The following is a 47211-nucleotide window of genomic DNA, read 5'->3' on the forward strand; positions in this document are numbered from 1 at the left end:
CCGGCTTTGGGGAAGTAGTTGTTTATTAACTTGCTTCTGTGTTTACCATCCAACCGTCCAAGTGGGGTGTCAATAACCGTTGGCAGCTCTTTGCCTGATGCTTCGGCCAGGCCCCATAGAATAGCGATAGCAAGCAGTTGCCGCTCACCGGCAGAAAGCTTTGCTGGTTCCAGCGGTTCACCATTCGCGTCATACAAGGTAATTTCGAAACTGTTAGGCGCAATACTTAAACCGCTTATCAGCTGTTCTTTACGGCCCAAGGCATCAAACTTTTGTTTAACCAACGTTTGTAAGCGCTCTATATTTTCTGAGATCAGCTGTTCTGCAAACCCCTGCAAGGTTCTTTTCAGCTTTTTAATGTGCTCGCTTACCTGAATAGTACGCTTTTGCTCGAAGGTATCTTTGTTTTGTTGTGCCAATAAATTGGTGTAGCGATGCAGCAACGCATTATTTCTGGCTTGCGCTTGTTCTAATTGTTGCCGCTTGTTCTGTGTGCGTACCAGCAGGTTTTTGTATATAGCTTCATGTTCGGCCAGTTCAGCGAGCAGATGCTGTACAGAGTCGTAGTCCGGTATGGTATCCAACTGCTTTTGCAACAGAGCTTGTTGCTCTAATAAGCGTACTTCATTTCTCTTTAAATGCTGGCGTTGCTTTTCCTCGTCGGCTATCCGCTTGTCTAAACCGTTAAAAATACTTAGGTCAGTATTAAGATAACAGTCTACGTTTGTCAGTGCTTTGCGTCCTCTGGCAAGTTCAGCCATGGTGCTGTTAACCCGGCTAATGGCTTCTTTCGCCGCACCTGAGTGCTTCAATGTGGCCAGAATTTTAGCTTCGTAAGCGTTTATTGCTTCATCAAGCACCTTTGCTTGTTTTGCCTCGGTCTCTAGCTTTATTTGTGCTTTGGTCTGCTCAATTAATGCGGTTACTAAGCCAAGTGGACCCACTCCGGCAGCCAGTTTAATTTGCTCAGCTTTGTTTAGTTTTAATTTTGCTTCAAGTGCACCCAGCTCAAATTTAATCTCATCACGTTTTTCAATTAAATGCGCGCCGGCATTACGCACAGCCTGTCGTGCTTTATTTATAGCTAACTTGGTATCACCGGTTTGTTGCTCCAGGTCAGCAATCTCTTTTTTCAGGTCTGAAATCACCACGTTATGCAGGCTCATTTCATCCTCACAGGTTGAAACTTTGGCCATAACGCTTTGATCAACATTACCACTACGACGGCGTTTATCTAGCTGTGATAAATCTATTTGTAGCTGAGATAACAGATCTAGCCCTAGTAAGCTCTCAATGCCGGTTTTTACCAGCTCAGACGAGCGTTGTGGATGCGCAAGGTTTTCAATTTTTTCACCGTCAAAAAAGAATAAATCAGACAAACTAAGTGGGATAAATTCATTAACGAACTCATCCCAATATTGGCTAAGATGTTCATCATATTGATAATCACACAGTACACGCACTTTCTCTTTGGCTTCCATTCCTTTTACTTGCCAGCTGCGCTCTATATCAAAGCGTCTTATTTTATTATCTGTGCGGTGCAAAAATGAGAGTGAAAGCATTACCGGGGCATCAGCCGGAGCAAAGCGGTTTTTACAACTGGCGAGAAAATTACCATAGGCCATTGCTGCACGGTTTGAGCACTTAGCATGCTTGCCATACAGCACTAACTGCAGAGCATCGAGAAAGGTGGTTTTACCACCACCATTTAAAGCACCAAACAAGATAACGGGTTTTCCGGCTTCAACACTCAAATCGACTGTGTGCGCGCCCTGGTAGATACCAAAGTTCTCTATTTCCAGTTTTTCAAAAATCATCGCTGACTACCTCTGTTTCTATCAGCAATGAACTGTATCCTTGTTGGTGAATGGATCTGGTTACTATGGCCATTTGCTCTTCAATAGTTTCGCGCTCTTTCGCTGTTAGGTTGGGCGAGTTATCTAACTGAATTCTGAGCTCATGCTGTTTACGTCTTAGTGCGAAGGTTTTTGCGTCCTCTAGTGAGGAAAACGCTCCTTTTTCGAGGCTATCGTTAAGCTCGTTAGCCAAGTTAGCCCGTCGCAATTGGTTTTTATGTTTATTGGCTATGGCCATTACGGCGCGAATTTGCTGGTACATTAAGCCATCGCCGTCATCCTGCTTCGCGCAGTAGTTTTTAAGCTTGATCATCACATCTTCGTTTAAAATGGGATGATGGGCGCGCTTGTTGCCTGGGTAGGTTTTTCCTGTCGCTCGTTCATAAATGCCAGGCAAGATATCTTCTATTTCCAGCTTTTCTTCTAACCAAATACGCCGGATTTCTTCGAGCTCTTCCACCGGGAGTAATTCTAAATCTTTCACTTCCGCCGGCCCCATTTGTTGCACTGCAACTTGTGCTTTAAGCACTTTTTCTAGCAGCTCAGCTCTGAAGCTCTGAATATAAGGGCCTGGCACAATATCGGCACCGTGTTTGGAAATATGTACTGTCAGGTTGCCATTCATGCGCCGGAAATCACGCCTGCTTTTATCGCGGCGCAGTTTATCAAGTTTTTTATCCCGGTTAGCGTCGTTAACATCGATTTCGTTACGCAGTGCCAGTAGCGGCAACATCCAGTCTTTTTCATCATCATTGGCGATCATGGCTGTCATGGATTTGTCTTCAGACACCATAGTGCATACGTAACAGCCAAAGCGGCTATCACCACAACTTTGTGTGCTTTTATCAACAACCAGTGGGCATTCTCCGCCCTCTGTGGCACCTTGGTACATTCCCATCAGGTCTTGATTGGGGAAGTTCCAGGGATTATTCACAGAGTTCAGGTATACCCAAACATCATCGTTGGTCCAATCTGCTATTGGGGTATAAACCCAAACGCGGTCTAAACTGCCGTTAGCTGTTAAGCCATCAGCTTTCCTGGTATTGGTCTCGATACTCTCATAATGATCCATCGATGCTGCACGTGCAGTACTTTCAGCTTTGCGGGTGCCGAGTACTAAAATAGCTTCGCCGCCTTTATCGACTAAGCCATTGATAAAGGCATTTGATGGCGCTATTTTCAGACGATCTGTACACCAACGAAACTTAAAGCGAGGGGCTGGGTAGCCTTTGCCTATTAAATTCACCCAAAAACGGTCTTTTACCGCCGGGGTTAAGCGGTGCGGAATAATCGGCAGGCCTTGGGTTTCTGTTGCCTGTTTCATTCGCTCCAGCGATTTTTCTACCCACATTGCGACGAAAGGATTTTCAACCAGAGTGTCAGTACTGATGACATGAACTTCTTTGTTACACTTATCTTCTTCTTTTAAGTCGAGCAAGGCATACCAAATCAGCTGCAGGATTGCTGTAGAGTCTTTACCACCGCTATAGCCAATAACCCAGGGGATTTCGTCAGATAAATAAAGCTGCTTAATATGCGCTTTAGCATCTGCAATTGTCTGCTTTAAACCTTTCTGACTAAATGCGGAGTAAATTTTAACTGCGGTTTCACTGCTCATTTTGGTTTCCCGATAGCTTGGCTTCCTCTTGCTGTTCTTTGTCCGACAAGGTTAAACCAAGTAAGGTTTTAATTCTGACAGCTGTCGCTTTAGCTCTGCTGGAGTTATTACTCATTTCGCCGCTGATCATGCAGCGGCCTTCCCAATCCGCTTTGTTACTTCGATCCCAGTTAATCTGCCTCAACCGTTCAAGCGTTGCTTCCCACTTGGGCAGCTTGAGTAATTGCTTACCTACTATGCCTAACGCTTGTAAAGTAACTGAGTGAACATTGACAGAGTGCTTTCTGGCATCACCGGCAGATAATTTGTCTTCAAATACAAATTGCCATTCGGTCATGTTTTGATATACAACTTGCCAATATCTGGCAGCAATTATGCTAAGTTCCTGATAGTTATCAGCGGTGACTTTATCAAACAACTCGCGTGTAGCTTTGTTAAAAGCACTGTGAGTTAGCAACTTTTTAGAACGGGGTCCCAGATTGTTTTTTTCCAGGTCAATGAGCTTTTGCAGTTTTGGATTTTCATAAATCAGTTCTTTCGACAACAACGCAGAGGGCGAGTTATCGTAAGTAATGCCCAACGAACGATCTGCCTTTTTCGGATAGAGGTTTAAATCTTTGAAGATTTTTTGCCTGTCTTCTAATGTTTTGTTGGCAAAAAATACCACTGAAATATTTTCATCAGCCAAGGTTGGGTCTTGCTTTAATGCCTCAGCGATTGCGGCGTTTCTGTGTTGCCCGTCGGTAATGTAAACTTCGGCATCAGCATCAATAGTGAGTGTGCCGATATTTGTTTCGTGTGTACCTTGACCTATAGGTGTAAAAGCGCTCACACCTTCAATGCAAGCCGTAATAGCTGAAAACGCGTAATCTTCCCGCTGTGAGAGTATATAGTTGGTTATCTCAGGGATTCGTTCTTGGTTTAACGTGCGCTGTGCTCTTGCCTCAACGGGCAACGCACTTTCATCGAACGTAAAAACCTTGCGCAGCCTTTTTAACGGGCACATTACAATGTAGTATTCACTACCTGCCTGAATACCACGAATGGCTGGAAATGACGTCCCTGAAGATATAATGTTCAGCACCTGTATCTAAGAGTTAAAATGAACAGTGTTTGTACAAAATTGAGATTTTGTTTGTACAAACAGGCGCAATATAGTATCAGTTAGACACGTGTTTGTCTCACCTTGAGACTAAAAAACCTTGGCATTTTTTCTATGACAATTTATCTGGATTTCAACGCTACAACCCCCGTACTACCTGAAGTTGCTGATTTAATTTATAAAGTCATGGTTGAGGAATATGGTAATGCCGGCAGTCGCACCCATGAGTATGGTGTTGCAGCAAAGCGCGCAGTGGAAATAGCCCGTGCACAGGTAGCCAACATTGCCAAAGCAGACAAAACCGAAGTCATTTTTACCAGTGGTGCTACAGAGAGTAACAATATCGCTATTCTGGGCTTGCGTGAATTTGCTGAGCAGTCTGGTAAGAAACATATTATTACCAGCAAACTGGAGCATAAAGCCGTACTTGAACCGATAGAGCACCTGGAGCAGCAGGGCTTTGAGGTCACGTACCTGAATGCCGAAGCTGGTGGACAAGTGGATATTGCGCAACTTAAAGCTGCACTTCGTGACGATACGGTATTAGTCTCGATAATGCATATCAACAACGAGACCGGCGCTATTCAACCGATTCGTGAAATATGCCAGCTGATGGCTGGGCATGAGGCATACTTGCATGTCGATGCTGCACAAAGTTTCGGTAAATACCCGTTTGATCTCGACAACCCGCGTATCGATTTTATCAGTGTCAGCGGCCATAAACTCTATGCACCAAAAGGTGTGGGGGCGTTAATCATGCGTCGGCGTGGCTTTATTAAGCCACCGTTAAAGCCAATTTACTTCGGTGGCGGGCAAGAAAAGGGGCTGCGCCCGGGTACGCTGGCGACACCACTAATCGCAGGTTTGGGTTTGGCCTGTGAACTGGCTTCAAAGAATGCTGAAAAATGGCTGGCACATGTCAGCGAGTTAAAAACCAATTTTACAGCTGCCGTAAGCGAGCTGGGCGGCGAAGTTAATGGTCACAATACTTCGCCTTACGTGATTAACTTTTCTGTGCCGGGTATCAACTCAGAAGCGGCGATGGTAAAGCTTAAAGGTATTATCGCGGTTTCAAATGGTTCGGCTTGCACGTCCAGCAGCTATACACCATCACATGTGTTAACGGCTATGGGGCTTGACGCAGATCGAATTGCCGGAGCTATTCGAGTTTCTTTTGGCATAACAACAGAAGAGTTACCGGTTACAGAGATTGCAGCTGCTTTACGCACCCTGCTTTGATTTGGTATGGATTTGGTAGAGATATGCGTTACCCTGTTTTTTGTAGGGTAGCTTGCCAGACACACGAAGGTGCATCAGTTCACAGCTTGACACCTTCAGCACCTTTTTTGTTTCTGTACTACTAAGCCAGATATCTTCCAAGCCTTTCTTTGGAGTAACAACATTTTCTTTGCTCATTTCTATTCTTCAGGAGTATATGAAGCAACCTTGTCTAAATCTACGCCAAAGTAGATGCATAACTTATCCAGAACATCGGTAGTAGTGTTATAGCCTTTCTGATTCGCAACTTTTGATAGCGTTGTTCTGTGGATACCAGTGCTTTTAGCGATTTCGTCAAAAGTAATCCGCCTGCCTTCTGTGAACTCTTTGTCTGCAATTAGCTCTTTGAGCCTGAATCTGATCATTATTTAACTCCCCTGTAGAGGCTCATTCTACACCAAAAAAACAGTTTACTCATTAATTGATGTGTAAAAGCTACAAAAGTTGCTTGACACAAACATTTTTGCGCGCATAATGTTGAGTATACGCTACAAATGTTCATCAAGGAGCGCTAACGATGCTTAAAACCTACTTAACAACAGAAGAGCTTTCCAAGCTCATCAAGTATGACCCGCGGACAATCCGCGAAACGCTAAAAGATCGCGTTCTGTTTGAGGGCGTGCACTACATACGTCCTTTTGGTGGCCGCAAGATTTTGTACATCTGGGAAACCATCCAAAAAGACATCGCAAAACCACAAACACAGGTATTTATTCCAATGGCAAACGGAGGTATGGCGCATGGGTAGTATTAGGGTAAGAGGGTCTGGAAATCTGCAAATAGATTTCCGGTATATGGGCACGCGCTGCCGTGAGCAGACTGCGTTGCCAGACACACCGGCAAACCGGAAAACTCTGGCAAAGTTGCTTTTGAAAATCGAAGCGGAGATTTTGCTCGGCACTTTTGTGTACAGCAATTATTTCCCCAACAGCAAGATGGTGGCGCGGTTTGAAAAGCAGCAACAGCGGTTGTTAGCCGGTAACAGGGCGCAGCGCTTACCTACCTTTGAAGAGTTTGCCAATATCTGGCTTGACGAGATGCAAGTTAGCTGGCGAGCGTCATATGACAAAACAATGAGGCTGATAGTGCAGAACCGCCTGATCCCACATTTCGGGGGGATAGAGGTCGACCACATCACAAAAGCTGATTTGATCCAGTTTCGCGCTAAGCTCGGCAAAGTTCGTCGCGAAAATGGAGAGCAGATTTCAGCAGGCTATATCAACCGACATCTGAAAGTTATTCAGATGATTCTTTGTGAGGCAGCCGACCGCTATCAGTTTACTGCGCCGGAGCGCTTAAAACCACTGAAAATGAAAAAGAGTGATGTAGATCCCTTCACTCTGGATGAAGTGGAAAGTTTCTTGATGCAGGTGCCACTGCAGTTTGTGGACTACTTTATTGTGCGTTTTTTTACCGGTATGCGAACCGGCGAAATTGATGGCCTGAAATGGCGCTTTGTTGATTTCGACCGCGGCATTATTTTAGTCCGCGAAACCTGGGTTGGGGGCAGAGCAGAGTACACCAAAAATGACGGCTCTCAGCGTGAAATCAAAATGTCGACACCGGTACGGGAATCGCTGCAGCGGCAATTTGAAGTGACAGGGAAGGGCGAGTTTGTGTTCGCGACCCGAAACGGCACACCGTTTAACCATCGCAATATTACGCAGCGGATTTGGTACCCCACGTTAAAGACCTGTGGTCTGCGTGAGCGGGTGCCATATCAAACCCGGCATACTGCGGCGACCTTGTGGCTTGCAGCTGGCGAAAATCCGGAGTGGATTGCCCGGCAGATGGGCCACACGACAACAGAAATGTTATTCCGGGTGTATAGCCGTTTTGTACCCAACCTAACTCGTCAGGATGGCTCAGCGTTTGACCTGTTATTAAAAGCCCACCGCAAAGGAGATGCCAAATGATCCAGATTGAAACCACACCCGCATTTCGTGATTTTATGCTGAACAAAAGATTCAGGGGGCAGGTTCGTAACCTGGCTACCAGCTTGATTACTGCGCTGCGGATCAACCCGCATGGCCGTGAGCTGGTATCAGTATGTGGCCAGGGTGGTGAGGCAGATAACTGTGAGGCCATTTTCTCATGGGTGAAACATGAGGCATGCTGCGCCAGTTGTATAAAGGTGCTTGATTTTAAAGCCTTGCAGCGTCGTTTTGTGCGCTTTTTGCTGGAAAATACAAACCAAAAGGAGTACCACGAATGAGGTCAGATATTCCATATGCGGGCGTGTTATTACAATATTTCCTGGCTGAGGATCCAAGCCTCGAGTTTCTGTTTGTGGTCGGTATTCGTGAGTGTGAGCAGTATCCATTGCAACTCATTCGTACTGTACCGGTTGTCAGTATTGACGAGAAGCGTGGTATGTTGGAAACATTGTTTTGCTCCTACCGGCTGGGTAACAGAATTACAGATATCAATGAGCAAAAAATGTACCTACGCGTATTCGACGACCGCATTGCTCGCATTGAAGATAATGAAACGATTGGCGCCGCCGTTGTTTTGACTCTGCAGTGATACAACTCTGAATAACTGAGCCCGCAAAATTGCGGGCTCTGCTATTTATGCTTTATACATTACGTGTTTTATAAACGTACAATACACTCTATAAAGCTCAGCTTTTTACGACCTTCCATATCCAACGTACTACAAATTCAGAAATGCGAGGTGTGGCATAACTACAGCCATATTAGACTTAATTATCGCCGCACTGCCGCCGAATATCACAGCAAATAAAGTACATGCAGCGGTAAAACTAACCCGCTTGTAAACGAGTTCGTGAAACTTATCCATAAGATTCCACAGCATAAACACCGCACCCACCCAGAACATGGTATCAAGCTGGTATAGCAGGGCAATGATAATAACCGCCAGCCCACTGATAAGTGCAGCCAGCTCTGCAATAAATCGCAACCAAAACCGGCTCTTTAGTAAGAAAAAGCTTAGGTAGCCAAGTGCAGTAAAATACGCCAACGGCAATACGGTTAGCATGCCCAGCTCAAAAGCGTGTAGGGTTTGTCTAACAGGTATTAAGGCAGGCAGCCAGGTGGTATAAAAGATCAGCCATGCCAACAGCGTTAACAACAGACAGGCAAAAGCTAAACGCAGTACCACAGCTATACGCGCTTCGTTAACACCAACTGCAATCATTCCCGGCGTAATCAACATGACAAAGCCTAAACTATAAACAAAAGCGACAACACTAGAAACACCGAAAACGCTATTGTTAAAGCACCATGCCAGAATACCCAGCACCAGCATTAACAGCCATCCAGTCCATCGGCGTGCTTTACCTGAATCCTCAATACGGCTATTTACAGAATAAGCCAGCACACCAGCCAACGAGAACCCTGCTACCAATACAACGTATTCTTGGTGGAAGACCAGCAACGTGACTGCGGATGCAACATATACCAGTGCTTCACTCAGGATTGCTGGGAAATACGACATTATTTTGGTAACGAGTGCCAGTAACAATAGTGCTGAAATACTGTATAAAGCTGACGTAAAGCTGTCTATCCGTTGTTCAGTGGCTGACGCTGACGGCATATCTTTGAGTGATATCTGGTATCTGTTGTAAGCCTGCTGTTTAATGCTTTCAGACTTCTCGCTAAACACAGCTTTAGTTATCGCATCTTCAGCTTTTAACTCTAACAGCAACTGATATTGGGCACGCAGCTCTGCTGCTGAATCAGGTGTGTATTCGGTGGCGAGGCTTATAAAGGGTAAGAAAACTAATAGTATAAAAATAAAACGCATCTGGCTTTATTGCTCTTTATTGGTAAGTAAGTTATCAGCTGTATTATCAACCGGGCTCACTTTTAAGCTATCCAGCACCATTTGTTGGGTCGCTTTGGCGTGTTTAAGCCAGCGCTTATTGCCGTACCCAGGGGCGTAGAGTGTAAAGCTAATTGCAAAGCAAAATTGTTCGCTCAACGGCAGGCAGTAATAATCTACCCCTCTTAATGAAGCAGGAAAGGGTTTGTCTACATAAGACACCCATTCCATACCATGTATTGTAATGATTTTTGCTGGTTCCAGAGGTGGGTAGTTAATGGATAAGGCAATATGTTTTTCAAGATTATCTAACCGGCTGGTAGACCCTCTGGAGGCAGCTAATTCTGCTTCAGCACGAATCTTTTGTCTGGTACGGGTATTCACCCCCCTGGCTTGTTCGCAGGGATCATCAGGTGTTATTTCGGCGTTATAATGTTCATCATATTCGCGAATAAGGTAGTCAGCCAATTGTTGCCGATCTAATGCATTTACGTCCGACGGAACCCGTTTTAGCCAGAGAGAACAAAATAAGTGGCCTAGTTCACCATCGCCAAAGCGTAGTACAGGGAACATATAAAACCAGCAGCGAGTTTGCAAATGCACGTAATAATGTTGTCTTTGTTGTTCCATATTACGTTCAAACCAGCCCGGCGTTTTATAAGGAAAGTTAACATGACGTGGTGAGGCAATGGTTTCGACATTAGAATGCGGCAAGCGCACCTGCACCTGAATATCTTCCAGTAAAAACCGGTGTGTTTGCTGGCGATTTAAATCTGGCCCACCGGCATAACCCTGCCACACATTTTTAACTAAGCCCATTAGCGAACCTTACCTGCATGCATCTGAATATAACGTTGTACCTTTGCTGCTTTTTTATGATTACCCAACATCCATAATTGCTGCCTGTAAGTTTCGATGCCGAGATAAGGCAACGTATGTGGGCTTACACCTGGGCCTGAGTTTGGGCCAAATACCAAACCGCAGAATTTTAAGCTGCGGCATAAACTGCTGGGTGATAAATCGTTACCACCTGCTATATTGGGTACCAGATCAAAGGGGTTATTTCTTACGGCGTTAACTTTTATACCTAAGCCACTGGCCATACTAGTTAGTCGTTGTACATTTGCGCCACTACCATGTATCGCCAATTGTTGCAGGTTTAAGCGGCCACCATAATGCGCCCGGTAATGTAATAATGCGGCATTAAAAATAATTGCGCCCTGGCTATGCACTACCCATTTTACAGACCTGCCTTGCTGTTGCACTTGTGCCAGCACCGCAGCTATATATTGCGCATTATGGGATTTAGTGCGGCTAAGTTTATCAAATAAGCACTCTGTCAGGTCTAACATACCGCCATCAGTGGGGTTATGAAACAACGTATAGGCAGATATCGTATCCGAGCTATAAGCCGTCTGGGCATGCACGCCCATTAACCAGGCTGCTTTATTTAAATCGTTCAACATGCCATTTACCGCAGCATGCTCGGTGCGAACCTGATTGGTTGGTTCGATATTTTGTACTGAGAGACCTAAAGCGTCGATACCCCTCTCATCTTTCGCTTGATCATAACGTTGGTTAGCGTCTCTACCTATATGATAAAGCATGGTGCGCTCGGCTGCAGTATTGGTTTTTTCGCCAGCCAGAGTTTTATCAAAAAATATTTCATCAATCACAACCTGACCATTAGCCGCCGTGCGATATTCAATTAAATAATGGTAACTACGAAATGGATACCGGGTGCGGTAGATACGCCGGAACGGGTTTAAGCTGTGCTTGGTAGAGTAGGTTGTGCTGGGGTAGCGGGTAACGTATTCAATTTCTTTCATTACCTGTTGCTGGTCATAATCGTTAAGGCTGGCCAGCATTAACAATGCCTGATGAGTCAGCTGCCATTTGTTGACAAGATACTGAGCGGGTAGCCGAATACCGTGCTCCTGCGCCAGGTTTTTATCCAAACCGGTGTAATTAAAAGCCTGTGTTTTACCAGTGTGTATCCAGCTCATCCTTGTGCTCCATTTCTGTTTCTAAACACTGTAAACTATCACAAAAACCATAAATTTACAATTTAGTTTCAAGTTTTGCGACTGTTCACATTTACGTCACCGTTCGGAGCGTTGGCACAGTTTAGTGCCGAATACCTCCTAATATCTTAGCTGTAATGGCAATGTTCGGTACTCTGAGGCTGTTAGGCTTTGTTTGTCCTATTACTTATTGTTTTATTTTGAGGTCCTGATTTTTTTTGCTTTGTTATATTGTTTGATAAAAGCTATTTAAATTTGTCTCTGTTTATTGTTTTAAAGAAGCCTTGATTTTTTATTTGTTTGTAACCATGTACATTTGGTATGGATGCGGTTCAGTTTATGCTGTTGTTGTAATTAAGAAGGAGTTTTCATGTCAGTGACAGAATGCGATTTCCAAAAGAAAAATTCTAATGCTGTGGATGCAGTTGACCTTAACAAATTATATCAGACGTTGAGCGATAACTTTACTCTCAGCCAAGAGCACCTGCGAATCGCTTGTTTTCCAACGCTTTGCTGTGCCGTTGAAGCTGTCGGCGGGAGTGTTTCTCTCAACATCTCAAATCTTAGCAGCCATGCTGCATATAGTGTCGAGGTGCTGTCTGTTATCAATTATTCTGCTGATGATATTCCGATATCAGATTTCATCGAAAAATATGTTGACGAAAAATACCGCAGTAAAATCAGTGTAGTTGAGGGTGAGGATTACGGCGTTTTGCAGTCAATGGAATACTGCATGTTTCCTCCGAAAAAAGCTCTTAATATAGCGTTAGAAATGTCAGCGATCTCAGACTGTGTTTATGTGTTCCTACAATTTCGCGATATTCTGGGAAATAATTATTATCAGGTTTTTTGGTTCTTCAATCAGCACCTTGAGCCTGATTACACATTTAAGTTGGGCGCGCTAACACCCGCAATTCCTACGGTTATGGAGCGTGTCTCTCTTCGGACTGATAAGTTTGACAATATAAATATCGCTGTCGATTCATTTGATAGTGACTTTTTAGATACGCTTAAAATCAGTTTCCCTTGTCATTTTTTACGCGGTTCTGTCAGGGATATTGAGGACCGGGGGCGCTGGCAGGATATTTAACTGGTACGTCTCATAAGACCATATCCCTGCGTAAATTTGAGATAGGGCTGCCATAATGACAGCCCTTTGCAACTTTTCTACTGACACACGGCCGGCTTATTTTCCAACTTACTACTATCGATTTTGACTAAGTCACTGCAGGTATTGCCAATATGGGCACATTTCTGCACGTAAAAATCACGGCCAACGGCCTCGTCCAAGCTAATGCTGAATTTAGTTTGAGTAAAAGTGCCGTATAGGACTCGGTTCTCAGCTGTGTTAGCCACCCCATGTTCAACTGACCAGAGCTTTAGGTATTCCTCCTCAGCCAGTTGGCCCAGGGTTTTCACCTCAACCAGAACCCAGTCGCACGGGTCACTTGATTTAAGTAATGTGGCGGTAAACCAACTCTGGTTACAGTCTGATAACTGGTTCAACAGGTGGCTCATGCTGTCCAGGCGCCCCTCTAAAAGTGCCTCTGCATTGTTGTAGAGTTTCGCCGCTTCCAAAATTCCTGCACCGCATCCCAGGGTTTCACATTGACTTCCTTCTATCCAGCGACTCACAGCAGACAGCTCAGCTAACATCTCCCACTGTGTCGGTGTGAAGGCAAAATCTTTCATCACGGCTGCAATCATCCCTGCAACCAACGGCGATGAAAAACTGGTGCCGGCCCATTCTGTCGTATTATTGTCACGGTGAAGTCCCAAGACACCACTGCCATGCGCCATTACATCGACGGCAGGACCATAATTACTAAAACCAGCGATATCAGCGGTTTGTGATGCGGTAGCCCCTACGGTAATTATGCCTTCGCAGTTGCCAGGAGAATGCAATCCCGCATCTTCTGTTTCGTTACCGGCTGATACGACAATCACGAATCCCTTATTCACAGCTTTGTCGATAGCGCTTTGCATATACATCGGGCACGTTGTGGTTTTGCCGCCCAAGCTCATATTAACCACCCCCGGATTGCCATCGAATACCGGCAACCCTTCAATAACCTCGCCGGATAACCAGTTCAATGCTGCTGCCGCATCGGTCAGAAAGCCATTGCCGCAGTCCAGCGCACGTAATGGGTGTAACGTGACATCGCCAACCACCCCAGTTACACCTATGCCATTATTAATTTGCGCGCCTATCACACTGGCTACACCGGTGCCGTGGGCACTTTTGCACTCTGGATTAAACTCTACCTCCAAAAAACCCGGACGTCGCTCGTTGTCAAACTTCACTACGGTGAAATTAAAACCATCGGTATAAGCCAAATCATCGGCCAGATGAAAACCTTCATCCACCACATAAACATCAATATTTTTATCCGGATTTTTCAGCTTTGCCCACATGTCGAATATTGAGCTGGCATTGGGTAGTGATGGCGAGTTTTGCTCAAAATATGTTTGAATACCTGCGTTGAAATCATCTGGCGCCGGGTCGGTATTCCAGCTATGTGTTCTCGTCGCATAGTCACGCTCAATGTAGCGGTATAGGCCGGTGTTTTCCAGCATCGCTTGAGCTTGCGCCAGGCTCAGTTCTTCCGGCACATGAACAACTGCAGTTTTCAGTGAAGTTGCATCTGCGCTTTGGTTTCGCACCGTTTGAGCCGAGGGTGTAGGTACACACCAGTTGTTGCCAGATACCAGTGGCAAACAAGTGGGGGCGACATTTTGTGATGTCACGTGATCTGCGGACAGTGGAGTTGCATTAAAGGTTACCACCAAACGCTCAGCGGCCACGGCGTGACAACTGACAGCGCATCCCAGCAGGAACGCCATCAAAGAGTTTTTTTTCATATACTACATCCTAAAAAAGTGTTGGCCTACAGGCTGCAATCGCTATTGATTACCGCGTCTAGGTATTCAAAATCCGAATTGAACGCCCACTTGCCGTTATTTACGTGACCCAGCTCAGCATTACCGACAAAAAGCGAAACAGAGTTCAGTTCAGTATTGATGTGCCATTGATGCGGAAAGGCTGCAGACACCCCTTGAGCCGCGATAGCTGGCATAGACTGATTAATGCTAGCGATATAGGGTGCAACATGGGCTGTCATCAGTGATTCAATGCTGGCCATTGCTGTGCTGAGCTCGGTGTCACCGATGTTGCCTGCGAGATATGTGGCCACTGGATTCTGATTGAGTTGGGATTCCAATTCGCCGTAAATTGAGTTGTTGCCGAATGTTATAGCCTCTTGCTTCAGAGCTACATTGTGTTTGATGGCCAATACTGTCGCCGCACCACTAAATGCTGCACTAACCTGCCTTTCTTCTGTTAATGCCAGGATTCGCGCTGCGTTCTCAGTAATGACCTGATAGCGAGCCAGCGGGGCTGCAAATGATGTATTTTCAATTACAAAGCTAAAACGTTGTGCGATAACCCTGCTCGCATTACTGCCGTCTTGCACAGCAACCTCCAGTTCAACACTCACGTTCCGGTCGACATTCTGTGTCACCAGATTAAATCTGGCTCCACTGGTTTGCTCTATAGAGATAGAGTTCAGGCCATAGCCACCCACGGCTTTCACTGCCACTATCGGAGCGTTTTTGGCGTTTTCCACCACAATATTGAGTGGGGTGCTGGTATTCTCAGCCACGCTCTGTGGCAACGTATCCAGACTAATCGTCAGCGGTTTTAGCGCAAAACTTGCCGTCACAGCACAGTCTGAATTTACCACGCCGGTACGATACGTATTGCCATCAAGGCTACCACTGCAGCCGGTTACGCTTTGGATAGTGTAAATTGCGTCAGGCTCCACGCTAAGGGTTGCTTGAGCACTTTTAACGACACGCTGGGACGCAGGTGATATTGTCCCTCCCTCACCAGCAGAAGCACTGACAGCAAAACGTCCATCCCCGCTCTCGCCACCACCACCACATCCGGACAGCAGAATACTACTGATGCTGATTAATGCCATTTTTTTGAACATAACGTTCTCCTACTGCTGATATAGTTAATTTCGTTCGGTTTACGAAGAGGGGACTGGTTGCTCGACCTGTTTACTTTCTCTGGGCACATAGCGATGGGCCTCTTCCATAATAATTTCGTCGAATTTTTTCCTGAGTCCTGCTTCAATACTGACAGCGTGGATATTGCGTACTACGACACTGGCGACCAAACCGACAGCAAACGCCACGATGCAGGCCATAAATCCCTCTATGTACCAGGCGACACCACCGGCGATAAACGCTGATGCAATGGTCAGAACACAAGGTGCAGCCCCTTGTGCAAATGCACGTGCTGTGGATGTACGCCTAAAAAACCAACTTTGTTTTGTGCTGAAATTTACGTAACCAATGTAGGCACCATGGTCGTCATTTTCCGCAATAACCATGGCGATGTCGTGACCGTGCCTGGCGTCGACGTCAACATTCTGCAAGGTGATTTTTTCTTCTTCACCATCTGCTGTGCGGATCCAAAATTCTTGAATAGTGACCTCGGCGGATTGCACACGCACCGGGTCATTTCGCGTGCCGCTGCCAGTTGAAAATACATGAGTTTTAGAGTGTTTACTGCCGTCCAAAAACGTCCCAGATAAAACGCTATAAGTCAGATCCATTTTTTTCTCCTGCTAATTACGACCAAGCAATTCCGTCGGCTAAAAATTAATAATTTTCAGCAGCTAAACTGGAAAAATGTTAAGTAATTACTTAGCAGAATATACGGACAATCACTTTCATGTGTCAAGTAATTACTTAGCAACGCAGGTTGCGCATGAAGGTGATGATGATCTCTTTATCTCAATATTTGGATGAGTTAAAACAAGCTAAAGATCTTAAAAATGACGCTGAACTGGCAAGGTATTTGGATGTGTCCAGAGCATATATCAGCCAAGTTAGAAGTGGGGCGTACATGGGCGAGTCCCAATGTTTTGAGTTAGCAAATATGTTGGGGCGGGAGCCGCTGGAGCTCCTGAGTCTGAACCGAGCTATACGAAATGTTAAAGACCAGCGCTTACAGGATTATTGGCTAAAAATTCATAAAAGGTAAAGGCAGGAAGCCTTTATCTGTGGGATAGCTGTGTTTCTTTGTAACAGTCTTCTGAATAGTGTAGGTGACGTGATGATAACCTCAAGCATTAATTTGCTAAGATGAAATTCGGGTCGCTTTGTATCTGATACTCTTATTACCAATTGACCGTGCCGGTTTTAGTAGCTGTAACATAGCAGGAGGGCGTTGATGGCTTTTATGTATCCATCATATGGACCTAAGTCAAATAGTAGTGCAATAGCTGAACCTCTTGTATATCAGCTGTTTAAAGAACAGTTGGACGATACGTTCCATGTTATTCATAGCATACCTTGGTTATCATCGTTTGTTACAGAGATGCGCGGCGACAAAAGCCCCAATGGAGAGGTAGATTTTCTCGTCATTCATGAAACGCTCGGGATATTAGCTGTAGAAGTTAAGGGCGGAGTTCTTAATCACGACGTAAATGGTTTTTTTTACACTAAAGAATCTGGATTCGGAGTTTCCCGAATAGATCCCGCTTTACAATTATCCAGAGGCGTTTACGCGCTCCAAAGCTGGTTCCGTCAAAATGGAATTGAGATTAAAATAGGAAGTGCATTTTGTTTTCCAGGTTCACAAATCCCGCCTTCCAGCCTCCCTCCGGGTTACGCAGATTTCAATCAGTATACGAAAGTCAGCCTTGTTATTGACAAGCCTTCTCTCCCCAGATTTGGTGAGAAAATTTCGGAAATCATGTCATTTCATAAACAGAATCTAGGGAGTGTTCAGTTCAAGGCATTCCAGATTCAAAAAATGATCGAGATGATACTACCCACCATTGACGCAATGCCATGCTGGATCTCGCGAGTCAACTCTGACAATTTCTTGTGGTTAAAACTTACAGACGAGCAAAAGTCTTGTGTAGATGATGCTTTAGAATCGCCAAGATTAATTGTAAATGGCTGGCCCGGCTCAGGCAAAACTATCGTGGGAATTCAAGTTGCCAGATTACTTTCAAAAGCTAATAAACGAGTATTATTTATAACATTTAATAAGTTATTGGCTGCGAAACTTAAAGATGAGTTAAAAGAACATGCAAGCATATGTGACGTTCTCACACTTTATGGCCTTGCGCATTGTGCTTCAAAGGAGATTCAGGAGCAATCGGATATCTCTGATGAAAAGTTGGATCCTGAATACTCAGGAGCATATGACAAAGATTCTGAAGTTGTTCAGATTCTGAAATTAGCAGGGAAGTATGGCTATTTCGACAAATATGATCATTTAATTGTTGATGAAGGGCAAGTCATCTGGAAAGAGGCTTGGGAAATATTTTTTGATAACTTCGTAAAAAAGCAAATTGTCGTTTTATGTGATGCAACCCAGGCCTTCGAATATGAAAAACCTGTTTCATTGGAATGGTTGGAATCGCGGCTCTCAACACGAGCATTTACATTAACGAATAGCCTAAGAGTTCCAAAGAAAATTTGTGACCGTCTTAAGCTCTTTGCCAAACCATCGTATACGGTTAACAACCCGAGAGATTTCGAAGATGACACTTTGGTCGAGCTTATTACACATCATCCAAAATCATCGCTAAAAAAATTAATGTCTGAATTATTATCTGAAGGTATTCCTCCCGCTTATATCACTGTATTAAAACCTACTTTTTTAAGTGTCCCCAAAGAGCTGATCCCTAGCGGCGTTAAACTGGAAAATATAGGCCGTTTCAGAGGGTTAGAAAGCCCCTTTGTGATTGTTTATGCAGATCCAAAGATGAGCAATATCGAATTTTTTATTGCTTATTCCCGAGCAACATCAAGGTGTATAGCCTTGTTTGACGCATTTCACATCCAACAAAAAGCCTATGGATCAATTGGCCCTGACTTGTATACAAAACATCCGCAACTTGTTGAGCAAGAAGTAAGTAGGTCATTAACTTCTTTAATGCTCAAATCTTTAGCTTTGGATGAGGAGGAGCTTCATACGGCACTGCCCATATACTGGTCAAATAAGTGGTCGATTTATTTGTTGAAAGAAAACACAGATGAAATTACACGTTCTTTATTGGAAATCTATTTGAGAACTAATTCAACCCCTTTGGTTCTGACATGGGGCAGAAATAGTGTAAGAACGTTAAGCTTGATTCCATCTGACAGAATTTCTTATGAAGATGATTTTAGTAGTGATACTTATGAAATAAGAGAATGTATCACGTGCTGTAGCGCCACGCCTCAGATAATTTATAACTCACAGTCAGACTCTTGCTTAAGTTGCTCGAATAACCGTACGCGAGAGCGATGTTCAGATTTCGAAGATAAACTAAAAGAAATAGGTGATGTTATTTCATATAAAAAAGATCTTTCCAAAGAAGAAAGAACGCAGCTTCATGCGGCTATCTATATATTATGTGGCTTTCGTCGGTTAGGTGACCTTCGGTTTTCAGAGCAAGCGTTATTTACTTTTAGTTATGGAAACAAGAGTATGAGCAGACTCGCGGTAGCTTTTAGCTTGTGGTATTTGCATAGAACAGTCAAAAAGAATGAGAGCAAGGTCAAAATAGGGCAAGTAAGCAAAGCGACCAGAGAGTGGAATCAGGAAATTAGAAACTGGAATCCGCAATCATGGAACGCATTTGTCAATGATGCTTTTCGAGTATTTGAAAAGTATGGATTAGTTAAATCTGAAAGTGACGGCTGGCGCACAATAGATATTGGAGCAATAGATGAATCTCATAAATAGTTAATATGCATTAACTCAGGCTTAGTCTGACTTTGTTGTTCATATTGAACTAACACTCTGTTGCAGATGCCTATTTGCTCGATTGATTAAAAGTGCCCAGCCTGGCCGGGCGCAATATATCAGGTGTTATTTCTTAGACAAAATTTCTTCGCCGTTGGCTGCGGCCCAATCATTCCAGGCATCCACCTTAGAATTGTAGTTTTCTAAAGCCTGCGCAGTGGCATCTGCAATTAACGTATCGATTTTCTTAGCATATTTTTTATCAACCTTAGATACTGGCATAACATCTACGCCACGATCTTGCAGGCCCTTCTTCATCGTGTGTGTGCGTAGTAAATGCAGCTCACCGTTTTCAACATAAAAATACTGGCTGTCTTTTTTGATGCTCTTAAACTTAGGTTTTGTAGGACGTTTATCAGACTTCACCGAGTCTGGCTGTAGAGCAGTCGCTGCGTCTTTATTTAATTTATAACCCAGTTGTTCCAGGGTGAACCCCTGAGATTTTGCCAGTTGTTCTAATTGGTTTATAACTTCTGCTTCATTCTGCCGTTCAGCTATCATGCTATTCAGAGTTTCAATCACTTCCGTAAGTTTAACCAGCGTCAGTTCCTTTGCCGCTTTTTTAAGTTCACGTTTATCTAATAAAATTGACATCGCCGTCTCCCTCGAAAAAATGTTTGGAAAGGGTAATCGCTTTCGTTGACGAAATAAAGACTAAAAGAATTACGTTAAGAATTATGGAAGATGCTGCTCCTTTTCCAAGAGTAATGGCTTACATTGGATGTTGTGTAGAGTCAGTATCGGTTATTACACCAATTCCTGAACCTTCAGGAAGAGAGGATGCTTGCCTTAATCAGGCGACGCTAAAATCTTAACAAGCTTTTCTGAACTATCAGATGCCGGCAATTCTCCATTTACTACCATAAAAAGCAGATACAGCCCAAACCGGATGCCGTACTCACTGGGCCGGCGCCGAGATTGGACCCGCTCCTTACCGCGTGCTACCCTTTTTCTTTGACGAGATAAATCGGAACCCTGCGCTGCCATAAAGTCCACAGCCAGATAACCCTCTGGGGCATAGTCTTTATCAACACGATTATCTCTTTGCAGTGATACCCATGAGTCGAGTTGCCAACTCTGCCATTGCATGGTTCGTTGTTCAGAGCTAAGTGGTGCTCGTGAAACCAGGGTAAATCGCATTCGCAGTGAAACAGCGAAGGCCTTTTCAAAAAAGTGCATGGCATTTATAAACCGGTGCAGGCACTCCACATCATAAAACCGAAAATGCGGCCATGTTACAGAGCAATGTGTTACCGCGTAAAGTGCAGCCCACATTACCTCGGACTGCTGTGGCTCTGACAGCAAGTTAAACGCCTTGACCATCCTTAATGCAATGTTTTGGCTTTTTAGATTTGCGGGAAAATTAGGCAAATGCGCAACCGGAGAAATCGCAATACGCTTGTTCTTCTGGTAAATAAATCGTTTATAGTTCCGTGGCCGTTTTTTCTCATCATAGTCCGACTGTATATTGAACTGTTGGTTGAAAAAAAACTGAGCATTTTCGTACGCTTGCTGCAGCCGGCCTGGTTCGATGTTCGCGTCTTCTGCGCACTCTTCCAGTGGGACGTCAAGATTCATATGCCTCAACAGCGCCAGGTAAATATCCAGCACTAACGTTCTTTCAGTCACGGCACTATTTAATGCGCCAGGGGTAAAGGTAGACACTTCTGTCCAATTCTTAAGCTGTACAGGTGAGCAATATGCCAGTAATTTTTTTGCTGCATAGGCTGCCATTCCGTTGTAGGTGGCTGTATCGCTTTGATTACCTATACGCGCCCGGGTTGCCGTGCGCACATCAACACTAGCAAGAACTGCTTCTGTTTCACGGCTGATATTTGGAGTGCAGGTGTTTAGTCCTTTCCAAATTACCCAACTGGCACTGTGTATATAATAGAACAACGTCATACTGGGGCCTGCATGACCAATTATTGCGCTTATAGCATGCAGAACTTTTCTGGTTGGTTGACCTTCAGTTAGATGTAAGAGAGCAGATTTTGCCTGTTTCAGATGCGAGAGTTCAGGAATATCAATCAGTGAATCAATCGGTTGAGCCTGACGATGATATTTACTGGTCCAGCTCCACGTCATCCATGTGGCAAATGAGTGCCGCAAATGATGGAAGCGAAATGTTTCATCGCCGGTAATTCGCTGCAACAGTATCGTTAGAGGATCAAACAGCAACTCTTCACCAGCGACGGGGCGGCCCTCGGCTCCAAGTGGCGGCTCTGCTCCAAAATAGAACAAATACGGTGAGTGCTCAGTGCCGATTTGCTGCCTGGCTCGCCAGTATTCGAGAAAAATTGTCTTTTCTTTATCGCTGAGTAAAAACCCCAGCGGAATACGCCGCTCTGCTGAGCTTGTTTTGAGGGCTCTTTGCCCATGTGGTGTAATGAAAATTGTCGTGCTGGCAGAAAGTGTATTGTCTCTGGTGTGCAGTAATTCAATATCCTGAAGGCGCAGGAAATGCGCTTCCCGTCGACGTAGGCCGCAGCGAAAACCCAGCATGAGCAGCACCCTTAATGCCAGCGCCTGTTGGTGAGTGAGTCCTGATTGTTGTTCCGTGTAGTCAGTTAAGAAACTCTTGGCTTTGCTATATTCCCATGGCATCAGAATGTTTGCGTCGACGGTGAGCGCCTCAAGCCGCTGACTTTGAGCAATATACTGCTGGAATAAATGACATGGCGTTGCCTGATGATGCTCCTCCAGATAGATATGGAAATCCCTCAGAATGCGTGCACGTTTGGTTTGTGACGCCAGGCTTTTTCCTTCATCTATTAATAGCGTATAGGTTTCAGCCAGTTCGTCTGCATTCATTTTTAAGAGGTGTTGGTTTGCGAAGCTCCTTAGCATTGGTTTGGCGATAGTGTCCAAATAGCTGATGAGTGTGCTGGCCGCCAGCTTACCGGACCACCGGCTTTGGGAGGTGAGTCGAACGCTAACCCAATTTAGCAGATAGAAAAAAACAGGCGGCAGATAGTCTGCCTGTTGCACTTTTGCACCAATTTGTTTGGCAATAGCTGAGTTGGTTTGTTGTCGCGTTGAGTTTTTTAGTTTATCAATGGATTTTGCTTCTTTTAACAGGTCTTTAATTTGTTCATAGCAATCCATGGTGCGTTGAAAATCGAAATGATGATTATATTTCAGCCCCCCTGAAGATAAAGGCAGCGTTGAAGGGGGACTAACGTTTTTTGTTACCAGTGGCAGCGGTGGTGATTTTTGACTAATTAGCCGATAAAAAACCGTGGGTTTCAGGGTAAGATTAGGTTGTTTGCCTGACAGGATTGGCAGTGCAAACGGGGTTATCTCCAGACTGAGCCGTGCTCTGATGGCGTTAATAATATATGTGAGTTTTAAACGGCCAGCAGTTTTTAGGTTCAACCCCTGAATAAATGCTCTTAACAAATTAATAAGCTTGTCTGTTGCTGGCAAGTCTCTTTGCTGCGAATACCAGTGATGTATAAGCTGGATGGTCAGACTATCAGGTTGCCATATATAGGTTTCACCGGCAAAACCACTGAGTTCAAACCAGAGCTTTGTTTCATAACAACATGGTTTTCCATTGAGCAACTGAGCAGCGAAGGTTGCAAGATAGTCGCTGCGAAGTAGACCGCCATAACGCATTGCACTGTAAAGCAGTCTACCAAGGTAAAAATCTGTGAGATCTTCTGACTTCCCTTTAACACTAAGGTTGTTCAGAAAAAGCTTATCTAATCTGTCGATGAACTGAATGGATCCGATAGAGTCCTGGCGTGCTGGTGGCGAGGGTCTTTCCAGCTTCAGTGGATTCATAATGGAGAATGTTGGCGGGTAGGATGCTCTGTTCGCGGCAATATAGTTGTTTAGCTGTTCCACCAGGTTAATACTCGCAGCTTTGAACCGCTCACTTCTTTGAGTACTGAATAATTGCCAGAAGATACTGCCGTACTCAGCTTTTGTGAGTATCACTGGGGCAGAATCGAGATCAGACTGCTTTCTAACCATTTGCAGTCTTGAGCGCACTTCCTCGTGTAAATCGTTCCAACTCATGCGCGGATGCCTGCAATTGCTTTTATTCCCAAGAGCGCTCTGAATTTATCCATATGCGGTGCCAGATGTAACCTGATCTCACACATTGACAGGGTAGAGCTGTCCCCCCAATACTGCTCGCCCAAATTGGCATGACCGAGTGCAACATCAATAACTTCATGTGAAACCCGGCTTTCTTCCAAAAAATTTCTTAACAACCTGCGATTAAGATTTGGCGGCAAATTGATGTATCGATTGAGATACTTTTGGTATAGCAACGTCTGAAATGGCTGGGGCCGGCCAGTGGCCTCCAGAAAGAAAAGTGCAGGAGGTGAGTGAGGGGCAATATTTTTTCGACTCAACCTGCCTCTGATTGCCAGTACATGTTGCTCATATTCGTTTGTCAGATCCAAAACTGTTTGGCAAACCGGAATATGCCGGGTATTGAATTCATCCTCGCGCGATTTCTCTTTGCGGATAAAAACACCGACAGAATCTATCAGTAGCTCACGTTTTACGATTGGCGTAGTTATCGGCCTCATCCCCGTTAATAATGACTGGCAAAGAATCTGATAGGTACTGTAGAGATTATGGAATTCAATCCAGATGCCTTGCTCAGTGAGTTGAACCAGCAACCTGGCCAGGTCCTGTTTTATTGCCGATACTGCATTAGCCACTTGCGTTATTTCAGGGCGGTATCTTGCGCCGATCCAACCAGTGGAATTTGGTGTGGAATAGATGGGGGGCTCTTTTTCAATCGATATGGCCATAATGTCTAACAGATGCTGGTATCGCTTCTGCAGCAAAGAGGTTTCAAGCGACGTGTAATAATTACGGGCTGAACTACCAGGTGGTTCGCGGTTAAACAGCAAGGCAGTTGTTGCCTGGCCATATGTGGCACAACTCAGCGTAAGCAGGCAGTTACTAATCCGTCCCTGAGTCAGTGTTCCGGTACCAATGTTTTTAATGAAGGCATCAATATCAGTTGATAAAACATTGGTTTTATTGTGCTGTAAATTTGCAATTTTTATGGAGTCGAGATAGGCCGTCAGCTTTGAGAATTTACTTAAGCACAACGGTGTTGCAATTAATCGTAGCACATTTGCTGCTTGTTGCGCCCCTTCGTACGCAATGCTCAGTTTATATTGTGGCTCAAATGCCGGGACAAGCCAGCAATTTTGTCGACCATCAAAGTTAATTTGAGCATCCGCGCCAGTATTTTGCGCCTCCATATTGTTGATAATTTCTCTGGCGCGCTGGAAGTCTGAGGCAGTGTAGAGCATGGTCAATACAATCAGTTGCTGAACCAAAAGTTGGATGTTGTCAGTGTGCTCACTAACGGCGATTAGAAGTTGCTGCAGCTCAAATGGTGAGATCCCCTGTAACGAAAGCGGCAGATAGTTATTCTGACGTTCAATGCGTTTGATGATGGCGCTGGACACACGTTTACCATGAAACGCCTGTACGTACGACTCGATAGGTTGTGCGGCTTGCAAAACGTAGATATCAGATGTTTCCTGCTCTTGCTCTTCTTCGCCAGAGTAAATTGACTCATAGTCGATGTTGTCAGAGGAAATCTCCCACAAAGCGTGAACGACATTTTCTTCATCATGTATATCTGGCAGGGTCAGGTTGATCAGCATTTCGCCAGTCAGAGCGGAAAAACCATCTATTTTTGATGCTGTGCGTGTTGGGCTGCCACCAGAGCGTCCTTTAGCATCACGACGGTTTTTAGGATCGCCTAATCCGAGTTTTAAAACGGTGATGAGCTGTTCACATTGTTTAATTAACGGCTCTCGGTAGAAATAGTTTGACTGACCGATAGTCACTTCTAGCTGTTTCAACAGTTCACAAAGCTGGAACAATGAATCACATTTACGATTCAAAATGCTGGCATACCAGTTTGTTACCAGCTGATCTTCGCTGAACTTTCGGAAAATCAGACTGACCAATTTTTTATCGCTTAACTTTAAAGTTACTGAGCAATTGCTTGTGCTTTGAAAATCGACCAAGTGCGGTAGTAATAAAATGACTTGGTGAAACAGATTGTACAGGGGGGGATTAACGTCACTATTTATAAATAGCACTGCATAAAACGGGTAGTTAGTGATATATCCGCTCAGAGCTTCTCTAACGTTCGTTTCCATTGGCCGGAAAAAATGGCCTTTTCCCCGATGCTGACGAAGCCTTTCCAGCAATGAGTAAGCTTGAGAACGATGCTCAATAATGTTTTTAATAAGTGTGATATTTGATGCCGTCTCAGCTATTAGCGGGCGCTCAAGCGCTGCGCAGACATTCTCAAGCACTGCCGCAAGGTACTTTAGATCGTGAGGGGCGTCTATAAAGTCGAGTAGGCTTACGTAGTTTCTAGCTTCATTTTCGTTGATGTCTAGCTGACGTAATGTCTCAATCTGTTGTTCTATTTTGTCCACGAAGACGCCTTAGAGAACCCATCCTGGGAAAAAATATTGATGCCCGATTGCCAAAAAATTTAGCCAAGGCTTGTAATTGCTGAATGTATTTTGGCCCCAGAGAGTGCATGAGCGGTGAGCCAAAAATGTCGACTGTCGCGAGTAAAGTCGGCTCTTCAGGCTTAAGTTTTATGTGCAATATGCAGCCCACCTCGGTCTCGGGATGAAGTAGTAGGCGGGCTAATTCATAACTCCTGAAACCCGCAACTACAACGAAACGTGTATCGATTTTTGTCAGATGTATGGGATGTAACTTTAATAAATATAGTAGGGAAAGCTCTTGGTAGTCTGCTGGTCCTGAGGCATAGATGACTGAAGCAGTCTTATCAACCATCCCTGTTACAGCCGGATGCAGACCTGTGATCTCCTCCAGTTTAATGCTCACTAACTTCATATCATCGACGCTTTCACATAGCATTACTCTAACGCAAGAGTTGCACAACAAAGAGCAAGTGTCAAAAGTAGCCATTAGCCAGTGTGACAATTATTGAGTTAGATTGGCTTGGAAATGGTGTTAATTGGTGTTTTACGTTGATGCTTGTAATTGGAGATAATAAGGCTATACTCCTTTATATATGCTGTATGTGTTGATTTTAAAGGCCTGTAGCCTTATGCGGTAAATGCAGTGAGGTGCATTCTCCGGAGGCAGAGGTCATAGGTTCGAACCTATCGGGTGCGCCATAAACGTCAAAACCGCCATTTCGGCGGTTTTTGCGTTTATAGTCTCCGTAGGAGGCGAACCTGGGTTCGACCAAATCGTCGGGAACGATTTGGAACAGCTTCAGCTGGTCCGCAGGGCGAGGGCAGGATAGCCCGAGTAATCCTATCGGGTGCGCCATGTAAATCAAGGCATTAGCTGAAAAACGAGACCTTTTTTATGCCTGAAAGAAAATTTTATGGCGTATTTATAAGCTCTATCTAAATTTTGTCATTAGTGCACTTAATTTTTCTGTGCTTGCTTTTTTAAAGTAACGAATTGAGCTTCTTTTTTGCGCGGTGGTAAGCCGATCATTAAAGTATTTTTGAAAAATTTCCCAGTCAGGTTTTGCCGCTTGATCAGCTTGATAATAAGCAATGCGCCCAACCAAGCCGCAAATCCAGTCTGCGCATTGGATTGTTTGGTAAAGCTTACTGTCGACTTCAAATGGAGGCTCTATGAGTGTGTATATTCTTTTCTCGCCAAACATGTTTCTAGACACGTTTCGGAATATTTCAAGGCGCTCTGTATGCTCATCTAAAAACAGTTGAAAAGTAGAGCCAGATTCTGAGAATTCATCATTGAGCCTTTTTAATGCTTCAGATATTGCTGCTGCATATGCTTTTTTGGGGCAGTGGGTGTTCAAATCTTTGTGCTTTTCTTGGCCTACATAAAAAACAAATCCGCCAATTGTGTTGATATGTTTTAGAAGCCGGAATGTGGCTTTACGAAGCTCAGGGTATTTCTGTACGTTAGATAGGGTGAATAAAGATGCACCTTTTTTCTCCCATTCATATTCAGGTAAGCCTTTTGCTTTGTGCTTCGCTATCTCGAATTGAAGCAGTCTGCCTTTTAATTGATAAAAATAGGTCGAAAACGCTCTTATTTCGGAAACAGGTATCGCAATTCCGGCTAAACCAAAGACAGGGTGATCGTTATGTTTAGGATGGGTATGTGAGATGTATAGGCCTATATGCCCAAACTCGTCAAGATATACACAATAATGCAATCCATGCCTCCAAAAACACGAAAGCTCGATATCAAGTATCGAGCCTCGGAAGTGAGTGCGATCAATTCGAATCACCGCGCTCAAAAGTGATTATAATCACATTTCACTGCTTAGTGGTCTGACCAGTGAGCGCGAATTAATATGGCAGTTATTAATATTTGTGAATTTTGACTAAGTTACAACATCATGTAAGTAATAGGTACACTTATTTACAGAGCTCCAAGTGAGAGCGAAAAGCGCTTTGGCTGATTTCAATTCGCCACTGAGGCAGGCGGGTGACTATTGCTTGGCCTAAGTAGCAAATACCTTTCAGATTGGTGGTAATAAAGCCATCGTAATAGTCGTGACCTTTCCCCCGATATTACAACCATAACATTGATTAGGTGCCTGTCGGGGCGAGAGGGTTATTACAGCTCTGGTAGCTAATCTTTGTTAGCTTGAGCCGCTTTCCACGATGTGAACTCTGAGGGGCGTAAGCCATAACGTGCCAGAACGCCTTCGTGTAAACGTCGTAATTCTTCGACGATAAGCGCTTTCACCGCTGTGCGCTGTAACTCCGGCACATCTACCTCGACTCGCTGGTTGATAATTGTCAGTGCGTCTGTAGCCGGTGTAGTGACGATTTGGTGAATGGTTTTTTTAAGGAGATCGCGCCATTTGAGCCGAAGCGGGTCCGGTTCGGCCAGTTCTTGTCGTATTGCCAGGTACTCCTGTGCTGAGCGCTCGTATGCCCATACGTAGAGATCGCGCAGCAATTCAACCCTTGTCATTTCGTAAACGCCCAAAGTGGCTCTGCTATAGGCTTGTTCAGGCACATCGAGGAACGTGAGTGGACACAAGTTTGCACGGAATAGCGGTAAATTAGCTGCCAGACGAGAGGTGCGTTTGTTGATGTCTGCATATGGCTGCAGATAGGGCAGGTGCACCATCATAAAAAAGGATTGCTCAAACGGATCTGTTATTTGGTTTGCTTTACTCAGGAGTAAATCGAATTGTTGCTCGAGCAGTTGTGGTGTCGAAATTGGACGATACGCACTTTTTCCTATATCCACTGCATGTTGTCTGATCCGCCCTTCATCAGCAGGGTTGGGTAACAGGTTTTCAGCCAGCGCACTGTGTAAATTCATCAGGGTGTATCGATTTAGTTCGGCAGTATCAATATTGTCTACCAGTAACTCAATGGCCGTTTTGTGGTTCAGGATCATCTGCGTTTCGAGCGCGGCTTTTCCGGGGGCGGCTTTGCCATGCTCAATCAGTTCCAGGGTGTCGAGTCTGGAATAGGTGTTACCCTCAAGGTGGCTGGATGCCCACGACAGATCAATCAGTAATCGGTTCAGAATAGCCCTGCTGTATGTGCCGACCGGTTGTTGTTGTGCCGTTGTTTTACCGATTTTGTGCAATTGCCGCCGCAGTGACTCGGACAAATAGCTGTCTTTGTTTGGTTGATAAGCATCCAGGAATTCACGCTGATAGCCTACAGGTGTGCGTGCTTCCTTCGGTTGGTCAATATACGCCAGAATATCCAGGCTATCGGCGGACAGCGGAATAAAGGCTGGAAAACGATCAGCTGGTTGGGGAGAGGTGTCATGCCGCAGTCGTTTGTCAAAATAGCGCCTTGCCCGACCTGCACCATTGGCGGTAATACGTCCCTCGTCGAGTAGTCCTGCAATATGACGTTGTGTTGTCCGCCGGGCTAGTGTCGTATGCTGGCTGAGTAATTCCGTTAGTGTCAGACCATTGGCCGCTAATTGAATACTCTTGTGTAACTCATCTTTCGTTGTCGGCATAGTAGCAGTGAAATAGCTGATCATTTGGCACCATTATGGCGCAGTTATTTGAACTGCGCCATTTAAGTCAGTATTTTTGGCGCAGTTATCTAAACTGCGCCATTTGACTGGAAGTTTTTACGACATATGAATCAGGTGTGGCATAACCCCTCATCGAGGTCTCTTACTCACAGCAAATTCCCCGCCGCCTGGCGCGTGCCTAATGTGTTGTGTTTAGCCTGTGCTAGTATCTTGCCGGTACCTTAAAAATAATAACGGAGAGTTTCGATGAAAAAACTGCACCTTATGCTGGTGCTGTGCCTGCTGCCGTTTGTAGCGTGGGCGCAGGACGATACCAGCCTTAGCGTTGAGCGACTGTGGCAGCTGGAGCGTATTGGCAACCCGGTTGCCTCCAGCAATGGCCGCTATATAGTGGCGCCGGTAACTAAATATGATGTAAAAGCCGATAAAGGCTACACCCGGCTCTGGCTGTTTAGCGCTGATGGCAAGCAACAAACGGCCTTAACGGCGGAAGGCCTGCGCGCCAGTGAGCCGGTGTTTTCTCCCGATGGTAACACCCTGGCCTTTATCAGCCAGCGCGACAAAGACGATGCCGGTCAGATTTACCTGTTGCCGCTGGCAACCCCGGGTGAAGCGCAGCGCTTAACTCAGGTGCCGACCGGCGTTTCTGGCCTGAAATGGCAGGGTAAACATCTGTACTTTATCAGCCGGGTTTGGCCGGATAAAAGCTGGGACGAGATGGCGGCGCACATTAAAGCCGACAAAGACAACAAAATGTCGGCAAAACAATGGAATGCACTGCCTTATTCGCACTTCGATCACTGGATAGACGAAAACCGTCAGGCGCATCTGTTTCGTATTGCTGCTGCGGGTGGCGAGGTGCAGCCGGTTAGCCAGCCGCTGGGGCAGCAGTTACCGCGTTCAAGCCAGAGTGCAAATGACTACGATATTGATGCCAAAGAGCAGTATGTCGCCTTTACCGCCAATGGCAGCGCCAATCAGGTCGATCCGAATATTGATATCTTCCTTGCCCGTTTAGGCGGCGACAGTGCAGACAATATCACCGCTACTAATCCGGCGGCCGATTTTAGCCCCGGCTTTAGCCCGGATGGTAAAAGCCTGGCCTTTAGCAGCCAGCGTATACCGGGTTTTTATGCCGATACCGCCCGTTTGCAGCTTTATGATCTCGCCACGAAAAAGCAACGTGAGCTCAGCACGGGCTGGGATCGCTCGGTAAGTGGTGTGGTTTGGGCCGCTGATAGCAAAGGCTTTTATGCCAGTATCGATGATGCCGCCGTGCGCCGCTTGTATTACATCGATGCAAAAAACGGCAAACCGCGGGCTATTACCAAAACAACCAGCTTTGGCCAGCCAGCGCTGGCGGGCAAAAACAAATTGGTGGCGACTAACGACAGCTTTTTATATCCGGCCCGCTTAGTGCTGGTCGACAGCAAAAACGGCCAGAGCCGTCGCTTAGATACGTTTAATGACGAGGTGCTGGCCAAGGCAGAGCTGGGCAGTTATGAATCTGTTACATACCAAGGTGCTGACGGTAAAGCTATTCAGATGTGGCTGCATTACCCGCCAGGCTTTGACAAGAGCAAAAAATACCCGCTGTTTTTGCTGATCCATGGCGGCCCGCACAACGCCATTGGCGACAGCTTCAGTTACCGCTGGAATGCGCAAACCTTCGCCTCCTGGGGTTATGTTACCGCCTGGCCGAACTTCCACGGCTCCAGCGGTTTTGGCCAGGACTTTGCCGACGCAATCAATCCCGACTGGCGCACTAAGCCGCTAGCGGATATTCAGGCCGCCACCAAATGGTTTGAACAGCAAAGCTGGATAGATACCGAACGGATGGTTGCCGGCGGTGCCAGTTATGGTGGTTATTTAACCTCAGTACTGCTGGGTACCGAGCATCCGTTTAAAGCGCTGCTGATCCATGCCGCGGTGTATAACATGTATTCGCAAATGGCGGCCGATTTTGCCGTGCATTCCACCCGCTTTGGTGGCTATTGGCAAAACCCTGACATTTATAAAAGCATTTCGCCGCACTACCATGCCGATAAGTTCAACACACCAACGCTGGTGATCCACGGCCAGCTGGATTACCGGGTGCCGGTGGGGCAAGGCTTTGAGCTATTTCGCACCCTGCAAACGCGTGGTGTCGAGTCGCGGATGATTTATTTCCCGGACGAAAATCACTGGATCTTAAAACCGAACAATTCGATATATTGGTATAACCAGGTTAAAGACTGGATGACTAAATTTGCCGCACCCGGTGGCCGTTAAGGCACTATAAAACGGCGCCTGCGGGCGCCGTTTTACCTCAGGCTGCGCCTGCAGCAGGCCACATTGCTCTGCTAAGGCAATCACAATAGCCGTAAAAGCACCTTCAGCTTTATTGCTAAGTGTATAAGGCATGCGTTATTGCGCAGTGCCTCGATACAAGCCAGCTAGCTATAGCGGGTATTAACCTCTGTTTGCACGGCTGTCATCAGTTTATGAATGGGGCATTTGTCTGCGATGGCGGCTAATTGGGCTTTTTGCTCGTCGCTCAGCTTGCCCAGCAGCGTTAACTGTACGTTTAACACATAAGTGCCCTGGGCTTCGCGGCTGTTGTCACGTGCTATCACAATATCTATGTAGTCCAGCGGCAGTTGCTTGCGTTTGGCGTACATCATTACCGTGATCGCTTTACAGGCCGCCAGGGCGGCGTCGTAGTAGTCGTGCGGATCAGGTGCGCTGTCGTCACCGCCCAGGTCTTTGGTAACATCGGCAAACACCGTGTGTTGGTGAATGCGGATGGTTTGACGGTAAAGCCCGCTGTCACTTTTACGTAGTTCTATACTCATGCTGCACCTGCCTGGATTACCGGGGTTTATGTTGTCAGTTAAGGGTACGGAATAAACTCGTCTTCATCGCCAACCACTTTGGCAAAACGGCCGGCTTGCCAGTCTTGTTTAGCTTGTTCGATGCGCTCTTTACGGCTGGAGATAAAATTCCATTCGATGTAGCGTTTACTCATCGTTTCGCCGCCAATTAAAGCGATACGGCTGTCGGCGTTGGCTGTTATTACCACGCCATCACGAGCGTGCAATATAACCATGGCGTGTTCGGGCACGGTGGTATCTTTTAACTGCAATTCACCTTTGGCAACGTAAATGGCGCGCTCGGCGCAGTTGGGCAGGGTGAGCCGTTGGCCGGCTTTAAGTTCGGCTTCGACATACAGGGTTTGGGCATAGGTTTTAACCGGTGAGGTCAGGCCATAGGCGCTGCCCATTAAAACCCGTACGGCGACACCGTTAACGTCTGCCGTCGGTATGCTGGCGCCGGGATAATGGTAAAACGCCGGCGCAATCTCTTCATCCTGCTCTGGCAGCGCCAGCCACAGTTGTAAACCGTGTAGCTGGTGCGGCACCGCCGTAACTTCAGGCCGTTCGCGCTCAGAATGCACTATGCCGCTACCGGCCACCATCAGGTTAATATCGCCAGGTACTATCGGTTGATAGCTGCCTAACGAGTCGCGGTGCAGTATTTCACCGGCAAACAAATACGTTACCGTCGCCAGGTTAATATGCGGATGCGGCCGCACATTAATGCCCTTGCCGGGTGGAAATTCTGCCGGGCCCATATGATCAAAGAAGATCCAGGGGCCAACCATTTTACGTGTTTTAGTCGGCAGAGTGCGGCGCACCGAAAAGCCGCCTAAGTCTTTTTCGCGTGGCTGAATAATTAAGTCGATGGCGTCGCAGCCCGGTTGAAAATCGCAATCTGGTTCTGTGTCGGGGGTGTCAGTGCTCATACAGTGGCCTCTGTGCTGCTGATACAGCGTTGTTTGCGCAATAGTGTTATTACGCACTGTCGTTAACGCCAGAGTATAGAATATAGCCGCTTTAATAAAGTTTCGGTAAAACAAGGCCCTGCGTTTGGCGCCCGGGCAGCGGCAATATAGTTAAGCACGCTGCTTAATTTTTGTTCCGTTTTAACCATCGCACTGGTATGATGTGCCGGTTATACCAACTTACTGTTTGAGGGATCAAGATGTCGGTAATGTCTCTTCGTAGCGCCGTTTGCGCTTGCACTTTGTTAGTTGCCAGTTTTGCCAGCCACGCCGGGCTGATTGTGAACGGTGACTTTGAATCACACAAGCTAAATAAAAACAGCTGGACCTGGTTAAGCAGCAGCCAGTTTGACGGTTGGCAAGGCAGCAATATTGAAATATGGCATGCTTTACAAGGCGTTGAAGCTGTGAGCGGCAACCATTTTATTGAGCTGAATGCCGATGGTGGCAATAGCGGTGACTGGTCTATTTTTCAAAGCTTTGCTACCGAAATTGGCCAGCACTATCAGCTGGATTTTTATTACCGTGCCCGCACAGGCAATAACGAGCAATTTCAGGTGTCGGTGGCCGGCATAGATTGGCTACTTAACGACCATAGCAGTGCAGGCTGGACACAGTTCAGCAATAGCTTTATTGCCACCGGCAACAGCACCACTTTACGATTTACATCGAAAAACCCGGGTACTTACGGTAATTTTATTGATGCAGTGCAGGTGTCGGCAGTACCGGTAATCAGCCAGGTACCCGAGCCGGCTACGCTGGCTGCATTTGGTCTTGGCCTGATTGGTTTGTTAGCGGGCCGCCGTTTACGCCAGCCCAAATAAGCATCTTGTCAGCTACGTTGTGCAACTAAACCGCCTGTTATGGCGGTTTTTTGTTTTTGCTTAGTAAGCCGTTGGTCGCAAAGGTTAAAACTAGGCTTTACTAAACGCCTGTTTGCAGATAAAACTAGACAGCTTGCTATACTGCAATGCGGGTAAAGTACCTTAGCTTGAGATGAAACCGATGAAAACTTTAGTGTTAGCCAGCATCTTATGTAGCCTGATGTGGCACCTGCCTGCCATGGCCCAGGTATATAAATGGGTAGATGAAAAAGGCAATGTGCATTATTCCGACCGGCCGCAAACGCTGGATTCTGAGCCAGTAAATATCGACACCGGGCAACCGGTTGAGGCCGCCGGTACCACAACAGCGGACACCGCCGATAGCACAGCGACAGACGTGCAGGCTGCGGTTGATGCCAACGCTAACGCCCAGGCCGACGCTGTTACCGACACGACTGAGCCGGCCGAGCCAGTCTTTGAACCCATTAGCGTACCGGCGCCAATGGCAAACTGCAGCGCGGCCGCTGAAAATGCCCGCCGTATTCTGCTAAGCCAAAACAGCAAACCGGAGTTTCGCCAGTTGGCGGCCAGCGCCAATTTTAAATCCGGTTTTGTACAAAGCTGCCGGCAAAACAGCACGACCGAAGCAGGCCGGGCAGAGGCGGTGTGTATTCAGCGGGCAAAAAACTTTGCTGACTTTGAAGCCTGTTCCGGCTAATGCTGTACTGCGAATAATATAAAGCCCCGTAAAAACGGGGCTTTTTTTTAGGTTTGCCCCAAGGCGTTAGTTAACATCAAAGCGATCCGCGTTCATCACTTTTACCCAGGCGCTAACAAAGTCTTGTACAAACTTTTGTTTATTGTCGTGCTGGGCAAACACTTCTGCGTACGAGCGCAGTACCGAATTTGAACCAAACACTAAATCAACCCGGGTGGCGGTCCACCTGGTGACACCACTGTGGCGCTCGACAATGTTATACAGGTTTTTACCGGCAGGCTGCCAGCTGTAGCGCATATCGGTAAGGTTGACGAAGAAGTCATTTGTTAACGCGCCCGGTTTGTCGGTGAAGACACCGTGCTTAGTGCCAGCGTAGTTAGTATCCAGCACGCGCATACCACCAAGCAGTACTGTCATCTGCGGTGCAGTTAAACCCAGTAACTGAGCTTTATCCAGCATCAGCTCTTCCGGTTGCACGGCATAATCCTGTTTAACAAAGTTACGGAAGGCGTCATGCAGTGGCTCCAATACCGCAAATGACGCCGCATCGGTTTGCTCTGCGCTGGCATCACCCCGGCCCGGGGTAAAGGGCACACTAATATCAACGCCAGCTGCTTTGGCGGCTTGATCTATAGCCGCACTGCCGCCGAGTACGATTAAATCGGCCATGCTTATGGGCTTAGAAAAACCGGCTTGAATGCCTTCTAACACCTTTAGCACTGCCGCCAGACGCTCGGGTTCATTGGCCTGCCACTGGTTTAGCGGTGCTAAGCGGATACGGCCACCGTTGGCACCGCCGCGAAAATCCGAGCCTCTGAAGGTGCGCGCGCTGTCCCAGGCGGTGCTGATCAGCTCACGCTGGCTTAAGCCGCTTTGCAACAGCTGGATTTTCAGGCTGTTGATATCGGCATCAGTCAGCTTGCTATTACCCTGTGGTACCGGATCTTGCCAGATCAAATCTTCTGAGGGTACATCTGGCCCTAAATAGCGGCTTTTCGGCCCCAGATCGCGGTGGGTTAATTTAAACCAGGCACGGGCGAACACTGCAGAAAAATACGCCGGGTCCTGATAAAACCGCTCGGAAATTTTGCGGTATGCCGGGTCCATCTTCATGGCCATATCGGCGTCGGTCATAATAGGCATGGTACGCAGCGACGGGTTTTCCACATCGACGGGCTTATCTTCTTCTTTAATGTTTACCGGCTGCCACTGCCAGGCACCGGCCGGGCTTTTTTTCAGTTCCCAGTCGTGTTCTAACAGCATTTTAAAATAGCCGTTGTCCCATTTAGTGGGGTGGCTAGTCCAGGCGCCTTCCAGGCCGCTGGTTACCGTATCGCGGCCTATGCCACGGCCCTTATGGTTGTTCCAGCCCAGGCCTTGCTCGTGGATGTCAGCAGCCTCTGGCTCCGGGCCTAAATTTTGTGCTTTACCGTTACCATGGGCTTTGCCGACTGTGTGGCCGCCGGCGGTTAACGCGACGGTTTCTTCATCGTTCATCGCCATGCGCTCAAAGGTAACGCGGACATCCTGTGCGGTTTTTAGCGGATCAGGCTGGCCGTCTACGCCTTCGGGGTTTACGTAAATTAACCCCATCATGACGGCGGCTAACGGGTTTTCCAGCTCACGTTGACCACTGTATCTGCTGCCTTCGCTGCCACTGGGCGCCAGCCAGTCTTTTTCCGCGCCCCAGTAAATGTCTTTTTCCGGGTGCCAGATATCAGCCCGGCCACCGGCAAAACCATAGGTTTTTAACCCCATAGACTCATAGGCCATATTGCCAGCCAAAATCATTAAGTCTGCCCAGGACAAGCTATTGCCGTATTTTTGCTTAACAGGCCAAAGCAGGCGGCGGGCTTTGTCCAGGTTGCCATTATCCGGCCAGCTGTTTAGCGGGGCAAAACGCTGATTACCCGTGCCAGCACCGCCACGGCCGTCCGCGATACGGTAAGTGCCGGCGCTGTGCCAGGCCATACGAATAAACAAGCCACCATAATGGCCCCAGTCGGCTGGCCACCAGTCCTGGCTATTGGTCATCAGTGCGATTAAATCTTGTTTTACTGCGGCTAAATCCAGCTTTTTAAACGCCTCGGCGTAGTTGAAATTCTGACCCAGCGGATTCGTTTTGCTGTCGTGCTGGTGCAGAATGTCGAGATTAAGAGCTTTAGGCCACCAGTTCTTTTCGTTTAACGCGGCCGAGGTGTTGCCACCGTGCATTACCGGGCATTTACCCGTTGTGTTGTTTGTCATTGCTCGCTCCTTGGTCGTTGCATTAGGGCAGGTATTTAGCTGTACCTGCTTTGTCTTGCCTAGAACTATAGTTGGCACCTTGCGATAGCGACAGTGAGTTTTTTGGCTTGGCTTAATCGTTTTTATTAATTAGAACAAACCAAATTCATTAAGTGTTGTACGGGTCGACGCGACGCAGTGATGGCCAGCCTTACCTATACTGTAGCGGTGTTTAACTGAGCTTTCTGGCTATTGGTCGCGTGGCTTTGTGGCTGGGCTTGATAACATACAGCCTTGTATGTATATTGCCGCATCTTATTCTGCCGCCGCTGTAAGCCGGTTGCCGGCAGTGATCCGAAGGAGTTTTTATGCGTTCAGAAGTAAAGTGGCTATTAACCACGGCAGTGGCCCTGCTGCTGGCCGGTTGTTCCGGGCCAGAGCCGGCAGCCCAGCAAAGCATGCCAGCACCTGAAGTGGCAGTGGTAACACTTAGCAGCACCTCGCTGGCGCTCACCACCGAATTGCCCGGCCGCACCACAGATTACCGCCAGGCGGAGATCCGGCCACAGGTGAACGGTATTTTACAGCAGCGTTTGTTTACCGAAGGCCAGTTAGTCACTGCCGGCCAGGTGTTATATAAAATAGATGCGGCGCCGTACCAGGCCGCGCTGGCCAATGCCAAAGCCAACCTGGCCAGCAGCAAAGCCGTGGCGCATAACGCCAGGCTTAAAGCAGACCGCTTTAAAGGTTTGTTAGGCAGTAAGGCGGTAAGCCAGCAGGATTATGATGATGCCCAGGCCAGCCTGATGCAGGCCGAAGCCGCGGTGGCCAGTAGTGCTGCCGCAGTGCAAAGTGCGCAAATCAACCTGGATTACACTGAGATTAGCGCACCAATCAGTGGCCAGATTGGCCGCTCTTTGGTGACAGAAGGCGCGCTGTTAACGGCTAACCAAAGCCAGATCATGGCGACGGTGCGTCAACTGGACCCGATTTATCTGGATCTAACCCAGTCCAGTGCTGAGCTGTTAAAGTTGAAAAAGCAAATGCGTGGCGATAGCACCGGCCAGGTCAGTGTCGATTTACTGCTGGACGATGGCACTGAGTACGCACAGCAAGGCAGCCTGCAGTTTTCTGAAGCACATGTTGACCCGGGCACTGGCATGGTAACGCTGAGGGCGGTGTTTCCAAATAAGCAGGGCGATTTATTGCCCGGTATGTTTGTGCGGGCACGCTTGCACCATGGCAGCGATGATAACGCCTTATTAGTGCCGCAAGCGGCAGTAAGCCGCACACCTAAAGGCCAGGCGTCGGTACTGGTCGTTAACGCCGATAATAAGGTCGAGGCCAGAGTTATTCAGATTGGCCGCACCGTAGCGCAAAGCTGGCAGGTGTTGTCGGGTCTGCAAGCCGGTGAGCAGGTCATCGTGGCCGGTTTGCAAAAAGTGCGCCCCGGCGCTGCGGTGCGCGTAGTTAAGGCGCAGGCCGTGGCCGACGGCCAGACTGCGGCACAATAAGGAGTCGCAGATGGCTAATTTCTTTATTAACCGGCCGATATTTGCCTGGGTAATCGCCATCGTGATTATGCTGGCCGGCTTATTGTCGATCAAACAGCTGCCGATAGAGCAATACCCGCGTATTGCGCCACCGGCTATCAGTATCAGTGCCAGCTACCGTGGTGCCTCGGCCCAAACGGCAGAAGACGCAGTAACCCAGGTGATAGAGCAGGCGATGAATGGCCTGGACAACCTGATGTACATGTCGGCTAATTCTGACTCGTCTGGTAATGTTAGCTTAACGCTGACCTTTGAAACCGGCACCGATGCTGATATTGCTCAGGTGCAGGTGCAAAACAAACTGCAACAGGCGCTGCCATTATTGCCGCAGGAAGTGCAGCAAAATGGTGTGCGGGTGGCGAAATCCAGCGGCGGCTTTTTGATGGTGGTCGGCTTTATTTCTGAAGACGGCAGCCTGGCACGCGATGACATTGCCGACTTTGTCGTCGCCAATGTTAAAGATCCGCTCAGCCGCACTACCGGTGTTGGTAATGTGCAGGTGTTTGGCAGCCAGTATGCGATGCGGGTATGGCTGGATGCCGATAAACTGAACCAGTATCAATTAACCCCGGCCGATGTTACCTCAGCCATTCAGGTGCAAAACAATCAGGTTACTGCCGGGCAACTGGGCGGTGCACCGGCGTTACCCGGTCAACAATTTAATGCGGCGATACTGGCGCAAACCCGGCTGACGTCAGCCGAAGAGTTTGGCCAGATCCTGCTAAAAGTAAATGCCGACGGCGCTATGGTAAAACTGCGCGATGTGGCCCGGATAGAACTGGGTGGCGAAGATTACTCGGTAATTGCCCGTTACAACGGCAAAATGGCCACCGGTTTGGCCATCGAACTGGCCACCGGCGCCAATGCACTGGATACCGCTGCGGCGGTGCGCGCCAAGCTGGCCGAGCTGGAGCCGTATTTTCCGGCGGGCTTAACCGCCGTTATACCGTACGACACCACACCTTTTGTTGAGGTGTCTATAAGCTCGGTAGTTCAGACCCTGATCGAAGCCATTATTCTGGTGTTTCTGGTGATGTATCTGTTTTTACAGAACTTCCGCGCCACGCTTATTCCTACGCTGGCGGTGCCGGTGGTATTACTGGGTACCTTTGGCATTATGTCAGTCTTTGGTTTTACCATTAATACCCTGACCATGTTTGGTATGGTGCTGGCCATCGGCTTGCTGGTAGATGACGCCATCGTCGTGGTAGAAAACGTTGAACGGGTTATGAGCGAAGAAGGCTTAAGCCCGGTAGAGGCCACCCGTAAATCTATGGGCCAGATCACCGGCGCTTTGGTTGGTATAGGTTTAGTATTATCTGCCGTCTTTGTGCCGATGGCATTCTTTGGCGGGGCTACCGGCGCTATTTACCAGCAGTTTTCCATCACTATTGTTACCGCCATGGCGTTGTCGGTGCTGGTAGCGCTTATTTTTACCCCGGCGCTGTGCGCCACTATGCTTAAACCCATTAACGGTGACCACCATGCTAAAGGCGGCTTTTTTGGCTGGTTTAACCGCGGCTTTGACAGCACAAACCGCAATTACCAGCGCGGTGTGGCCGGCATGCTGGCGCGGCCTAAGCGCTCGATGCTGGTGTATGGCGCTATAGTGCTGGTAATGGCCGTAATGTTTATGCGTTTGCCAACGTCATTCTTACCGGAAGAAGATCAGGGCGTATTTTTATCTATGGTGCAGCTGCCTACCGGTGCCAGCCAGCAGCGTACTGAAGCAGTGCTGGACAAAGTGGCCGCTCATTATGTGGCCGAGCCGGCGGTACAATCGGTGTTTACCGTGTCGGGCTTTAGCTTTGCTGGTCGCGGCCAGAATATGGGCCTGGCTTTTGTACGGTTAAAAGACTGGAGCGAGCGTGGCCCGGCTGACAGCGTACAGGCGGTTATTGGCCGCGCCTGGGGCTTTTTTGGCACGGTTAAAGAAGCACAGATTTTCGCCTTTAACCTGCCGCCTATTGCCGAACTGGGCAGAGCCACCGGCTTCTCGCTGTTTCTGCAAGACCGGGCAGGCCTTGGCCATGAAGCCCTGCTAAACGCGCGCAATCAGCTTTTGGGCATGGCAGCACAACAGAGCAATCTGGTTGGCGTGCGTCCAAACGGTATGGAAGATGCACCGCAATTGAAAATTTCCGTTGATCAACTCAAAGCGCAGGCGCTGGGGGTGTCGCTTAGCAACATTAACCAAACCTTGTCTATTGGCTGGGGCTCTACCTATGTTAACGATTTTGTTGACCGTGGCCGGGTGAAAAAAGTTTATGTGCAGGCTGAACCCGAGTTTCGTATGACCCCGGAAGACATCAACCGCTGGTATGTGCGTAACAGCAGTGGCGAGATGGTAAGTTTTGCTTCGTTTGCCAGCAGCGATTGGGTGTATGGCCCGCAGCGGCTGGAGCGCTACAACGGCGTATCAGCGATGGAGATTCAGGGCGAGCCTGCGCCAGGCACCAGCTCGGGTGATGCCATGGCCACAATGGAGCAGCTGATTAGCCAGTTACCGGCCGGTATAGGTTTTGAGTGGACGGCAACCTCGTACCAGGAAAAACTGTCCGGCTCGCAAGCGCCGGCGCTGTATGCCTTGTCCATTTTAGTGGTGTTTTTATGTCTGGCGGCGCTGTATGAAAGCTGGAGCGTACCCTTTGCGGTAATCCTAGTGGTACCGCTGGGTATTATCGGTGCGCTGATAGCCGCCTATATGCGCGGCCTGGGCAACGATGTGTATTTTCAGGTCGGCTTACTCACCACTATGGGCCTGGCATCGAAAAACGCCATTTTAATTGTCGAGTTTGCCCGTGAGTTGCAGCAGCAAGGTAAAGAGCTGACGGCGGCGATACTGGAAGCGGTAAGGCTGCGCCTGCGGCCGATTATTATGACCTCGATGGCGTTTTCGCTCGGCGTACTGCCTTTGGTTATCAGCAGTGGTGCCGGTTCGGCCAGCCGCAACGCCATAGGCACCGGTGTCTTGGGCGGCATGATTTCGGCCACGATTTTAGCGGTGTTTTTAGTGCCGGTGTTTTATCTGGTGATCATGCGCTTTTTTGCTGTAAAGCCTGCGGCAGAATCTGCGGCGCTCAGTAATACCGTAGCGGTTAAATAACAACGGGCAGCCCGTGCTGCCCGCTATATTACGCTTTGTACCTTTACCGGCAATGCAGTCCCACGCTAACTTGCCGGTTTTTTTATGGCCGTTTTAAACCCTGCAGCATGGTATCAATCAGCGCCGGTGCATGCTGGTTTAAATCACATTGCTGCGGCTTCAGTAAAAAGTGGCTGATAATGCCGCCGACGTACATATGCAGCGACATCGCCGCCAGACGCGGCGTTACGCCATCACGCAGCATACCGGCCTGTTCGGCCCGCTCAAAGGCACGTTGCATTACCGCAACCGCTTGTTCGTCCAGTTCGTCTTGTTTATTTACCGCCGGGTTTAACTCGTCAATATATTCACAGCGATGAAATACTATGGTCAGTACCCGGTGGTGCTGCTCGCTGCCGGCAATCAGTTGCAAACCGCTGATATAAAGCTGGCGCACCTGAGTAAAAGGATCAGCATCAGGGTTATTGTCTACCGCATCCAGTAAGTGTTGAAACGGCAGCCGCACACGCTCCAGCATAGCGTTAAACAAATCGGCTTTGTTCTGAAAGTGCCAGTAAATGGCACCGCGGGTAACGTTAGCCGCTACAGCGATTTTTTCCAGTGTAGTGCGGGATACACCATGCTGGTAAAACAACACTTCAGCAGCGTCTAATATTGCTGCGCGGGTACTTTCAGCTTCGGCTTTGGTCCGTCTGGCCATGCAGGGTCTCAACATCTGTATCTGATTAATCTGGCAGCAATTTTAGCATAGTAAATGCGGTCAGTCGTTAACAAAACCGATGCCGCTGACTAGCTGGCAATGCTCACCTGATTACGGCCGGCGCGCTTGGCTTGATACAGCGCTTCGTCGGCGCGCTTGAGTAGTGCGGTGGCATTCTCGCAGCAGCGATCAAGATTAATAGGATAAGACACAACGATTTTTGTAACAGAAAATCGGTAGTGTTTCGACAGAATTAACGACACTTACACTATTGATTTGGATCTGTAAATGCATGCAACCTTGCAATGCAGCGTATTGGTGTCCGTGATAACGCCAGATGAGTAAATTTCATAAACAAGTTTGCACAATGGTTATTTTAATTTTCATAAATGTGTATATATTGTATAAATATAAAATAATTGTTTTCTTAATAGTGATAAAAATGAATATCTTGCTAAGGTTGTGTTTGAGCCTGGTGTATGTATTTGCCGGAGTTTATGCTTCTAATGTAGCTGCGGCATCACCAGAAGTAAGGCGGTTTGAGTGGTCACCAGCGGTGATTGCTGTTGGGCAGTACACAACATTTTACTGGGACATCAGAAATGTTCAGCGCTGCTATTCTACAACAAGCGGGCCAGAGCTGGTAGAGAGAGCGATTAACGGCTCAGTCGGCCCAGTCTACGGTAACGTGCCGGCTGCAATAACAAGTAAATGGTATTGTATAGATTTAAGCGGCAACCGATATCCCTCAAATCCGACACAATATTTGCAAGCGACACGCACCATAGTTGCCGCTATGCATACCGTTTCGGTAACAACAGGGCAAGGCGGTACCGCTTCAGTTGGCACGCATACGGTAATCGGAGGCGATACTACAACAATTAATTTTAGTGCTGCACATGGCTATAACTTAAAAAGTGTTACTGGTTGCGACGGTTTGCTAAGTGGCAACCGTTATACAACGGCGCCTATAAATTCCGCTTGTAGTATCAGGGCTGAGTTTTATCCGCTACCTGTTGTCGCAAAATTTCAATGGATCCCCGATACCGTTGAAGTGGGTAAACCAACGTACTTCCATTGGGATGTTAAGAATGTCCAAAAATGTATTACAACCAGTGGCGAACCAAACGATTCAGACAGAGCCGGAGCCGGTGTTATCGGGCCTGTAATAATTAACACCGCCTCCACAAATGTCAGTAGATGGTATTGTATTGATTTAGCTGGACAGCGTTTTCCGTCTGCGTCTAATAGCTTTTTAGAAGCGACACGCACTTTTGTGCCGCTCACCGTAACTGCCAATTCTGGTAGTGGCGGCAATATTTCTCCCACTTCGCGCAGTGTCAATTATGCTGTGAGCACTACCTTTACGGTTACACCGAATTCGGGTTTTCAGATTGCGAGTGTTTCTGGTTGCAACGGCAGCTTATCGGGCAATACCTATACAACAGAAACGTTAACAACAGGCTGCTCAGTAAGCGCCAGTTTTACCGCACAGATAACGGTAACCTATAAACATACTGACATGCTGGGCTCCGTTATCGCCGAGTCTAATGCTCAGGGGGACATTACCAGTAGAAGCCAATACGAACCTTTTGGTAAAAGGCTTGGCGGGGAAGCTGCAGGCATAGGCTATACCGGACACTTGCAAGACGAAGACCTTGATTTAACGTATATGCAGGCACGATACTATGATCCAATCATCGGGCGTTTCTACTCGAATGATCCGGTAGGCTTTACCGCCAGCAACCCGATGATGTTTAACCGCTATGCTTATGCGAATAATAATCCGTATGCATTTAACGACCCGGATGGACGTAACCCGCGCCGGGCAGTAATGCAGATGCTTAAAGATCCAGTAAGAACAGTTAGATCTGCTAGTCGAAGTATTAAGGGAGTATTGCAGCAAGCTGGAGTTATACCACCACCTGCTCCGATGCGAAATGAAGGTGTTCCTGATGAATTGGCAGATATTCCTATTGGCTCTGATGGTGAGGCTGGTTCTTCTGAAAGTGGTAGCGGATCTCGTGGGGGATTACTACCGAAACCCCCAACTGGTCCGGGATCTGTGCCTAAATCAGAAAGAGATCCAAAACGCTTTTTCAGCCCCGATGCGCGTGAAGCAAAGCGTAATGAGCAAGGTGGAAAATGTGCAGATGGATGTGGTTCTGATATAGACTCTTCAAATTCTGCTGGGCATCACATAGATCGTCATGCAGATGGTGGGAAGACGGTTCCCGAAAATCATGCTGAAGTTTGCACTGATTGTCATAAAGAGCTGCACTCTAAGGATTAGATAATGTCTGAAAACGTGATCGTTAGTAAAGATGAGCAAAATCAACAGCCTATTCCAACAGTCTGGAGAGAGGTTTTGGTTCTAATTGTAGAAGCAATTAAATCGAACAATTATTCTTTGATTGACTCAGATTCGAGTATTAGGCTGACCTCACCTTCCGATAAGAAAAGAATTAAGGAAAATATAGAGGAATATGGATGTAGGTTGATAAGTCTTCCTGAAGATGCTTGGAATACATCGGCCTGCCAATGGATGAAAGGATACTGGGAGATTCTTGTTGATTTATATACAGTTGAAGAAGGACAAAGCGATTTGGTTTTGTCTGTCAGGGTATATGAAAAAAATGATGAATTTGAATATGAGATAATGTCAGTGCATGTTGAATAGGTTTCAAACCTAATCCCTGAATCTTAAGCCCTACCTCACCATTAACTCGGTGTCGGCGGGGCTTTTTGTTACCAAAGCAGACAAAGCTCTTCAGCAAACTCGCCATCTTCCCAGTGGCCGAGAGAATTTTTGCCATCGGCTGTGGTTCGAACAAGGTGATCTGGAAAATCTGGTTCTTTGCCATATAGCGTCTGCCCCTGAGCAAGCAACTTACGGCTTAATTGTCCAGATTGGCTGTCACGCTCAACCTCTTCCGATAGGGCTAGTACATCAAGGTTTTTGGTCACAAGCATACTCCCATTGGTATCCGAATTTTGCTGTTAACTGGCGAGTGTTGTATCAATGCCGTGTTTGGTAGCAAAGGCCTGAAATTTCTTGTCGTAGAAACTCATATCCCTTTTGTAGCGACAGAAGAAATTTACGGCTGAGTTGCTTTCATCATAGATAGCCCGAACATCGTTTTCGCCAGCATCAATTGAGAAAGTACCATTGTCTAGCCGATAAGCCGCTTGTCCGCCAACAAAGCATTCTTGCGTAAGTGTCGTAAGCACGGCTTCGACCTGATCTGGCTTCACTAGCTTAAATTCGGTACGGCAATAAGGCATGGCAGTAGTCTCCTCTCGTGCTGACGCTTGAGTATAGCAAAAGGCAATATTGCTCTGCGGATCTGTGGGCTTTTGAGCATTTGATGAATTCAAGTGAACGTAGTTATGGTATGCGTATTGGTCCAGACTACCGATTCGATTGGTCCACTGTCGAGAGCGCCATGGTTCAACAGGTAAGAAACGGTGGTTCATTTCAATGACAATATGCAGTTGCATATTCCCTTCAAATGGACCGACAGTTCTCTGAGGTTGAGCCAGTGCGCTCGTTAAGCTGGACCATTTGAATCCTAGAATTGGACCAATCGTTTTTTCACCATAGATAACAAATACTGTTTAGATAAGGGGCTGGCACTAATAACCTGATAAGGTTCATATGAAGAAAGAAGACGGATCTTCATATCTGTAGATAATTCGACATTGAGTTTTGATGCCAGCCAGTTAGCTCTCTCCCGATACATGCGAATACTGTGCATCAGGCTGCTGTAGTCCTGCACATCACCAAAGAATTTGGGCGGGTTAATCTTTTCCAGCCATGCACGCTTTTCAGGCCAGTAAGCATACTTTTTGGGGAAGTGAGGAGATTTAATGTGATTTACATTGAGCGCCAGTGTCAGCGCATAGTAAAAATTCCAAGCATTTACCCGTGGTATTCGAAATGCCAAAAAACATAGCGTCATTCGAAACAATTCCATTAGTGCATCAAGAGGTGCATCCCGACGATATTTTTCAGCTTCCGCGAAATACCAGATCAGGTGCATCAGGTATCCGTCTAAATGAGTATTTTCCTTAATCGCTAATCTGTGATGTTTAGATGGCTTTGTGTGTGTATGGGAGGCGTCACAGTATTCGTGAGTTGCCGCTAGTACGGGGAAATAGTTGTTCTCATCCAGCAAACTACATAGATCAGTTACTTCGCCGATTGAAATGGCAGGTGTCGCAATGAAATGCCAAAGCGGATGATTGAGTGCTTCAGACGCCTTTGGCGACAAGTGACAAATTTGCTCGATTTTATCTTTTCGTTTTAATGGCTGGCCGTGCAGTTTTAATTCATAGAAGTGTGCATTTTTTTCAGAAGTTAAGCGGTGATAATTGTACGCTTCGCAGCATGTTAGCCATGCATATAACCCGTCAATATTTTCCACTCCCAGCTCATTCATCCACGCAGCAATGCCCGCCTGTGTTGCAAGGCTTTTTACGTGACAAGGTAATGATTGGTAATTAATAACACAATCAGCCCCTGAAATGTTTTGGAGTTTTTTTGTTAGCACGTTTTTTAAAAGGCACTATCAATCAATGAGATAGCGTCATCTCTCTATTGACAAGTCACAATTTCATAAGTTTAGGCGAAAAAATGATTAGCGGCTTACCCTTATAGGGTCATAACCAAACTAAGACAGGAGGTGACTATGTGACGAAAGAAGATATTGGGGCTTCAGGGTCAGGTCTTGCCTTTTGCCTTTTCCGAAGGGGCTTCAGGGTCAGGTCTTGCTGGAACCTAGGGGT

The 47211-nt window shown here is 47.0% G+C and carries 39 protein-coding genes (1 of these 39 cut by a window edge); 15 read left to right on the plus strand and 24 right to left on the minus strand.

Going from position 1 to position 47211, the window contains the following annotated elements; translation table 11 throughout:
* The 3 genes in view from dndD to dndB are tightly spaced (each overlapping or abutting the next) and all read right to left on the minus strand, a layout consistent with a single transcriptional unit that may run on beyond the window.
* Positions 1 to 1817, minus strand: partial view of a DNA sulfur modification protein DndD gene (gene dndD, locus MN202_RS16955; protein WP_335737326.1) — the 5' portion only. Its footprint begins 142 nt before the window's first position; 1817 of the gene's 1959 nt are visible here — the first part of the coding sequence; its start codon is at positions 1815 to 1817; its stop codon lies beyond the left edge, outside the window.
* Positions 1807 to 3474 carry a DNA phosphorothioation system sulfurtransferase DndC gene (dndC, locus tag MN202_RS16960; protein WP_335737327.1) on the minus strand — a complete coding sequence of 556 codons (1668 nt, stop codon included), beginning with the start codon at positions 3472 to 3474 and terminating at the stop codon, positions 1807 to 1809. Before dndC ends, dndD begins: the two co-directional genes overlap by 11 nt.
* Positions 3464 to 4558 (minus strand): DNA sulfur modification protein DndB, encoded by a 1095-nt coding sequence (dndB, locus tag MN202_RS16965; RefSeq protein WP_335737328.1) that lies wholly within the window; start codon positions 4556 to 4558, stop codon positions 3464 to 3466. The genes dndC and dndB overlap by 11 nt, the downstream gene beginning before the upstream one ends.
* Before the next feature lie 132 nt (positions 4559 to 4690).
* Here dndB and dndA point away from each other — a divergent pair, with 132 nt between their 5' ends.
* Positions 4691 to 5815, plus strand: coding sequence for a cysteine desulfurase DndA (gene dndA / locus MN202_RS16970; protein WP_335737329.1), 1125 nt, complete (start codon positions 4691 to 4693; stop codon positions 5813 to 5815).
* Positions 5816 to 5994: 179 nt separating this feature from the next.
* On the opposite strand, the gene MN202_RS16975 is transcribed toward dndA, so the two are convergent.
* A complete protein-coding gene (locus MN202_RS16975; RefSeq protein WP_335737330.1) occupies positions 5995 to 6219 on the minus strand; it encodes a helix-turn-helix domain-containing protein in 225 nt (74 codons plus the stop codon).
* A 152-nt stretch (positions 6220 to 6371) separates the two neighbouring features.
* Between MN202_RS16975 and MN202_RS16980 the strand changes: the two genes are divergently transcribed.
* From MN202_RS16980 to MN202_RS16995, 4 genes are read left to right on the plus strand one after another with little or no spacing between them, the layout of a single operon-like run.
* Positions 6372 to 6602 carry a hypothetical protein gene (locus tag MN202_RS16980; RefSeq protein WP_335737331.1) on the plus strand — a complete coding sequence of 77 codons (231 nt, stop codon included), beginning with the start codon at positions 6372 to 6374 and terminating at the stop codon, positions 6600 to 6602.
* 46 nt (positions 6603 to 6648) lie between these two features.
* A complete protein-coding gene (locus MN202_RS16985) occupies positions 6649 to 7770 on the plus strand; it encodes a tyrosine-type recombinase/integrase (protein WP_335737365.1) in 1122 nt (373 codons plus the stop codon).
* On the plus strand, positions 7767 to 8069 hold the full coding sequence (locus MN202_RS16990) for a hypothetical protein (RefSeq protein ID WP_335737332.1): 303 nt from the start codon (positions 7767 to 7769) through the stop codon (positions 8067 to 8069). The genes MN202_RS16985 and MN202_RS16990 overlap by 4 nt, the downstream gene beginning before the upstream one ends.
* The gene (locus MN202_RS16995) at positions 8066 to 8380 is read left to right on the plus strand and encodes a hypothetical protein (protein WP_335737333.1); all 315 of its coding nucleotides are present in this window, start codon (positions 8066 to 8068) and stop codon (positions 8378 to 8380) included. Before MN202_RS16990 ends, MN202_RS16995 begins: the two co-directional genes overlap by 4 nt.
* Before the next feature lie 129 nt (positions 8381 to 8509).
* Here MN202_RS16995 and MN202_RS17000 read toward each other — a convergent pair whose 3' ends face one another.
* The 3 genes from MN202_RS17000 to MN202_RS17010 all read right to left on the minus strand — a co-directional run bounded on the left by MN202_RS17000 (position 8510) and on the right by MN202_RS17010 (position 11646).
* Positions 8510 to 9340 carry a hypothetical protein gene (locus MN202_RS17000; protein ID WP_335737334.1) on the minus strand — a complete coding sequence of 277 codons (831 nt, stop codon included), beginning with the start codon at positions 9338 to 9340 and terminating at the stop codon, positions 8510 to 8512.
* Positions 9341 to 9628: 288 nt separating this feature from the next.
* Positions 9629 to 10459: a hypothetical protein gene (locus MN202_RS17005; RefSeq protein WP_335737335.1), complete on the minus strand. Its 831-nt coding sequence runs from the start codon at positions 10457 to 10459 to the stop codon at positions 9629 to 9631.
* Complete coding sequence (locus MN202_RS17010; protein ID WP_335737336.1) at positions 10459 to 11646, minus strand: hypothetical protein; 1188 nt, start codon at positions 11644 to 11646, stop codon at positions 10459 to 10461. The genes MN202_RS17005 and MN202_RS17010 overlap by 1 nt, the downstream gene beginning before the upstream one ends.
* Before the next feature lie 388 nt (positions 11647 to 12034).
* Here MN202_RS17010 and MN202_RS17015 point away from each other — a divergent pair, with 388 nt between their 5' ends.
* Positions 12035 to 12754 carry a hypothetical protein gene (locus MN202_RS17015; protein ID WP_335737337.1) on the plus strand — a complete coding sequence of 240 codons (720 nt, stop codon included), beginning with the start codon at positions 12035 to 12037 and terminating at the stop codon, positions 12752 to 12754.
* Positions 12755 to 12831: 77 nt separating this feature from the next.
* Here the strand turns inward: MN202_RS17015 and MN202_RS17020 are convergent, their stop codons facing one another.
* Genes MN202_RS17020 through MN202_RS17030 form a run of 3 tightly spaced genes read right to left on the minus strand, consistent with a single transcriptional unit; the run spans position 12832 to position 16289 of the window.
* Positions 12832 to 14526: a S8 family peptidase gene (locus tag MN202_RS17020; protein WP_335737338.1), complete on the minus strand. Its 1695-nt coding sequence runs from the start codon at positions 14524 to 14526 to the stop codon at positions 12832 to 12834.
* A 26-nt stretch (positions 14527 to 14552) separates the two neighbouring features.
* The gene (locus tag MN202_RS17025) at positions 14553 to 15659 is read right to left on the minus strand and encodes an InlB B-repeat-containing protein (protein ID WP_335737339.1); all 1107 of its coding nucleotides are present in this window, start codon (positions 15657 to 15659) and stop codon (positions 14553 to 14555) included.
* A gap of 39 nt (positions 15660 to 15698) precedes the next feature.
* Complete coding sequence (locus tag MN202_RS17030) at positions 15699 to 16289, minus strand: hypothetical protein (protein ID WP_335737340.1); 591 nt, start codon at positions 16287 to 16289, stop codon at positions 15699 to 15701.
* 155 nt (positions 16290 to 16444) lie between these two features.
* Between MN202_RS17030 and MN202_RS17035 the strand changes: the two genes are divergently transcribed.
* Both MN202_RS17035 and MN202_RS17040 read left to right on the plus strand, forming a co-directional pair.
* Positions 16445 to 16720, plus strand: a complete 276-nt coding sequence (locus MN202_RS17035; protein ID WP_335737341.1) for a hypothetical protein — start codon at positions 16445 to 16447, stop codon at positions 16718 to 16720.
* Between the two features lie 189 nt (positions 16721 to 16909).
* A complete protein-coding gene (locus tag MN202_RS17040) occupies positions 16910 to 19423 on the plus strand; it encodes a DEAD/DEAH box helicase family protein (RefSeq protein ID WP_335737342.1) in 2514 nt (837 codons plus the stop codon).
* A 126-nt stretch (positions 19424 to 19549) separates the two neighbouring features.
* Here the strand turns inward: MN202_RS17040 and MN202_RS17045 are convergent, their stop codons facing one another.
* The 6 genes from MN202_RS17045 to MN202_RS17070 all read right to left on the minus strand — a co-directional run bounded on the left by MN202_RS17045 (position 19550) and on the right by MN202_RS17070 (position 29476).
* Positions 19550 to 20077: an H-NS family histone-like protein gene (locus tag MN202_RS17045; RefSeq protein ID WP_335737343.1), complete on the minus strand. Its 528-nt coding sequence runs from the start codon at positions 20075 to 20077 to the stop codon at positions 19550 to 19552.
* A gap of 195 nt (positions 20078 to 20272) precedes the next feature.
* Positions 20273 to 23509 (minus strand): tyrosine-type recombinase/integrase, encoded by a 3237-nt coding sequence (locus MN202_RS17050; protein WP_335737344.1) that lies wholly within the window; start codon positions 23507 to 23509, stop codon positions 20273 to 20275.
* On the minus strand, positions 23506 to 25920 hold the full coding sequence (locus tag MN202_RS17055) for a hypothetical protein (RefSeq protein WP_335737345.1): 2415 nt from the start codon (positions 25918 to 25920) through the stop codon (positions 23506 to 23508). The genes MN202_RS17050 and MN202_RS17055 overlap by 4 nt, the downstream gene beginning before the upstream one ends.
* Positions 25895 to 26353, minus strand: coding sequence for a hypothetical protein (locus tag MN202_RS17060; RefSeq protein ID WP_335737346.1), 459 nt, complete (start codon positions 26351 to 26353; stop codon positions 25895 to 25897). Before MN202_RS17060 ends, MN202_RS17055 begins: the two co-directional genes overlap by 26 nt.
* A 520-nt stretch (positions 26354 to 26873) precedes the next feature.
* A complete protein-coding gene (locus tag MN202_RS17065) occupies positions 26874 to 27665 on the minus strand; it encodes a DUF3800 domain-containing protein (protein WP_335737347.1) in 792 nt (263 codons plus the stop codon).
* Between the two features lie 422 nt (positions 27666 to 28087).
* Complete coding sequence (locus MN202_RS17070; RefSeq protein WP_335737348.1) at positions 28088 to 29476, minus strand: Fic family protein; 1389 nt, start codon at positions 29474 to 29476, stop codon at positions 28088 to 28090.
* 243 nt (positions 29477 to 29719) lie between these two features.
* Between MN202_RS17070 and MN202_RS17075 the strand changes: the two genes are divergently transcribed.
* Complete coding sequence (locus MN202_RS17075) at positions 29720 to 31744, plus strand: S9 family peptidase (protein WP_335737349.1); 2025 nt, start codon at positions 29720 to 29722, stop codon at positions 31742 to 31744.
* 164 nt (positions 31745 to 31908) lie between these two features.
* Here the strand turns inward: MN202_RS17075 and MN202_RS17080 are convergent, their stop codons facing one another.
* On the minus strand, positions 31909 to 32307 hold the full coding sequence (locus MN202_RS17080) for an OsmC family protein (RefSeq protein WP_335737350.1): 399 nt from the start codon (positions 32305 to 32307) through the stop codon (positions 31909 to 31911).
* 38 nt (positions 32308 to 32345) lie between these two features.
* Positions 32346 to 33257 carry a pirin family protein gene (locus MN202_RS17085; protein WP_335737351.1) on the minus strand — a complete coding sequence of 304 codons (912 nt, stop codon included), beginning with the start codon at positions 33255 to 33257 and terminating at the stop codon, positions 32346 to 32348.
* Between the two features lie 248 nt (positions 33258 to 33505).
* On the opposite strand from MN202_RS17085, the gene MN202_RS17090 reads away from it, so the two are divergent.
* Complete coding sequence (locus MN202_RS17090; protein WP_335737352.1) at positions 33506 to 34120, plus strand: DUF642 domain-containing protein; 615 nt, start codon at positions 33506 to 33508, stop codon at positions 34118 to 34120.
* 181 nt (positions 34121 to 34301) lie between these two features.
* Positions 34302 to 34838, plus strand: coding sequence for a DUF4124 domain-containing protein (locus MN202_RS17095; RefSeq protein ID WP_335737353.1), 537 nt, complete (start codon positions 34302 to 34304; stop codon positions 34836 to 34838).
* A gap of 66 nt (positions 34839 to 34904) precedes the next feature.
* Here the strand turns inward: MN202_RS17095 and katG are convergent, their stop codons facing one another.
* Positions 34905 to 37085 carry a catalase/peroxidase HPI gene (gene katG / locus MN202_RS17100; protein ID WP_335737354.1) on the minus strand — a complete coding sequence of 727 codons (2181 nt, stop codon included), beginning with the start codon at positions 37083 to 37085 and terminating at the stop codon, positions 34905 to 34907.
* 347 nt (positions 37086 to 37432) lie between these two features.
* On the opposite strand from katG, the gene MN202_RS17105 reads away from it, so the two are divergent.
* Together MN202_RS17105 and MN202_RS17110 are read left to right on the plus strand one after the other, a co-directional pair.
* Positions 37433 to 38578 (plus strand): efflux RND transporter periplasmic adaptor subunit, encoded by a 1146-nt coding sequence (locus tag MN202_RS17105; RefSeq protein WP_335737355.1) that lies wholly within the window; start codon positions 37433 to 37435, stop codon positions 38576 to 38578.
* Between the two features lie 10 nt (positions 38579 to 38588).
* Entirely contained in the window at positions 38589 to 41723 is a 3135-nt protein-coding gene (locus MN202_RS17110) for an efflux RND transporter permease subunit (protein ID WP_335737356.1), read from the plus strand.
* A gap of 82 nt (positions 41724 to 41805) precedes the next feature.
* Here MN202_RS17110 and MN202_RS17115 read toward each other — a convergent pair whose 3' ends face one another.
* Both MN202_RS17115 and MN202_RS17120 read right to left on the minus strand, forming a co-directional pair.
* On the minus strand, positions 41806 to 42423 hold the full coding sequence (locus MN202_RS17115; RefSeq protein WP_335737357.1) for a TetR family transcriptional regulator: 618 nt from the start codon (positions 42421 to 42423) through the stop codon (positions 41806 to 41808).
* 89 nt (positions 42424 to 42512) lie between these two features.
* On the minus strand, positions 42513 to 42635 hold the full coding sequence (locus tag MN202_RS17120; protein WP_335737358.1) for a hypothetical protein: 123 nt from the start codon (positions 42633 to 42635) through the stop codon (positions 42513 to 42515).
* A 125-nt stretch (positions 42636 to 42760) separates the two neighbouring features.
* Between MN202_RS17120 and MN202_RS17125 the strand changes: the two genes are divergently transcribed.
* Positions 42761 to 44716, plus strand: a complete 1956-nt coding sequence (locus tag MN202_RS17125; protein ID WP_335737359.1) for an RHS repeat-associated core domain-containing protein — start codon at positions 42761 to 42763, stop codon at positions 44714 to 44716.
* A 3-nt stretch (positions 44717 to 44719) separates the two neighbouring features.
* Positions 44720 to 45103 (plus strand): DUF7668 domain-containing protein, encoded by a 384-nt coding sequence (locus tag MN202_RS17130; protein WP_335737360.1) that lies wholly within the window; start codon positions 44720 to 44722, stop codon positions 45101 to 45103.
* Positions 45104 to 45171: 68 nt separating this feature from the next.
* On the opposite strand, the gene MN202_RS17135 is transcribed toward MN202_RS17130, so the two are convergent.
* From MN202_RS17135 to MN202_RS17145, 3 genes are all read right to left on the minus strand, one after another.
* Positions 45172 to 45390, minus strand: coding sequence for a hypothetical protein (locus MN202_RS17135; protein ID WP_335737361.1), 219 nt, complete (start codon positions 45388 to 45390; stop codon positions 45172 to 45174).
* Between the two features lie 33 nt (positions 45391 to 45423).
* Positions 45424 to 45924, minus strand: a complete 501-nt coding sequence (locus MN202_RS17140; RefSeq protein ID WP_335737362.1) for a hypothetical protein — start codon at positions 45922 to 45924, stop codon at positions 45424 to 45426.
* Between the two features lie 71 nt (positions 45925 to 45995).
* Positions 45996 to 46850 (minus strand): hypothetical protein, encoded by an 855-nt coding sequence (locus MN202_RS17145; protein ID WP_335737363.1) that lies wholly within the window; start codon positions 46848 to 46850, stop codon positions 45996 to 45998.
* Between the last annotated feature and the right edge of the window lie 361 nt (positions 46851 to 47211).

Origin of the sequence: Rheinheimera muenzenbergensis (assembly GCF_036984005.1) — a bacterium.
Lineage (GTDB): Bacteria > Pseudomonadota > Gammaproteobacteria > Enterobacterales > Alteromonadaceae > Alishewanella > Alishewanella muenzenbergensis.

Excerpts from the sequence above, each read along its gene's own strand:
- MN202_RS17030 (WP_335737340.1), bottom strand. The coding sequence starts at position 16,289 with ATGGATCTGACTTATAGCGTTTTATCTGGGACGTTTTTGGACGGCAGT.
- MN202_RS16995 (WP_335737333.1), top strand. The coding sequence starts at position 8,066 with ATGAGGTCAGATATTCCATATGCGGGCGTGTTATTACAATATTTCCTG.
- MN202_RS17010 (WP_335737336.1), bottom strand. The coding sequence starts at position 11,646 with ATGAGCTGGATACACACTGGTAAAACACAGGCTTTTAATTACACCGGT.
- MN202_RS17115 (WP_335737357.1), bottom strand. The coding sequence starts at position 42,423 with ATGGCCAGACGGACCAAAGCCGAAGCTGAAAGTACCCGCGCAGCAATA.
- MN202_RS17020 (WP_335737338.1), bottom strand. The coding sequence starts at position 14,526 with ATGAAAAAAAACTCTTTGATGGCGTTCCTGCTGGGATGCGCTGTCAGT.
- MN202_RS17070 (WP_335737348.1), bottom strand. The coding sequence starts at position 29,476 with ATGATCAGCTATTTCACTGCTACTATGCCGACAACGAAAGATGAGTTA.
- MN202_RS17025 (WP_335737339.1), bottom strand. The coding sequence starts at position 15,659 with ATGTTCAAAAAAATGGCATTAATCAGCATCAGTAGTATTCTGCTGTCC.
- MN202_RS17110 (WP_335737356.1), top strand. The coding sequence starts at position 38,589 with ATGGCTAATTTCTTTATTAACCGGCCGATATTTGCCTGGGTAATCGCC.
- MN202_RS17125 (WP_335737359.1), top strand. The coding sequence starts at position 42,761 with ATGAGTAAATTTCATAAACAAGTTTGCACAATGGTTATTTTAATTTTC.
- dndA (WP_335737329.1), top strand. The coding sequence starts at position 4,691 with ATGACAATTTATCTGGATTTCAACGCTACAACCCCCGTACTACCTGAA.
- katG (WP_335737354.1), bottom strand. The coding sequence starts at position 37,085 with ATGACAAACAACACAACGGGTAAATGCCCGGTAATGCACGGTGGCAAC.
- MN202_RS17005 (WP_335737335.1), bottom strand. The coding sequence starts at position 10,459 with ATGGGCTTAGTTAAAAATGTGTGGCAGGGTTATGCCGGTGGGCCAGAT.
- MN202_RS17045 (WP_335737343.1), bottom strand. The coding sequence starts at position 20,077 with ATGTCAATTTTATTAGATAAACGTGAACTTAAAAAAGCGGCAAAGGAA.
- MN202_RS16980 (WP_335737331.1), top strand. The coding sequence starts at position 6,372 with ATGCTTAAAACCTACTTAACAACAGAAGAGCTTTCCAAGCTCATCAAG.
- MN202_RS17040 (WP_335737342.1), top strand. The coding sequence starts at position 16,910 with ATGGCTTTTATGTATCCATCATATGGACCTAAGTCAAATAGTAGTGCA.
- MN202_RS17060 (WP_335737346.1), bottom strand. The coding sequence starts at position 26,353 with ATGAAGTTAGTGAGCATTAAACTGGAGGAGATCACAGGTCTGCATCCG.
- MN202_RS17075 (WP_335737349.1), top strand. The coding sequence starts at position 29,720 with ATGAAAAAACTGCACCTTATGCTGGTGCTGTGCCTGCTGCCGTTTGTA.
- MN202_RS17140 (WP_335737362.1), bottom strand. The coding sequence starts at position 45,924 with ATGCAACTGCATATTGTCATTGAAATGAACCACCGTTTCTTACCTGTT.
- dndC (WP_335737327.1), bottom strand. The coding sequence starts at position 3,474 with ATGAGCAGTGAAACCGCAGTTAAAATTTACTCCGCATTTAGTCAGAAA.
- MN202_RS17015 (WP_335737337.1), top strand. The coding sequence starts at position 12,035 with ATGTCAGTGACAGAATGCGATTTCCAAAAGAAAAATTCTAATGCTGTG.
- MN202_RS16975 (WP_335737330.1), bottom strand. The coding sequence starts at position 6,219 with ATGATCAGATTCAGGCTCAAAGAGCTAATTGCAGACAAAGAGTTCACA.
- MN202_RS17085 (WP_335737351.1), bottom strand. The coding sequence starts at position 33,257 with ATGAGCACTGACACCCCCGACACAGAACCAGATTGCGATTTTCAACCG.
- MN202_RS17050 (WP_335737344.1), bottom strand. The coding sequence starts at position 23,509 with ATGAGTTGGAACGATTTACACGAGGAAGTGCGCTCAAGACTGCAAATG.
- MN202_RS16985 (WP_335737365.1), top strand. The coding sequence starts at position 6,649 with ATGGGCACGCGCTGCCGTGAGCAGACTGCGTTGCCAGACACACCGGCA.
- MN202_RS17095 (WP_335737353.1), top strand. The coding sequence starts at position 34,302 with ATGAAAACTTTAGTGTTAGCCAGCATCTTATGTAGCCTGATGTGGCAC.
- MN202_RS16990 (WP_335737332.1), top strand. The coding sequence starts at position 7,767 with ATGATCCAGATTGAAACCACACCCGCATTTCGTGATTTTATGCTGAAC.
- MN202_RS17090 (WP_335737352.1), top strand. The coding sequence starts at position 33,506 with ATGTCTCTTCGTAGCGCCGTTTGCGCTTGCACTTTGTTAGTTGCCAGT.
- MN202_RS17035 (WP_335737341.1), top strand. The coding sequence starts at position 16,445 with ATGAAGGTGATGATGATCTCTTTATCTCAATATTTGGATGAGTTAAAA.
- MN202_RS17080 (WP_335737350.1), bottom strand. The coding sequence starts at position 32,307 with ATGAGTATAGAACTACGTAAAAGTGACAGCGGGCTTTACCGTCAAACC.
- MN202_RS17130 (WP_335737360.1), top strand. The coding sequence starts at position 44,720 with ATGTCTGAAAACGTGATCGTTAGTAAAGATGAGCAAAATCAACAGCCT.
- MN202_RS17105 (WP_335737355.1), top strand. The coding sequence starts at position 37,433 with ATGCGTTCAGAAGTAAAGTGGCTATTAACCACGGCAGTGGCCCTGCTG.